General features: G+C 66.0%; 48 protein-coding genes and 1 pseudogene (1 of these 49 running past the window's edge). 22 read left to right on the top strand and 27 right to left on the bottom strand.

The window, feature by feature from the left end; translation table 11 throughout:
- The 4 genes in view from HLH29_RS12035 to HLH29_RS12020 are tightly spaced (at most 30 nt apart) and all read right to left on the bottom strand, a layout consistent with a single transcriptional unit that may run on beyond the window.
- On the bottom strand, positions 1-174 hold the 5' portion of the coding sequence (locus tag HLH29_RS12035) for a NupC/NupG family nucleoside CNT transporter (RefSeq protein ID WP_182967120.1). 1071 nt of this gene lie to the left of the window's left edge; only the first 174 of its 1245 coding nucleotides appear in the window; it begins with the start codon at positions 172-174; the stop codon falls past the left edge of the window.
- Positions 175-204: 30 nt separating this feature from the next.
- Positions 205-1128: a pseudouridine-5'-phosphate glycosidase gene (locus HLH29_RS12030; RefSeq protein ID WP_182967118.1), complete on the bottom strand. Its 924-nt coding sequence runs from the start codon at positions 1126-1128 to the stop codon at positions 205-207.
- Positions 1125-2123, bottom strand: a complete 999-nt coding sequence (locus HLH29_RS12025; protein WP_182967116.1) for a PfkB family carbohydrate kinase — start codon at positions 2121-2123, stop codon at positions 1125-1127. The genes HLH29_RS12030 and HLH29_RS12025 overlap by 4 nt, the downstream gene beginning before the upstream one ends.
- Positions 2120-3061 (bottom strand): nucleoside hydrolase, encoded by a 942-nt coding sequence (locus HLH29_RS12020; protein ID WP_182967114.1) that lies wholly within the window; start codon positions 3059-3061, stop codon positions 2120-2122. Before HLH29_RS12020 ends, HLH29_RS12025 begins: the two co-directional genes overlap by 4 nt.
- Positions 3062-3277: 216 nt before the next feature.
- Here HLH29_RS12020 and HLH29_RS12015 point away from each other — a divergent pair, with 216 nt between their 5' ends.
- The 4 genes from HLH29_RS12015 to hydA all read left to right on the top strand — a co-directional run bounded on the left by HLH29_RS12015 (position 3278) and on the right by hydA (position 8714).
- The gene (locus tag HLH29_RS12015; protein ID WP_182967113.1) at positions 3278-4657 is read left to right on the top strand and encodes an NAD(P)-dependent oxidoreductase; all 1380 of its coding nucleotides are present in this window, start codon (positions 3278-3280) and stop codon (positions 4655-4657) included.
- A complete protein-coding gene (preA, locus tag HLH29_RS12010; RefSeq protein ID WP_182967111.1) occupies positions 4657-5925 on the top strand; it encodes an NAD-dependent dihydropyrimidine dehydrogenase subunit PreA in 1269 nt (422 codons plus the stop codon). Before HLH29_RS12015 ends, preA begins: the two co-directional genes overlap by 1 nt.
- Before the next feature lie 47 nt (positions 5926-5972).
- Complete coding sequence (locus HLH29_RS12005; protein ID WP_182967109.1) at positions 5973-7223, top strand: M20 family metallo-hydrolase; 1251 nt, start codon at positions 5973-5975, stop codon at positions 7221-7223.
- 84 nt (positions 7224-7307) lie between these two features.
- Positions 7308-8714 (top strand): dihydropyrimidinase, encoded by a 1407-nt coding sequence (gene hydA / locus HLH29_RS12000; protein ID WP_182967107.1) that lies wholly within the window; start codon positions 7308-7310, stop codon positions 8712-8714.
- 19 nt (positions 8715-8733) lie between these two features.
- Here hydA and HLH29_RS11995 read toward each other — a convergent pair whose 3' ends face one another.
- The 6 genes from HLH29_RS11995 to HLH29_RS11970 all read right to left on the bottom strand — a co-directional run bounded on the left by HLH29_RS11995 (position 8734) and on the right by HLH29_RS11970 (position 16995).
- Complete coding sequence (locus HLH29_RS11995; RefSeq protein WP_182967104.1) at positions 8734-9627, bottom strand: LysR family transcriptional regulator; 894 nt, start codon at positions 9625-9627, stop codon at positions 8734-8736.
- A 26-nt stretch (positions 9628-9653) separates the two neighbouring features.
- On the bottom strand, positions 9654-10343 hold the full coding sequence (locus tag HLH29_RS11990; RefSeq protein ID WP_338030234.1) for a TetR family transcriptional regulator C-terminal domain-containing protein: 690 nt from the start codon (positions 10341-10343) through the stop codon (positions 9654-9656).
- A 273-nt stretch (positions 10344-10616) separates the two neighbouring features.
- Complete coding sequence (locus HLH29_RS11985) at positions 10617-12905, bottom strand: TonB-dependent receptor (protein WP_408871969.1); 2289 nt, start codon at positions 12903-12905, stop codon at positions 10617-10619.
- 547 nt (positions 12906-13452) lie between these two features.
- Complete coding sequence (locus tag HLH29_RS11980) at positions 13453-14781, bottom strand: cytosine deaminase (RefSeq protein WP_182967100.1); 1329 nt, start codon at positions 14779-14781, stop codon at positions 13453-13455.
- Between the two features lie 6 nt (positions 14782-14787).
- Positions 14788-16128 (bottom strand): FAD-binding oxidoreductase, encoded by a 1341-nt coding sequence (locus HLH29_RS11975; RefSeq protein WP_182967098.1) that lies wholly within the window; start codon positions 16126-16128, stop codon positions 14788-14790.
- A gap of 48 nt (positions 16129-16176) precedes the next feature.
- Entirely contained in the window at positions 16177-16995 is an 819-nt protein-coding gene (locus tag HLH29_RS11970) for a creatininase family protein (protein WP_182967096.1), read from the bottom strand.
- 229 nt (positions 16996-17224) lie between these two features.
- Here HLH29_RS11970 and HLH29_RS11965 point away from each other — a divergent pair, with 229 nt between their 5' ends.
- The 11 genes from HLH29_RS11965 to HLH29_RS11915 all read left to right on the top strand — a co-directional run bounded on the left by HLH29_RS11965 (position 17225) and on the right by HLH29_RS11915 (position 27903).
- The gene (locus tag HLH29_RS11965; RefSeq protein WP_182967094.1) at positions 17225-17740 is read left to right on the top strand and encodes a DUF2165 family protein; all 516 of its coding nucleotides are present in this window, start codon (positions 17225-17227) and stop codon (positions 17738-17740) included.
- A gap of 278 nt (positions 17741-18018) precedes the next feature.
- Positions 18019-19041 (top strand): ABC transporter substrate-binding protein, encoded by a 1023-nt coding sequence (locus tag HLH29_RS11960; protein ID WP_182967092.1) that lies wholly within the window; start codon positions 18019-18021, stop codon positions 19039-19041.
- A gap of 26 nt (positions 19042-19067) precedes the next feature.
- Positions 19068-19865: an ABC transporter ATP-binding protein gene (locus tag HLH29_RS11955; protein WP_182967090.1), complete on the top strand. Its 798-nt coding sequence runs from the start codon at positions 19068-19070 to the stop codon at positions 19863-19865.
- A 2-nt stretch (positions 19866-19867) separates the two neighbouring features.
- Entirely contained in the window at positions 19868-20638 is a 771-nt protein-coding gene (locus tag HLH29_RS11950) for an ABC transporter permease subunit (protein ID WP_182967189.1), read from the top strand.
- Complete coding sequence (locus HLH29_RS11945; protein ID WP_182967088.1) at positions 20635-22278, top strand: CocE/NonD family hydrolase; 1644 nt, start codon at positions 20635-20637, stop codon at positions 22276-22278. The genes HLH29_RS11950 and HLH29_RS11945 overlap by 4 nt, the downstream gene beginning before the upstream one ends.
- A 4-nt stretch (positions 22279-22282) precedes the next feature.
- A complete protein-coding gene (locus HLH29_RS11940; RefSeq protein WP_182967086.1) occupies positions 22283-22699 on the top strand; it encodes a cupin domain-containing protein in 417 nt (138 codons plus the stop codon).
- Positions 22696-23466, top strand: a complete 771-nt coding sequence (locus HLH29_RS11935; RefSeq protein ID WP_182967084.1) for a cysteine hydrolase family protein — start codon at positions 22696-22698, stop codon at positions 23464-23466. Before HLH29_RS11940 ends, HLH29_RS11935 begins: the two co-directional genes overlap by 4 nt.
- Positions 23463-24464 carry an ABC transporter substrate-binding protein gene (locus HLH29_RS11930; RefSeq protein WP_182967082.1) on the top strand — a complete coding sequence of 334 codons (1002 nt, stop codon included), beginning with the start codon at positions 23463-23465 and terminating at the stop codon, positions 24462-24464. Before HLH29_RS11935 ends, HLH29_RS11930 begins: the two co-directional genes overlap by 4 nt.
- A complete protein-coding gene (locus tag HLH29_RS11925) occupies positions 24461-25462 on the top strand; it encodes an ABC transporter substrate-binding protein (RefSeq protein ID WP_246374189.1) in 1002 nt (333 codons plus the stop codon). Before HLH29_RS11930 ends, HLH29_RS11925 begins: the two co-directional genes overlap by 4 nt.
- Positions 25459-26847: an amidohydrolase family protein gene (locus tag HLH29_RS11920; protein ID WP_246374187.1), complete on the top strand. Its 1389-nt coding sequence runs from the start codon at positions 25459-25461 to the stop codon at positions 26845-26847. The genes HLH29_RS11925 and HLH29_RS11920 overlap by 4 nt, the downstream gene beginning before the upstream one ends.
- Before the next feature lie 9 nt (positions 26848-26856).
- A complete protein-coding gene (locus HLH29_RS11915; protein ID WP_182967080.1) occupies positions 26857-27903 on the top strand; it encodes an aromatic ring-hydroxylating dioxygenase subunit alpha in 1047 nt (348 codons plus the stop codon).
- A 391-nt stretch (positions 27904-28294) separates the two neighbouring features.
- On the opposite strand, the gene HLH29_RS11910 is transcribed toward HLH29_RS11915, so the two are convergent.
- The 14 genes from HLH29_RS11910 to HLH29_RS11845 form a co-directional block, all read right to left on the bottom strand.
- Positions 28295-29953 carry a urocanate hydratase gene (locus HLH29_RS11910; RefSeq protein WP_182967078.1) on the bottom strand — a complete coding sequence of 553 codons (1659 nt, stop codon included), beginning with the start codon at positions 29951-29953 and terminating at the stop codon, positions 28295-28297.
- A gap of 3 nt (positions 29954-29956) precedes the next feature.
- The gene (locus HLH29_RS11905) at positions 29957-31063 is read right to left on the bottom strand and encodes a DUF917 domain-containing protein (RefSeq protein ID WP_182967076.1); all 1107 of its coding nucleotides are present in this window, start codon (positions 31061-31063) and stop codon (positions 29957-29959) included.
- Between the two features lie 27 nt (positions 31064-31090).
- Positions 31091-32344 (bottom strand): Zn-dependent hydrolase, encoded by a 1254-nt coding sequence (locus tag HLH29_RS11900; protein ID WP_182967074.1) that lies wholly within the window; start codon positions 32342-32344, stop codon positions 31091-31093.
- Positions 32341-33705 (bottom strand): dihydroorotase, encoded by a 1365-nt coding sequence (locus HLH29_RS11895; protein ID WP_220791500.1) that lies wholly within the window; start codon positions 33703-33705, stop codon positions 32341-32343. The genes HLH29_RS11900 and HLH29_RS11895 overlap by 4 nt, the downstream gene beginning before the upstream one ends.
- Positions 33698-35233 carry an aromatic amino acid lyase gene (locus HLH29_RS11890; RefSeq protein ID WP_182967069.1) on the bottom strand — a complete coding sequence of 512 codons (1536 nt, stop codon included), beginning with the start codon at positions 35231-35233 and terminating at the stop codon, positions 33698-33700. The genes HLH29_RS11895 and HLH29_RS11890 overlap by 8 nt, the downstream gene beginning before the upstream one ends.
- A complete protein-coding gene (locus tag HLH29_RS11885) occupies positions 35230-36558 on the bottom strand; it encodes an MFS transporter (RefSeq protein ID WP_182967067.1) in 1329 nt (442 codons plus the stop codon). The genes HLH29_RS11890 and HLH29_RS11885 overlap by 4 nt, the downstream gene beginning before the upstream one ends.
- 47 nt (positions 36559-36605) lie before the next feature.
- Positions 36606-38981, bottom strand: coding sequence for a TonB-dependent receptor (locus tag HLH29_RS11880; protein ID WP_182967065.1), 2376 nt, complete (start codon positions 38979-38981; stop codon positions 36606-36608).
- A gap of 4 nt (positions 38982-38985) precedes the next feature.
- Positions 38986-40338, bottom strand: a complete 1353-nt coding sequence (locus tag HLH29_RS11875) for an MFS transporter (protein WP_182967063.1) — start codon at positions 40336-40338, stop codon at positions 38986-38988.
- Complete coding sequence (locus tag HLH29_RS11870) at positions 40335-41591, bottom strand: LysR family transcriptional regulator (RefSeq protein WP_182967061.1); 1257 nt, start codon at positions 41589-41591, stop codon at positions 40335-40337. Before HLH29_RS11870 ends, HLH29_RS11875 begins: the two co-directional genes overlap by 4 nt.
- Positions 41592-41882: 291 nt before the next feature.
- Positions 41883-42545, bottom strand: a complete 663-nt coding sequence (locus HLH29_RS11865) for a YkgJ family cysteine cluster protein (RefSeq protein WP_182967059.1) — start codon at positions 42543-42545, stop codon at positions 41883-41885.
- A 185-nt stretch (positions 42546-42730) separates the two neighbouring features.
- Positions 42731-44026: a multidrug effflux MFS transporter gene (locus HLH29_RS11860; RefSeq protein ID WP_182967056.1), complete on the bottom strand. Its 1296-nt coding sequence runs from the start codon at positions 44024-44026 to the stop codon at positions 42731-42733.
- 5 nt (positions 44027-44031) lie between these two features.
- On the bottom strand, positions 44032-44772 hold the full coding sequence (locus HLH29_RS11855) for an SDR family oxidoreductase (RefSeq protein ID WP_182967054.1): 741 nt from the start codon (positions 44770-44772) through the stop codon (positions 44032-44034).
- Between the two features lie 102 nt (positions 44773-44874).
- Entirely contained in the window at positions 44875-45771 is an 897-nt protein-coding gene (locus tag HLH29_RS11850; protein ID WP_182967052.1) for an aldo/keto reductase, read from the bottom strand.
- Positions 45771-46193 carry a (R)-mandelonitrile lyase gene (locus HLH29_RS11845; RefSeq protein ID WP_182967050.1) on the bottom strand — a complete coding sequence of 141 codons (423 nt, stop codon included), beginning with the start codon at positions 46191-46193 and terminating at the stop codon, positions 45771-45773. The genes HLH29_RS11850 and HLH29_RS11845 overlap by 1 nt, the downstream gene beginning before the upstream one ends.
- Before the next feature lie 113 nt (positions 46194-46306).
- Here HLH29_RS11845 and HLH29_RS11840 point away from each other — a divergent pair, with 113 nt between their 5' ends.
- The 6 genes from HLH29_RS11840 (at position 46307) to HLH29_RS11815 (ending at position 52916) form a co-directional block, all read left to right on the top strand.
- Entirely contained in the window at positions 46307-47200 is an 894-nt protein-coding gene (locus HLH29_RS11840; protein WP_182967048.1) for a LysR family transcriptional regulator, read from the top strand.
- A gap of 530 nt (positions 47201-47730) precedes the next feature.
- Positions 47731-48786: an NAD-dependent epimerase/dehydratase family protein gene (locus HLH29_RS11835; RefSeq protein WP_182967046.1), complete on the top strand. Its 1056-nt coding sequence runs from the start codon at positions 47731-47733 to the stop codon at positions 48784-48786.
- Positions 48787-48874: 88 nt separating this feature from the next.
- Positions 48875-49654 (top strand): glucose-1-phosphate cytidylyltransferase, encoded by a 780-nt coding sequence (rfbF, locus tag HLH29_RS11830; protein WP_182967044.1) that lies wholly within the window; start codon positions 48875-48877, stop codon positions 49652-49654.
- Between the two features lie 141 nt (positions 49655-49795).
- A complete protein-coding gene (locus HLH29_RS11825; RefSeq protein WP_182967042.1) occupies positions 49796-51154 on the top strand; it encodes an NAD(P)H-dependent oxidoreductase in 1359 nt (452 codons plus the stop codon).
- Positions 51141-51689, top strand: a complete 549-nt coding sequence (gene rfbC / locus HLH29_RS11820) for a dTDP-4-dehydrorhamnose 3,5-epimerase (RefSeq protein WP_182967040.1) — start codon at positions 51141-51143, stop codon at positions 51687-51689. Before HLH29_RS11825 ends, rfbC begins: the two co-directional genes overlap by 14 nt.
- Before the next feature lie 189 nt (positions 51690-51878).
- On the top strand, positions 51879-52916 hold the full coding sequence (locus tag HLH29_RS11815) for a DUF707 domain-containing protein (protein WP_182967038.1): 1038 nt from the start codon (positions 51879-51881) through the stop codon (positions 52914-52916).
- Between the two features lie 136 nt (positions 52917-53052).
- Here HLH29_RS11815 and HLH29_RS11810 read toward each other — a convergent pair whose 3' ends face one another.
- From HLH29_RS11810 to HLH29_RS11800, 3 genes are all read right to left on the bottom strand, one after another.
- Complete coding sequence (locus HLH29_RS11810) at positions 53053-54261, bottom strand: alpha-hydroxy acid oxidase (protein ID WP_182967036.1); 1209 nt, start codon at positions 54259-54261, stop codon at positions 53053-53055.
- A gap of 199 nt (positions 54262-54460) precedes the next feature.
- A complete protein-coding gene (locus HLH29_RS11805) occupies positions 54461-56098 on the bottom strand; it encodes an acetolactate synthase large subunit (protein ID WP_182967034.1) in 1638 nt (545 codons plus the stop codon).
- 384 nt (positions 56099-56482) lie between these two features.
- Complete coding sequence (locus tag HLH29_RS11800) at positions 56483-56932, bottom strand: lipocalin-like domain-containing protein (protein WP_182967032.1); 450 nt, start codon at positions 56930-56932, stop codon at positions 56483-56485.
- Between the two features lie 217 nt (positions 56933-57149).
- On the opposite strand from HLH29_RS11800, the pseudogene HLH29_RS20095 reads away from it, so the two are divergent.
- Positions 57150-57332 (top strand): annotated as a pseudogene (locus HLH29_RS20095) (helix-turn-helix domain-containing protein); the annotation flags it as partial.
- Between the last annotated feature and the right edge of the window lie 339 nt (positions 57333-57671).

The raw sequence follows: 57671 nt of genomic DNA, 5'->3' as shown, positions 1-57671 counted from the left end.
GGCCAGGGCATCGCGCCCCTGGGCGACGCCCAGCATCAGCAGCCCCGCCAGCACCTGGCAGGCCAATGCGGGCAGCACCACGCGTGGGCGGATCTGGCGCCGGTTGGCCGAGCAGAGCACGCCGATGGCCAGCAGCGCCGCAATACCCAGGAGCGGGCGCAGATGAGACGGCATGGGCGGCGGCCCTCCTGGACCTGTCCGGCGCTAGCGGGAGAGACTGCGCAGGGCGAAGGCGATTTCGGTGGCGACGCGGGCGTTGTTGAGCACCAGCTCGATATTCGTGGCCAGGCTGCGGCCGCCCGTCAGTTCCAGCATGCGGCCGAGCAGGTAGGGGGTCACGCTCTTGCCGCTCACCCCCTCGCGCGTGGCGTCGGCTACGCCCTGGAGGATGAGGGATTCCATCTCCTCGCGGGGGATTTCATGCGCGGCGGGGACCGGGTTGGCCACCACGACGCCGCCCGCCAGCCCCAGCCTGCCGCGCATTGCGATCATGGACGCGATATCGGCCGCGCCGTTGGCGCGCAGCGGCAGGGTCAGGCCGCTGGAACGGCTCCAGAAGGCGGGAAACTGGTCGGTGCCGTAGCCCACGACCGGCACGCCCATCGTTTCCAGATATTCCAGCGTGCGGGGCAGATCCAGCAGCGCCTTGGCCCCGGCGCAGACGACGGTGACGGGCGTCTGGACGAATTCCGTCAGGTCGGCGGAAATGTCCATCGTGTGTTCCACGCCCCGATGCACGCCGCCGATGCCGCCGGTGGCAAAGACGTCGATGCCCGCCAGATGGGCGCAGATCATGGTGGCCGCGACCGTGGTGGAGCCGGCGGCGCCCGAGGCGAGCGCAAAGCCCAGATCCGCCCGGCTGACCTTCAGCACCGATCTGGCCTGGCCCAGCCACAGCAGTGTGTCTTCATCGAGCCCTACGCGGATCTTGCCGTCCAGCAGCGCGATCGTGGCGGGTACGCCGCCGGCGTCGCGCACGGCCTGTTCGACCTTCTTCGCCGTTTCGACATTGCTGGGCCACGGCATGCCGTGGGTGATGATGGTGGATTCCAGCGCGACGACGGCGCGGCCGGCGTCGAGCGCCGCGCGCACTTCGGGGGAATAGACGATCGGGAGGTCAGTGTTCATGGGACATGTCCTTTGATGGCGCCCGGCGATGGCAGGCGGGCGGTGGCATGGACGAGCGCGCGGCTGAGATCGGGCCGGACGCTCTCGCGGGATTCGATGGTCAGCGCGGCGGCGGCGGCGCCCAGGCGGCAGGCGGTGTCGATCTCCGCGCCGTCGAGCAGCGCGCCCAGCGTCGCCCCGATCAGGGCGTCGCCCGCCCCGGTGACATCGGCGACCGTGGCGGGATGGGCCGGAATGGCGCGCGCGCCGCGTGCGTCGGCCACGCTCAGGCCAGCGGCGCCTTCGGTGACGATGACGGTGCCGGCACCCGCACCCGCGCGGACCAGGGCGGTGGCGAGGTCCTGCGTCGTCATGTCGGCCGTCGTCATGCCGGGGCCTTCGGGCAGCAGGTGCAGCGCCTCGTCCCGATTGGTGACCAGCAGGGCGACGCATGCCAGCAGGCCGCGCAGCCGCCGGGCCTTGGGGACCGAGACCGTGTCGACGGCGACGCGTATGCCGTGGCCGTGCGCCTGGGTCAGCAGCCATGCCAGCGCATCGGGCGGGGTGTTGCAATCGGCGAAGATCCAGGACGCGTCGGCCATGGCGGGCCAGCTTGCCTGCAGATAGGCGCGGTCCAGCCGGTCGAACGCGCCGGCGCCGAATACGCCCATCTGCAGATTATGGGCGGTATCCAGAATGGCGACATATTCGGCGGTGGGGGTGTTGTCGACATGCAGCAGGTGCGCGGTCACCGCCCCGCATGCGTTCAGGTGCCGGGCCAGGTCGTGGCCCGCCGCATCGTTGCCCAGCGCCGAGAAGAAGAGCGGCGCGTGGCCCAGCCGTGCCAGGTTCTCGCACACGTTGCGCGCCACGCCGCCAAAGGCGACGCTGGCGGTGGCGGGGTTGGAGGTGCCGGCGATGGCGGGGCCCAGCAGGCGGAATTTGCGGTCGATCGCGGCGGCGCCGACGCAGGCCACACGCGGTGGCGGCGCGTCATGGCCCTGGTCCCGGCTCACGGCAGGCGCGCCAGGCGTGCGGTCAGCAGGTCGTAGAAGGCGGTGTCGTCCACATCGCGCAGGAACAGGGCGTTGGCTTGCCTGTCGGTGACCTTCCACCAATCCACCACCGTCATGCCGCGCGAGAGGGGGCTTTCGGTCTCGATGCGGACATTGACCGACCGGCCGCCGAAGATTTCCGGCTGGAGCAGCCAGGCGATGGTGCATGGGTCGTGCAGGGGCGCGCCGTCCCAGCCATATTTCGCGAGGTCGAAACGCTCGGAAAAGGACAGCATGTCCGCGGCGGCCAGCGAACAGCGATTGCCGCTGGCGCGGAAGGCGGCGAGGCGCGCGGGTGTCGCCAGGCAGCGATGGGTCACGTCCAGCGGCAGGACCACCAGCGGGATGCCGGCGCCGAACACGATCTCGGCGGCCTTGGGATCGGCGTAGATGTTGAATTCGGCGGCGGGGGTGATGTTGCCCAACTCGGACCAGGCGCCGCCCATCAGCACGATCTCGCGCACCAAGGTGGCGATGTCGGGGGCCAGGGTCAGCGCGATCGCCAGGTTGGTCAGCGGGCCCAGCGCCACCAGTGTATACTCCCCCGGCGTACCGGTGCGGAGCGTGTCGATCAGATAAGTGATGCCGCTTTCGGGCTGGGCCGCGATGGCGGGCGGTGCGGTGAAGTCCAGCCCGTCGAGCCCGGTGGGGCCATGCACATGTTCCGCCGTGGTCTGGGCGGCCGCCAGCGGGCGGCTGGCGCCCTCATAGACCGGGATATCGGTCCGCCCGGCCAGTTCCAGGACGCGGCGCGCGTTCTCGCTGGTGCGGGGCAGGGGCACGTTGCCCGCCACGGCGACGATCGCGCGCACATCCAGCTCGGGCGATGCCAGGGCCAGGAAAATCGCGACGGCGTCGTCCTGTCCCGGATCGGTGTCGATGATGATCTTGCGTGGCATGGTCCCTCCCGCTGGAAGGATTCGCCATCGGGTCCGGGACGCGCTGCGCGACGGGCCGAAGGCGAATCATTATGACACTAGAACGTATTGTTCGGCGTGACGCCATAGGGTGCAAGGCAGTTACGCCGGAATTTGAACATTTGGTCAGAAAAAAGTTGCGGTGCCGGACAGAGTGGCTTTATCGTGCCGGACATGGATTGAATGGCGGAGACTTCCATGAACGCGACACCAGACATCGCCTGTGGCCGCCTGAGTGCGTTGGAGCTTTCACAGAATTTCGCGGATGCGCATCCGGCGCTGACGGCACCGCAGGCGGCACTGGAAGCCGACCGGTGCCTCTACTGCTTCGACGCGCCGTGCATGGAAGCCTGCCCCACCAGCATCGATATTCCGAAATTCATCAAGGCCATCGCGACGGGCAATCTGGCCGGGTCGGCCCGCACGATCCTGGAATCCAACATTCTGGGCGGGTCGTGCGCGCGGGTCTGCCCGACCGAAATCCTGTGCGAGCAGGCCTGCGTGCATAACAGCCTGGAGGCGGGCAAGCCGGTGCGGATCGGGGCGCTGCAGCGTTTCGCGACCGACTGGCAGATGGACCATGGCGGCCAGCCCTTTACCCGCGCGCCGCTGACGGGGCGGCGTGTCGCCGTGGTGGGTGCCGGGCCGGCGGGCCTGGCCTGCGCGCATCGCTTGGCGATGCACGGGCATGATGTGGTGCTGTTCGATCGTCACGCGCAGCCGGGCGGGCTGAACAGTTATGGCGTGGCCGCCTACAAGCTGGCGGACGATTTCGCCCAGCGCGAGGTCGCGTTCCTGATGGAGATCGGCGGCATTGCCTTCCAGGGCGGGGTGACGGTGGGGCGCGATGTCACTGTCTCCGCTCTTGGCGCGGAATATGACGCGGTTTTCCTGGCGACGGGACTGGCGGGCGTGCGCGCGCTGGGGCTGGCGGGCGAGACGCTGGACGGGGTGATGGATGCGGTGTCGTTCATCGAGACAGTGCGGTCGAACGACAAGAAGGACGTGCCCGTGGGGCGCCGGGTCGTGGTGATCGGCGGTGGCAACACGGCGGTGGATGCGGCGGTGCAGGCCAGGCGCCTGGGTGCCGACGAGGTGACGCTGGTCTATCGTCGGGGGGGGGAGCATATGTCCGCCACTTCGGTGGAGCGCGAATGGGCGCAGACCAACGGCGTGACCGTGCGGCTGTGGGCCGCGCCGCAGCGCCTGCTGGCCGAGGATGGGGCGCTGACGGGGATTGCCTTCGCGCGTGGGCGGGCCGGCGCGGACGGGCGGGTTGTCTACGACCCCGAGGATAGTTTTACGCTGGCGGCGGATATGGTGCTGAAGGCCATCGGCCAGGTTTTCCTGCCCGCGCATGCCGAGGGCGAGCATATCGCCGTCGAAGGCGGGCGGATTGTTGTGGATGGGCAGTACCGGACCTCGATGCCGGGCGTTTATGCCGGCGGCGACTGCATCGTGGGCGAAGACCTGACCGTGGCCGCCGTGCGTGACGGGCGCGACGCGGCCGAGGCGATTGACAAGGCGTTGCGCGCCGGAGACGGGCCAGGACGCGGCGTGGAGCAGGAGAACGGATAATGGCTGATCTGCGCACGGTTTTTGCCGGAATTTCATCGCCGAATCCGTTCTGGCTGGCTTCCGCCCCGCCGACGGACAAGGAATATAACGTCCGCCGCGCCTTTCAGGCCGGGTGGGGCGGCGTCGTGTGGAAGACGCTGGGAGAAGACCCGCCGGTGGTCAATGTCAGTTCCCGCTACGGTGCGCTGGCCTATGAGGGGCGGCGCATGGCGGGGCTGAATAATATCGAGCTGATCTCGGACCGGCCGCTGGCGACGAATATCGCTGAAATCAAGAGCGTGAAAAGGGATTTTCCGGACCGTGCCCTGGTGGTCAGCCTGATGGTGCCGTGCCGGGAGGACAGTTGGAAGTCCATCCTGCCGATCGTCGAGGAGACCGGGGCCGACGGGATCGAGCTGAATTTCGGCTGCCCCCATGGCATGTCCGAACGGAACATGGGCGCGGCGGTGGGCCAGGTGCCCGAATATGTCGAGATGGTCACGCGCTGGTGCAAGCAGTACACGCGCATGCCGGTGATCGTGAAGCTGACGCCCAACATCACCAACATCCTGGCCCCGGCGCGGGCCGCGCTGGCGGGGGGCGCGGATGCGGTGTCGCTGATCAACACCATCCAGTCGGTGATCGGGGTCGATCTGGACGCCATGGCGCCGATGCCGGTGGTGGGCGGGCAGGGCACGCATGGCGGCTATTGCGGGCCCGCCGTCAAGCCCATCGCCCTGCGCATGATCGGGGACATTGCCCGCGATCCGGAGCTGTCAGCCCTGCCGATCTCGGGCATCGGCGGGATCAGCAACTGGCGCGACGCGGCGGAATTCCTGGCCATGGGGTCGACGACGCTGCAGGTCTGCACGGCGGCGATGCATTATGGCTTCCGCATCGTCGAGGACATGATCGACGGGCTGTCGAGCTGGATGGACGGCAAGAACTATGCCGGGATCGGCGATGTGACGGGGCGGGCCATTCCGCGTTACGTGCACTGGAACGATCTGAACCTCAAATTCCGGACCCTCGCGCGGATCGACCAGGATGCCTGCATCAAATGCGGCCTGTGCCATATTGCCTGCGAAGATACCTCGCACCAGGCGATCGCCCGGCTACGGGACGGCGAGGCCCGGCGGTACGAGGTGATCGACGAGGAATGCGTGGGGTGCAATCTCTGCGCGCATGTCTGCCCGGTGGATGGATGCATCACGATGGAGCCGCAGCCGGTTGACGGCGTGCAGACCTGGCGGGACCATCCCAACAATCCCAGCCGGGTCACTGCCTGACGGCGGCAGCTTCCCCGGTCACGGCGGTATTTTGGAAAGGGAGCGACATGGGGCTTAAGACGAGCGGCAGCAACCTGCGTGTGGATGGCGAGGCGCTGTGGACCGACCTGATGGAGACGGCACGCTTCGGCGGTACGCCGAAGGGCGGGGTGAAGCGGCTGACGCTGACGGCGGAAGACCGGCAGGTGCGCGACTGGTTCGTGAAGACCTGCGAAGAGCTTGGCTGCACCGTGTCCTGCGATTCCATGGGCAATCTGTTCGCGCGCCGTCCCGGCCTGGATGACAGCCTGCCGCCCATCACCATGGGCAGCCATCTGGACACCCAGCCCACGGGCGGCAAGTTCGACGGCATTCTGGGCGTGCTGGGTGGCCTGGCGGTGCTGCGGGCGTTGCGCGAGGCGGGCCATGTGACCCGGCATCCGATCGAGCTGATCAACTGGACCAACGAAGAGGGCTCGCGCTTCACCCCGCCGATGATGTGTTCGGGCGTGTTTGCCGGGATTTTCACCGAGCAGGAGGTGCTGGACAAGCGCGACCGCGCGGGCCTGCGCTTCGGCGACGAGTTGGAAGCCATCGGCTATCGGGGCGGGGAAATCTGCGGCCAGCATCCGATTACCGCCTATTTCGAGCTGCATATCGAACAGGGGCCGATCCTGGAGGCCGAGGAACTGACCATCGGCGCGGTGGCGGGCGTGCAGGGCATGCGCTGGTATGAGGTGACGGTGCGCGGGCGCGACGCGCATGCGGGCTCCACCCCCATGCCCCTGCGCCATGACGCGCTGCTGGCATCCGCCCACATGATCGCGGCCCTGGCCGAGGTGGCACGCGCCCACGCGCCGGCGGTCGGCACCGTGGGGCTGATCGAGAACCATCCCAACAGCAACAATGTCGTGCCGGGCGAGACGTTCTTCACGGTCGATATCCGCCATCCTGAGGATCATGTGGTGGCCGCCATGGAGGCGGCGTTCCAGGAGCGTTTCCGCGCGATTGCCGAAGCCGGCGGCGTGGATGTGGAGATCGTGCGGATCTGGGATGCGCCGGCGGTGCATTTCGACCCTGCCTGCGTGGCCATGGTGGCGGATGCCGCGCGCGAGGCGGGCTTCGCACCGCGTTCGATCGTCTCGGGGCCCGGGCATGATGCGGCCTATGTCGCGCGCGTTGCCCCCACCGCCATGATCTTCGTGCCGTGCAAGGACGGGCTGAGCCATAACGAAGAGGAAAGCATCACCCAGGCGGATGCCCAGGCGGGTGCGAATGTGCTGCTGGGTGCGATCCTGCGGGCCGACGCCGCGTTCTGAATATTGACCGGATGGTCAGAGTAAAAATACGATTGCGAGATCGGAACGGATGGCGCGATCGCGCGTCCTGAGTGCGGGGTTGTGATGCTGCTGATCAAGGGTGGAACGGTTGTAACGGCGGAACGCAGCGTTCGGGCCGATGTGCTGTGCGATGACACTGGGCTGATTGCCCAGGTCGGCCCGGCGCTGGAGGCCCCGACCGGTTGTGAGATCGTCGATGCGGCGGGGCTGCTGGTCATGCCGGGCGGCATCGACCCGCATACGCATATGGAAATGCCCTTCATGGGCGCGACCGCCAGCGACGATTTCTATACCGGCACCGCCGCCGGCCTGGCGGGCGGCACCACCAGCATCATCGATTTCGTCATTCCCGACCGGGGCGGTTCGCTGCTGGATGCCTGGAAGGACTGGCGCGCCAAGGCCGAGAAGGCGGCGGCGGATTATGGGTTCCATGTCGCGGTGACGCATTGGGACGAGCAGGTGCATGCGGACATGGCGACGCTGGTGCGCGACTGCGGCGTCAATTCCTTCAAGCATTTCATGGCGTACAAGAATGCGCTGATGGTGCAGGACGAGGCGTTCCTGCTGTCCATGCGCCGTGCGGGGGAGCTGGGCGCGCTCTGCACCGTGCATGCCGAGAATGGCGATGCCGTGGCCTATCTGCAGCAGATGCTGCTGGCGGAGGGGCAGACCGGCCCGGCAGCGCATCCGCTATCGCGTCCGGCCTCGGTCGAGGGGGAGGCGGCATCGCGCGCCATCGCCCTGGCCTCGCTGTCGGGGACGCCGCTCTATGTGGTCCATGTCTCGACCCGGGAGGCCACGCGGGCGATTGCCGAGGCGCGGCTGCGCGGGCAGCATGTCTATGGCGAGGTGCTGCCCCAGCATCTGGTCATCGACGAAACCGTCTATCGGGACCCTGACTGGCTGACCGCCGCGCGCCATGTGATGAGCCCGCCCTTCCGCGAAAAATCGCATCAGGAGGCCCTGTGGGGCGGTCTGGTCTCGGGTCAGTTGCAGACGACGGCGACCGACCATTGCTGTTTCTGCAAGGAACAGAAGGAACAGGGCGCGGCCGATTTCACGCGCATTCCCAACGGCACGCCCGGCATCGAGGACCGGATGAGCGTGCTGTGGCATTATGGCGTAGCCACCGGCCGCCTGACCCCGGAGCTGTTTGTCGCCGTGACCTCGACCAACACGGCCAAGATCTTCAATCTTCACCCGCGCAAGGGCACGATCGTGCCCGGCGCGGATGCGGATATCGTGCTGTGGGACCCGCAGGCGACCCGGACGATCTCGGCCGGCACCCATCATCAGAATGTCGATTACAATATCTATGAGGGGCTGACGGTCAGCGGCGTCGCGCAGAAGACCATCAGCCAGGGTAAAGTCGTTTGGGATCGGGGCATCCTGCGCGCCGAGAAGGGGGCGGGGCGTTATGTCGAACGTCCGGCCTTCACGCCGGTGTCGAAGGTGTCATCCAGCGCCTGACACAGCGGCGATCTGAAGGTCAGCCGAGATCGGACAGCAGGGATTCGATCCGGTCGACCAGGAGCGGGACGAGGGGATTGGTGTTGCGGGCGTGGGCGACCAGCGCCAGGTGCTGGGGGCGCAGGCCCGTGTCGCGGAACGGCAGGTATTTCAGTTTTCGCGTGTGCAGTTCGGTGATGATGTCCAGCGGCGTGAGAAAGGTGATCGCCTCGTCGCTCATGGCCATCTTGCACATCAGTTCGATGGAATTCGTCTCGATCGTCGGTAGCAGGGTGGCGTCGAGGCGGGCATAGAGTGCTTCGAGATGCGGGCGGATGGCCATCGTGCTGTCGCCGACGACCAGCGGCCACGCGTCGCAATCCTTGAGCCCTACCGATTCCTGGTAGGCGAGGGGATGATTGATGCTCATCACCGCGCCCAGTTGGGCGGCGCGCGATGCCAGGACGTTCAGGCCGGTTTCGCGCGGCAGGTCGAAACCGATGCCCAGATCGGCATCGCCCTCGTGAACCGCGCGCATCAGTTCGTGCAGGCCCAGCATCTTGACGTGGACGCGGACATTGCCGTGAGTCCGGCGCAGATCGGCCAGCGCCATCGGCAGCAGCGCCGAGGTGGGGCCGGCCATCGCGGCGATGGTCAGTTCGCCACGATGCAGCCCGCGCGTTTCCTCGATCAGGCGCCGGGTATGCGTCATGGCCTTCATGGTTTCGCGCGCATGGGCGACGAGAAGCTCGCCGGCCGCCGTCAGGACCAGCTTGCGCGGCAGTCTCTGGAAGAGCTGCGTCCCCAGTTCTTCCTCAAGGGCCAGGATGCGGCGGTTGATGGCCGTCGACGCGACGTTGAGCTGTTCGCCCGCCTTGCGGATCGAGCCGCAGCGGGCAACGGTGTCGAGGTAGAGCAGGATGCGACTATGCAACGGGGCTTTCCCTCATTTTTCCTGCATCAGGGCGCCGCGACGGTCGCGGGGTCTTTTGCGGTTCGCCGGGATTTCCGTGGTGGCGGTGTCTCGTCCGTGCCGTTTGCCGATGGGCGGGGGAACAGGGGAGAGACCATTGTCATGACCGTGCGGACGCCCGTTTCATATTGCGGGCGCGCCAGATGAGCCTTGCCGAGCACGGCCTGGAACTGGACGCGCATGTCGGCATAGGCCTGAGTCATCGACCAGAGCAGGACCAGGAAATGGCGGGGATCGATTGCCACCATCAGGCCGGCGCGCTGCCAGCCGAGGAAGATTTCGGCGCGCCGGTCGACATGGGTGCGCAGTTCGTTTTCCAGGAATGGCCGGATGACCTGCGCGCCTGACAGCAATTCCTGCGAGAACAGGGACGAGGCGTCGGGGCGGGAGGCCGAAAACCCGATCTTGGCCCGCACATACCCTTCGATGGCGTCCAGGGGTGCCTTGTCCGCCAGCAGCCAGTCATCGGCATCGGCCAGCCAGAGTTCGAGGACCCGGAACAGGGTCGCGCGATAGAGGTCTTCCTTGGTGCCAAAATAATACAGGATGTTGGCCTTGGGGATGTCGCAGATGCGGGCGATGTCCTCGACCCGGGTGCCGGTCAGGCCGCGTGCGGCGAAGATCTGTTCGGCGGCGTCGAGAATCTGCGGCACGATATTGCGCCGGCGCACGCCCACGCGTTCCGAATCCTTGTTATCCTTGTTCTGTCGCGGTGTTCTCGCGTTTCGGTCTGGGCTCACACCTCACCTGCCTGCATGTGGTCCGAGTTTTGTGACAGACGGCACGCTGTTCGGCAACCCTGCTCGGTTGTACCCGGTTTTTTCCGTCCGGAACCGCAATGTATGTCTGGCCGGAGGTTCAGGGCCGTGCTTGCCAGGATAAAGGAAAGCCGGATGCGTTTGCCACGCATCCGGCTTTCCGGGATCGAAGCGCCTTGACGGCGGGCGCGGTCAGAAAGAGGTCGAGATGGTGCCCGTCATCGAGAAACGCGGCAGGACGTAGAACTGCGCGCCGCTGCCGGCGGCCAGGGTGGACCCGTCCAGAAGCGTGACGGGGCGGTAATTGTTGGCCGGTCCGGTGGTGCCCACCCGGATGATCGAGCCGGTGATGTTCGAGAAATTCAGCCGGAATGTCGGCGATTTAAGGAACATGAAGGGTTTGAAATGATAGCCGACGGCGAGGGTGTTGGTGACGAAGCCGGGCATCCGCTGGTCGTCGACCAGGGTGACCGATTGCGGGCCGGTATAATGCAGGCTGAAATTGCCGAAGAAACCGCTGCTGTTATAGGTCAGGCCGAAATTCGCCATCACCCGGGGCGTCAGGATCGATTGCTTGCCTTTCGTCGGCAGGTAGGTGTCGCCGTACGGGATGTTGCTGTCGAACGTGCCGTGGAGATATTCGACGGACGCGTACGGGCTGAAATGGTGGAATTCGCGCCCTGCGATCATGGCGTCGAAACCACGGATCGTCTGGTTGCCCGCATTGGCGGTCGCGTAGGCCGTGTTGGGCAGATAGATGCTGAGGAGGCGGTTGGTGATGCTGGCGTTGAAGGCGGCGATATCGAACAGGAACCATTTATTGTTGTAGCGGTAGCCGATCTGTTCGGTGATCGAATACTGGTTCTTTGGCATCGTGGTCGCGTTCGACAGGGCCGAAGGCGATGGCTGGCGGAAATCGCCTTCCGCGTTGATATAGATCTGGTGATGTTCGTTGAAGCGATAGCTGATCGACAGGTGCGGCAGCGGGGCCGTGCTGTTGGCGCCGATCGTATAGGTGCTGAGGCCGGATGCGCGGTCCCAGTAATTCGACATTACATATTTGAAGCCGCCATTGATGACCAGGCGGTCGTCGAGATATTTGGCCGTGTCCTCGATGAAGAAGGAATTCAGTTCGTAGCCGGCATTATATTGGAAAGTCGTCCGCACGCCGTCGGCGGTATAGAGCTTGTAGGCGCTGTTGTTGGATGTCGGATTGCGGCCGTCCGGCATGGTGGCCTGGTAGGGGAAGGCGTAATCGATGGCGTTGTTTTCGTACCAGTAGCCGAATGTCAGCTGGTTGTGACGGTCGATCCGGTAGTTCACCTTGGCGGTCAGGCCGACATCCGGGGACCAGCCCTGCGACCAGTAGGTGCTGAGCTGCTGGCCGGCGGATGCCTGGGTGCCATTGCCGTAGAAACATCCGCCCGTGCATGCGCCGAACGTGCCGACGGTGCCCCCCGTGGACCCGTCCCAGCCGAACCCGGTGGTGAAATAGGGCGTGAGGTCGAAATCGAGCGAGCGGTTCACGACGAAATGCATCGGCGCGGTCAGGAAGAACTGGTTCCAGGAATCGAGGTTGGATTTCCAGTAATTTCCGGCGGTCGGCGATGTCGGGTCCCAGACATTGGTGCGGTTATAGCCCTGCCCCGTATGCTTGTAGGCGAAGAACTGGCTTTCGGTCGGATAGGCGTCGATCGTGAACAGCGAATTGTGCCATGAGCCGAAGAATTTGAGATACGAGCCGTTGGCGAAGTCCTTCTGGATACCGACATCGACATGCTTGCGTTCGTTGGTTCCGGCGCCCATCCATTGCCGCGCATGGGCGTTGGAGAAGGAAATATAGGCCCGGACACCCGAATTGCCGATCTGGCCGGATTCCAGGCGGATGAATTCACGCGACAGATTGTTCGTGCCGTATGAGAAATCGACCATGCCGCCCATTTTCTGGCTGGGCGTGATGGTGCGTTCCTCCAGCGTGCCGGCGGCGGCGTTGGAGGCCGGTGCGTCGACCGGCGAACTGCCTGGCGTGATGTTGACGCTTTCGATGTTTTCGGGATCGACATTCTGCTGCAGGTAGGCGGCGAGCGAGTCCGGCGCGCCGTCGAGCAGCAGCGCCATATCGGAATCGTTCAGGCCGCGCATATAGATCGCGCCGCCCTTGAAGCCGCTTGTGTCGGGCATCGCGACGCTGACGCTGGGGAGGTTCTGCACCAGGTCCAGGCCCGTGGAAGTCGGGCTGCGCATCTCGATATATTGGCGGCCGACGCTCTGCACCGCGTGGGCGGCGGTTTCCATCCGCATCATGCCGCCGCCGCCATCGCGGGCGGCCTGGCTGCCCTGCACCGTGATGGCTTCGGGGTCGGACTGGACCGCGACCGGCTTGCGGGCCGCAGGCGCGGTCGCCCTGGCCGGTGCCAGGCTTTTCTTGGTGGCGTTTGCCTGGGGGGTGGAATGGTGTCCGGCTGTCGCGGCCCAGACCATATGCCCCCCGGAACATGAGGCGAGGATCGTGCCGACCAGCAATATCTGTGTATGGAACCTCACGAAGGTCTCCTAATCGTAGCATCGCGGGCCTGGCGTCTGACCTGGCCGGGCGGACGTGAAATCTTGTGTCGATCCCGCATCCGAATTCATTACGAACAGTATACATGTCTGTTCGAAGTCGCAATATGATTCTGATCGTATGGACAGAAATCCACTCCTGTCGTGAACCGGTTCGGGGGAGGAGCGGGCGGTCGGTCCTGAGGGGGGGGATGGGGTCACGCGCCGGGTGCTGCGTCGTCCGGCGTGCGTGGATCGTGCTCCGTGACGTGAAGAGATGCTTTGTATCTATTGAAACGATATCAATCGTTATGCTTCCTCTGTTCATCCGGCCCAGGGAATCGCGTGGGCCCGAGGACGGGTCCGGGTATGGGCGGCACGGACGCAGACGACCCGCCTCGGGGGCGGGTAGCGGGGGTTTAACGTTTCGATAAAGATACAAATAACGTGAGGGAGCCGTGCCGCCGGCCTTCGTCGGTCCGGCTTTCTATGAAATGACCGAAACGGGATGCATGCCGGGAAGTTCGTCCATCTTTTCGTAGGGCGGGGGTGTCGGCATGGTCATGACGCCATTGCGCAGCACGCGGCGCCGGGATTGCGGGCGGCTGAGAAGTTCGTTGAGGGATCGGGCGTCGGTCAGCACCAGGTCGGCCGGTCCGTTCGCGCGGATCGTGAGGTCGTGGCCCATCCAGGCCGCCGGACGGGTGGTCACCGCCGCCAGCCAGTCGCTGGGCGGGGCGTCGAGCTGGGCGATGCGGACGCTCTGTGCGAACACGTCCAGCATATCGTAGTCACCATAGGGAAAGAACGGATCGCGCACATTGTCGCTGGCGAACATGACCGGTACGCCGGCGGCCGCTAGTTCCTGCACCAGCGTGACCCCGCGCCAAAAGGGGGTCTTTCCCGCACCGCGATCCTGCAGATAGAGATTGCAGGTGGGAAGGCTGACGATTCCCATGCCGGCATCGCGGACCTTCGCGACGATCCGTTTCTGGTCCGTGTCATCCTGCCGCGCCAGGCTGCAGCAATGGCCGCAGAGGACGCGGCCGGGGAAACGCGCCGCCATTACCCGGTCGGCGACCCGTTCCAGGGCCGTGCCGGGGGCGACGCCGTTTTCGTCCACATGCAGATCGAGGTCGCAGCCATGATCGGCGGCGAGGCCGATCAGCGCGTCCAGCCGTTCGTCCGTCGCATTGTCCTGCATGATGACGGCGCCCAGCATGCCGCCCGGCGTGTCGGCGACCGTGCGGGCCAGGGCGGGGGCTCCGGGTTCGAGATAATGTTCGACCATGACCAGCGCGACCGCCTGCAAGGCGATCCGGCCCTGCCATTGGGCGGCGATCTCGCGAAAGAGGGGCCAGACGGTCTCGCCATGGCTGCCGATCGTATCGAGATGGGTCCGCAGCAGGCCGGTTCCGTGGGCCCAGGCGCATTCCAGGGCGAACATCATGCGCCGGCGGACATCGTCCGGGGTCCAGAACCCTTCCCGGTCACGCGTTACGGCGGCGATGGCGCCGGCGAAGGTGCCGTCGGGATTGGCGGTGCGGTCCCAGATGAAGCTCTTGTCCAGATGGGTGTGGATGTCGGCGAACAGCGGCAGGACGATGCGGCCGCCATGGTCGTGCATGACCGGCAGGCCCTCCGGCGCGGTGCCGTGGCCGAAGATGGCGCCGATACGGCCTTGTTCGACCAGCAGGTCGCAGCGGGCCAGCCCGTTCGTCGGCGGCCGCCCGCCAGGCGGCACCGCCAGCAGGTCGGTCGGAATCCGCACGTCGCGGATCAGGGAGGGGCGGATCATGGAGGGAGTGGCGCTCATTGGCGGCTAGCCTTGGGCGAAGCTGCGCATCTTGCCGGGATTGAGCAGCCCGGCGGGGTCGAAGCGCCATTTGTCTGCCGCCAGCGCCGGCGAGACGACGCGGTGGGTGCCGCCATCCTCGATGGTATAGACATGGGGATTGGCAATCAGGATGCCGTGCTGTTCGTACAGGGCGATGATCTCCTTCAGCCGCTCGGTCGAGGTGAAACGGATCACCGGCAGGCCCGCGCAGGAGATTTCGCCGTCCATCGGCATGAATTCCAGGTGGGTCATCATCTCGTCGGGCAGCAGGCGGGCCATTTCCTCGACCAGCGCCAGCGTGTCGCGCGGGGGGAAGGCGGCCTGGAGATAGGTGTAGCTGCGGTCCTTCTTCAGGACCTGCAGGGTCGTGTGGTTCCACGTCAGTTCGTAGAGCGGAATGCGGCCGGAATCGTCCTCGGCCTCGCGGGTGCTGGCGTGATAGGCCAGGGCGCCGCCATGGGCATCGGCCAGCGCGCGCGTGGCTTCCAGCCCCGATGGCGCGATCATTGCGATGACGATGGAATGACCCGCCGGGGCCGTGTCGCGCAGGGGGGCGAAATAGGCCAGCAGGCCGCCGTCGGACAGCGAGACCAGTTTCCTGTCGATGCCGTTCTGCATGGCCAGGGTGCGGGCGAAGCGTGCGGCCATCGCCAGGGTGGGGAATGAAAAGGCCAGGTCCTGCCAGTCGGTGAAGGGCGCCACCGGCAGTTCCAGTTCGGTGATCAGGCCGGTGGTGCCGTAGGCGTGGTTGATGGCGCGCGTTTCCTCGCCGCGCAGTTCGATGGCGCGGGGCTCGGCCTCCAGCGTCACGACCCGGGCGCCCAGCACGTTGCCGATATTGCGCAATCCGCCCCAGACCAGCGAGCCGATGCCGCCCGAGCCGCCGGCGATGAAGCCGCCGATGGTCGCCGTGCGCTTGGTGGAGGGAAACATGCGCAGCTCATGGCCCTGCTCCCGCAGGGCGCGGTCCATCGCCAGCATGTTCATCCCGGCCTGGACCCGCACCACCCCGTCGCGGACCCACAGGATCCGGTCGAGGGCCGACATGTCCACCACCGCGCCGCCATGCAATGGCACGGCCTGGCCGTAATTGCCGGTGCCGCCGCCGCGCGCCGTCAGGTAGGTGCTGGTCTGGCGGGCCGCGCGCGCGACGGCCAGCACGTCGGCCTCGTCACGCGGGACGACCAGGCAGTCGGCATGCAGCCCGTCCAGCAGGGTCTTCAGCAGGGGGCTGTACCAGTAGAAATCGCGGCTCTTGCGCCGGACGATCGCGGGATCGGTGACCGTGGGGATATCGCCGAGAAGCGAAAGGAAGGGCTGCGTCATGTCGGGAGATCCCATATTGGCGGCGGACACGATCGATCCCTGGCCCGGTCAGCCGAGATCGGCCGAGGCGGGGCGCAGCCGGTCCAGCGGGTAGCGCGACACTTCGTCGACCAGTTCCAGGAAGCCGGCGACCAGCTTGTCCGCGATCTGCCGGCCCTTTTCCGCCGTGGCGTTGGCGGCATTGCCTGCCGCACCGGCGGGATGCAGATCCTGCGCGTGCCAGCCGAAGCCGATGCGGCCCTCCGGTTCCAGCCAGCGGAACTGCTCGGTCATGTCCTGCGACCAGGGGCGGAAATGCGCCGCGCGGTCCATATGAACCAGGTCGGGGCGCAGGAACAGCATCATCGAGGTTTCGGCATCGCCCCCATGGATGCCGAAGCGGCGTTCCTCAGGCGTGAACATGCCTTCGGGCGTGCCGAAGGCCCACCAGGCGGTGGTCACCACGAACATCTGGTGCGTGCGGCGCAGTTCGCGCGCGACGATTTCGAGGATCTGCGGCTGGCCGCCATGCGAGTTGAGCAGGATCAGCCGCCGGATGCCGGCGCGGTGCACGCTGGCGCCCAGTTCCAGCAGGATCGCGGTCAGCGTGGCGGCCGAGAGGGTCAGCGTGCCGGGATAGGCGATGTGCTCGTCGCTCTTGCCCACTGTCTGGATCGGCAGTGCGGTGACGGGCAGGGTCGGGGGCGCACGGTCCAGCGCCAGGGAGAGCAGGCCGGCATTGATGCAGCTATCGACGCAGACGGGAAGATGCGGCCCGTGCTGTTCGATCGCGCCGACCGGCAGCACGGCGACCGTTGCCGGCGTCAGCGTGCGGAAATCGCGCGAAGCCATGTCCTCCCACCGGTGGCGGGGCAGGGTGTCGGTCATTCCCATGGTCCTTTCATATCCCCGGACGGGTCCCGGACGAATGCGGGACGCGCCTGGTCGGGTCGATACCGTTTCTTTTCTTATCCGTTATGATGGGGCAGCGCGTGCAGCACATGAAGCATCAAATTGCGCCTCGTGCGCTGCCTTTTTTGTCGCGCGACGACGCTTGCCCGACTGCCGTGTCCGCAGGGTAAAAGCGGGTTCCGTCCCTGATCGTCATGGAAGCAAAATGACCCGTCCGATCGATTCCCGTGAAGATGCGTGGCCGGCGCGGGCGGCGAAGCTCGTCATGGTTGCGGCCCTGTCCGTCTTCGGCCTGCTGGTCGCGTTCAATAATGTGACCGACTATCGGTCCAATTTCCTGTTCGTTCGGCATGTTCTGAGCATGGATACGACTTTTTCCGGCAATCGGCTGATGTGGCGGGCGATTTCCGCCGAATGGGCCTGGCATGCGCTGTATGCGCTGATCATCGCGGGCGAGGCTGCGACCGGTGTGGTGTTTGCGGTGGCCGCCTATGCGATGGGGCGGGCCTTTCGGGGCGATGGTGCTGCCTTCGCGCGGGCGAAGCGGTTTGTTCCGCTGGGCACGGCGCTGGGTTTCCTGGTCTGGTTCTTTGGTTTTTCGGTGGTCGGCGGCGAGTGGTTCGTGATGTGGCAGTCCCCGGCCTGGAACGGCCAGCAGCCGGCGTTTCGGTTTTTCATCACCATGCTGGCGGTTTGCATCTATGTGATGCAGGAGGAGTAGGAGCCTGTCTGGAAATGCGCTCTGGCGGCGATCCGACGCGCGTTTCCTGTGCTTCGGTGCTCACGGCCCACAAGGCCGCTCCGCTCCGATGCTCGGAAACCCACGCCGGCCGCGGCCCTTTGGGCCGCTCTCGTTCACCAGCCCACATTTCCAGACAGGCTCCCGGGGGGGGCGTGCAGTGCTGCCGAAAAGGCAGCGGCGCGCCCTGAAAATGCCTCTGTAAAAATTCCACGCGCTTCCGTTACGTTGCCAATATGGTCACGGAGTGTGGAGCGTCTATGGCTTCTGTCGTATCGCATTCCCCGGGGGGACGGTCCATCGGTCGACGTTCGCTGCTGGCCGGGATGGCCGCGGCGACCGTGGCGGGGGCGCGCCGGGCCGGAGCTGCTGAGGCCGCCGAGCCGCTGACGCTGGCCACCAACTGGTATGCGCAGGCCGAACTGGGCGGGTTCTACAGCGCCGTCGCCACGGGGTGTTACCAGAGGCAGGGGCTGGCCGTGACCATCCGGTCGGGCGGCCCGCAGGTCAATGCCATGCAGCTTCTGCTGGGTGGACAATGCGACATGATCATCGCCCAGCCCGAGGCGGTGGTGACGGCGGTGCTGAACGGCCTGCCGGTGGTGACGATCGGCGCGACTTTTCAGAAATGCATGACGGGATTTCTGGTCCATCCCGACATTGCGGACCTGGCGGCGCTGAAGGGGCATCCGATCCTGATCAGTACCGAGGCGCGGGCGACCTACTGGCCATGGCTGCGCCGGACGTTCGGCTACAGCGATGCGCAGGCGAGCGTCTATACGTTCAATATGCAGCCTTTCGTCCATGATCCGGCGATGGCGATCCAGTCCTTTATTTCCTCGGAGCCCTATGCGGCGGAGCGCCAGGGCATTCCCTTCCGTTTTCTGCTGTTCGACGATGCCGGTTATCCGTCTTATTCGAATGCGGTCGTGGTCTCGCGCCGGCTGCTGGAGCAGCGGCCCGACATGCTGCTGCGTTTTCTGCGGGCGTCGGCCGAGGGGTGGATCGACTATCTGCATGGTGACGCCCGGCCGGGAGATGCGGCGATCCGTGCCGATAATCCGAACGTCACCGCCGATCATCTGGCCTGGTCGCGGGCGCGGTTGCGGGCCGTCCATGGCATGGGGCCGGCGGGCGGGCTGGCGATGGCGATGGACGACCATCAATGGGGGCGGATCGGCACCATGGTCTGCCAGACGGCCGGCATCGCCGATACTGGCCGTTGGAAGGGGGCCTATACGCTGGACCTGGTCAGGCAACTGACCGCCACGCTGCCCGCATGAAACGCGCCGGAGAGGAGTTGCTTTCCATGCTCGCACCAGCACCGACTATACATCTTCAGTCCGTGGAAAAGGTTTTTCCCAATGGCGTGCGCGGGCTGGCGCCGCTGGACCTGGCCGTGGGGCAGGGCGAGCTGGTCAGCCTGATCGGGCCGTCCGGTTGCGGCAAGAGCACGCTGCTGAAGCTGATCGCCAATCTGCACCAGCCCAGCGGCGGCGCCGTCCGCTGGTGGGGCGAGGATTTCTCGGCGATCGGACGAGAGGGGCGGCGCCTGTCCTTCGTCTTTCAGGACCCGACCCTGATGCCGTGGTCGAACGTCGCGACGAATGTGCGCCTGCCGCTGGACCTGGACGGCGTGCCGCGTGCCCAGGCCGAGGCGCGGATCATGCCGGCGCTGCGGCAGGTGGGGCTGGAGCATGCGGCGAAACGCTATCCCGCCCAGCTTTCGGGGGGGATGCGCATGCGTGTCTCGATCGCGCGGGCGCTGGTGACGCGGCCGGACCTGCTGCTGATGGACGAGCCGTTCGGCGCGCTGGACGAGTTCACCCGCAACCGCCTGGACGAGGATATGGCGCGGCTGTGCGCGCGCGACGGGCTGACCACGATCTTCGTCACCCATTCGCTCTATGAGGCTGCGTTCCTGTCCTCGCGCGTTATCGTCATGGCGGCCGATCCGGGGCGGATTCATGCCGAATATGTCATCGATCCCGGCATGCCGCGTGACGAGGCCTTTCGCATGAGCGACGCCTTCGCGCGGATCTGCCGCGACCTGACGGCGCTGTTGAGCGAGGTCTCGCCTCGCCGCGCCGGGGAGGAGGGACTATGACGGTGTCACCGCGTGCGATTGCCGTTGCCGCGCCCATTGCGGTTGGGGTGCTGGTCCTGCTGGCGTGGCAGGCGGCGTGCAGGCTGTGGCATATTCCGCCCTATCTGATGCCGGCGCCGACCGATATCGGTGCGTCGCTGGCCGCCAACGGACCGGCGCTGCTGCATGCGTTGCGCAGCACGCTGGCGGTGACGATGGCGGCGCTGGCGATTTCGGTGGCCGGCGGGGTGCTGTCGGCGTTTCTGCTGGTGCAGAGCCGGCTGATCGAAACCAGCCTGATGCCGTATGTGATCATCATGCAGGTGACGCCGATCGTGGCGATTGCGCCGCTGATCATCATCCTGGTCAAGGCGACGATGCCGGCCCTGGTGGTCTGTGCCACGCTGATCGCGATCTTTCCCATTATTTCCAATACACTTCAGGGATTGCGCAGCGTCGATCCGGGGCTGGAATCGTTCTTTCGCATGCACAAGGCGTCGCGGTTGCAGATGCTGCTGCGCCTGCGCATTCCCAGTGCGCTGCCGATGTTCATGGCCGGGCTGCGGATTTCCAGCGGGCTGGCCCTGGTCGGCGCGGTGGTGGCGGAATTCGTCGCCGGCACCGGCGGCAGCAGTGCCGGGCTGGCGTACGAGATCCTGCAATCCGGTTTCCAGATGGATATTCCTCGCATGTTCGCGGCACTCGCGCTGATTACCGTCGCCGGGCTGGTCCTGTATGGCGCGACGGCGGCCCTGCAACGGCTGGTCCTGCGTCGCTGGCAGGCGCAGGGATGACGGGCTTTTCGGTATTGAAGCCGCGCACGGAGGCGATGCGCACGCGCGACGGGACCCGTCTGGTGGCCGATATCTGGCAGCCCGACGCGCCGGGGCCGTTTCCCGTGCTGCTGATGCGCCAGGCCTATGGACGGCGGATCGGCACCTCGCTGTGCTATGCGCCGCCCGAATGGTATGCCGCGCAGGGCTATATCGTCGTGATTCAGGACGTGCGCGGCCGGGGTGCGTCCGAGGGCGCGTTCGACCTGTTCGTGCATGAGGCCGAGGATGGGGCCGACAGCGTGGCCTGGGCGGCGGCGCTGCCGGGCAGCAATGGGCGGGTGGGCATGTTCGGCTTCTCGTTCCAGGGCAGCAACCAGCTTCTGGCGGCGGGGGAGGGGTGCCCGGCGCTGCGGGCGCTGGCGCCGGCCATGATCGGCTGGGATCTGGCGGAAGACTGGGCCTATGAAGGCGGGGCCTTCGGGTTGCGGGGGAATGTCGGCTGGGCGACGCAGCTTGCCGCCGAGACCGCGCGGCTGGCGGGCGACCATGACGCGCAGGCCGCCCTGTTCGCGGCCAGCCGCGCGCTGTCCTTTTCCGGCGTGCGACCGGCTTTTCCTCCGCACGGGGAATTGCTCGCCCGTTACAGCCATTATGCGCGTTGGCGCGATACGCCGCTGGACGATCCTTATTGGCGGTTGATTTCGCCCGCCGCGCGGCTGGAACGGATCGTCGCGGCGGGGCCGGCGATCCTGTTTGTCGGTGGCTGGTATGACAGCCACCTGCCCGGGACGCTGGCCGCTTATCGCGCGCTGGAGGGGGCGGTGCCGGCGCGCCTGGTCGTGGGGCCATGGGCGCATTTTCCGTGGGATCGCAAGATCGGTGCCCTGGATTTCGGCGATGCCGCCGTCACCGATATCGACCGGCAGCAGGTCGCCTGGTTCGATCGCTGGCTGAAGGACCAACCGTCCGGTCCCGATGGGGGCGTGTGCCTGTTCGACATGGGGGCGGCGGTCTGGCGTGATTTCCCGTCCTTTCCCGAGGATACGATTGCGCTGCCGCTCAGCGGCACGGGCCGGGCGGCGATCGACATGCGCGATGGCGGCCTGGAACTGGACGACACGGCGGCGGAGGCAGAGGCGGTGACCGCGACCGAGCGCCTGACGCTGGACCCCTGGCGCCCGGTGGGCCCGTGCGGCGGTGCGTTCGGCCAGCCGCCGGGGCCGGTGGACCGGGCGCAGGTGGATGCGCGGTCGGATGTGCTGACCTTCACCTCGGCGCCATTGGCGCGGCCCGCGCTGCTGGCCGGTCCGGTTTCGGTGACGGTGGAGGTCGAGACCGATGCGTTGTCCTTCGACCTGCTGGCCACGCTGTCGCGCGTTACGCCGTCGGGTGCCGCCTATCCGCTGGCCGAGGCGTACGCGACGCTGGCGCCCGGAACCGGGTGCGTGGCGATGCGGGCGACCTGCTGCACGTTGGATGTGGGCGAACGGCTGCGGCTGTCGCTGTCGCCGGCCTGTTTTCCCGCCTTTCCCGTCAATCCCGGCACCGGCGTTGCGCCATGGATGGCGGCGCTGGCCGACCAGCAGGTCCTGATCCTGACCATCCGGCGCGCGGGATCGCGCCTGCACGCGCCATTGCGCCGATCCGACCAGGAGTAGCCCCATGCCGTTCTTCAAGAGATCGATCGACCAGATCGAAGCCTTTCGCATCTCGCCGTCCGACAGCAATTATTTCGCGATCCTGGCCGACCGGCAGGCGGGGGAGTGCGCGTCGGTTGCCGTGATCGAGATCTTTGCCGTCGGTGGCAGGACGCCGCCCAATACCCATCAGGCGGCGGACGAGCTGTTCTTCGTCCTCAGCGGCGAGGGGGTGGCCTGGTGCGATGGCGAGCGGACCACGCTGAAGAAAGGCGATGCGCTGCTGGTCAAGCCCGGCAGCGAGCATGTGGTGGAGAATACGGGGGCGGGCAAGCTCTATACGCTGACGGTGATGATGCCCGACGAGGCGTTCGGGGCGCTGATCCGCAGTGGCACGCCGGTGGTGCTGGATGACGAGGATCGGCGGGTGCTGTGCGCATGAAGGGCCTGGGCCCGACGGCGGCCAATCGCTGGCAGGTGTCGCAGGACGCGGTCAGCCTTGTGCGCCCGGCGCGCGGCGCGCGGCCGGTGGCGGTTCCGGCGCTGCCGCAGGCGCTGACGATCGACCTTTCCCGCACGGCGATGATCGTGATCGATATGCAGAACGATTTCTGCCACCCCGATGGCTGGCTGGCCGGCATCGGGGTTGATATCGCGCCCCTTCGCGCGCCGATCGTGCCCCTGCGGGTCTTTCTGCCGCGCCTGCGCCAGGCCGGAGTGCCTATCCTGTGGGTGAACTGGGGGACGCGGCCCGACCGGCTGAACCTGAGCCCGTCGGTGCTGCATGTCTACGATCCCGCCGGCGAAGGGGGCGGGATTGGCGGCACGCTGCCGGGGGGGAGTGGCGCTGTCCTGCAATATGGAAGCTGGAATGCGGAGGTGGTGGACGAACTGGCCCCGCCGCCGGAGGATATCCGGATCGCCAAGCATCGGATGAGCGGGTTCTGGGATACGCCGCTGGATTCGATTTTGCGGAATCTGCGTGTGGACACGCTGCTTTTCGCCGGGGTGAACAGCGACCAGTGCGTGCTGGGCACGCTGATGGACGCCAACGGGCTGGGATATGACGTCGTGCTGCTGGAGGATTGCGTAGCGACGACATCGCCCGGCTTCTGCGCCGAGGCGACGCTTTACAATGTCCGGCAATGTTTCGGTTTTACCGCGCGTGCCGACGCGTTTCCGCTGGATGCGCCGGAGGAGGGGGCATGACCCGGCCTGTGCTGTCGCGTGCCCTGTCTCGTCGCGCCTTGCTGGCGGCGGCGCCGTTGGCGGCCGTCGGCGGGAGCCGGTTTGCGCGTGCGGCACCCGCCCCATTTCGCTTCCTGACCAACTGGTATGCCCAGGCCGAGCATGCGGGGTTCTATCAGGCGCTGGCGCGGGGGTTCTATCGTGACGTCGGACTGGACGTGGTGATCGAGCATGGTGCGCCGCAGAGCAACAACACGCAGCTTCTGGTGGCCGGGCGCTATGACGTCGTCATCGGGTCGATCGGCGCGACGATGATGGCGGCGGCGCGGGGCATGCCGACGGTTGCGGTCGCGACCAGTTTCCAGAGTTCGCTGGTGGGGCTGCTGACCCATCCCGACATTACGCGGCTGGCGGACCTGAAGGGGCATACGATCCTGCTGAGTACCGAGATCCGTGCCGCGTTCTGGCCGTGGCTGCGCGATCATTACGGGTTCGATGAGAGCCAGGTCCGGCCTTACAGTTTCAATATCCAGCCCTTCATCCTCGATCCCGGGCTGGTCATCCAGTCCTATGCGACGTCGGAGCCTTATGCGTTGCAGAAGGCGGGCGTGTCCTGCCGGTTCTTTCCGCTGGATGATGCCACCTATCATGATTACGGCAATCCGCTGGTGACGACGCGCGATGTGCTGGCGCATCGTCGCGAGGATCTTGTGCGGTTTCTCCAGGCCAGCATGCGCGGCTGGGCGGACTGGATGAGCGGCGACCCCACGCCGGGCAACGATGCCATCCGGGCGGCCAATCCGCGGATGGGGCTGGACCAGATCATGTGGTCGCGGCAGCGTTTCCGCGCCATGGGGGTGTTCGGGCCGGCGGGTGCCCGCTACGGCACGATCACGGCCCCGCGCTGCCAGGCGATCCGCGATTTTCTGGTGGCGACGGGGCAGTTGCCCGCTGGTGCGCGTTGGCAGGATGCCTGCGATTTCTCGTTCGCCAGCGCATTGACTTCGGTGGTGGCATGAATGCGCTAGTGGCGCGGCGTCGCGCGATGCTCGGCGCCATGCTGCTGGCCGGCGTGGGGCGTGCCCGTCCGGCTCGCGCGCGGGGGCTGAAGCCGTTGCGCCTCACCCTGGCATGGTATGCCCAGGCGCCGGTCGGCGGATTCTATCAGGCGCTGGCACGGGGATTCTATCGCGATGCCGGGCTGGACGTGACGATTTCCAACGGTGGGCCGCAGGTGAATGCGGTCCAGCTTCTGCTGGCCGGGCAATGCGACCTGATCACCGGTTATGATTTCCAGACGCTGCATGGCGTTGCCGCCGGCATGCCGCTGGTGACGGTCGGGGCGTCGTTCCAGCATGATCTACAGGGCATGATTTTGCATGAGCCCGCCCGGTCGCTGGCCGACCTGAAGGGGCGGCGGATACTGATCGCCAGTTCGTCGCGCCAGACATTCTGGCCCTGGCTCAGCCGGCGCTATGGACTCAGTGCTGCGCAGGCGGCGCCTTATACGTTCAATCTTCAGCCTTTTCTGGTTTCTCCCGACGTCGCGGTGCAGGGCTATGCCAGTTCAGAGATGTTCGATATCCGACAGGCCGGGGTCGCCGCGCGGTTCTTTGCTTTTTCCGATGAGGGCTATCCGCCCTATGGCACGGCCATCGTGACCACCCGCGCACTGGCCGGTGGTGATCCGGCTTCGGTGACAGGGTTTGTCCGGGCGTCGATGATGGGCTGGCGGGAGTATCTGCATGGCGATCCGGCGCCGGGCAATGCGTTGATCCGGCAGGCCTCGGCGCGCGAGGACGAGGCGCGGCTGGCCTATGGCATCGCGACCATGCGTGCCGCCAGTGTGCTGACGGGCGGCCAGGGCGGATTGCGGGCCCTGGGGTCGATGACCGAGGCGCGCTGGCGGGCGACATATGAATTCATGGTCGGCAACGGGCTGATCGCGCCGGGGGTGGACTGGCGCGCGGCATTCGATACGCGTTTTGCCGATGCGGCGCAGGTGGTGCCGGCATGATGGGCGCGGATCTGGTCATTCGCAATGCCGTTGGCATCCTGACCGGGCTGCGCGGCCCCGGCGAGCGGTGCCGGGGCGATATCCGCATCCATGACGGGCGCATTGCCGAGATCGGCGCGGTGGCGGCCCGGCCCGGCGACCATGTGCTGGATGCCGCCGGCGGGGTGGTGACGCCGGGGCTGGTCAGTGCCCATCATCATCTGTTCCAGAGCATGCTCAAGGCCGTGCCCGCCGCGATCGACGCCCGGCTGGAAACCTGGCTGCGGCTGGTGCCCGTGCGCTACTGGCACCGTTTCGACGAGGAGGCGCTGCGCACCGCCGCCGAGGTGGGGATGGCGGAATTGCTGCTGTCCGGCTGCACGATGGTCAACGACCATCATTATCCGTTCGCATCCTTTTCGTCCGCCGGGGGGAGCGGATACGACCCGGCGGCGATCCTGTTCGAGACGGCGGAGCGGATGGGCATCCGCCTGTGCCTGTCGCGCGGCGGTACCACCCGCGACCGGGTCTATGACAATGACGATGTCGTGCCGATGCCCGTCGAGACGCTGGACGGCATGCTGCGCCATGTCGAGGGCCTGGCCGCGCGCTATCACGACAGCGGCCCGAACAGCATGCGCCGCATCCTGCTGGCGCCGAACACGCCGACCTGGGGCGCGACGCCGGCCGAACTGAAGGAGATGGCCGCCGCCGCCCGTCGCCTGGGGATCGGGTTGCATTCCCATCTGTCGGAAACCACCAGTTACGTGACGTTCTGCGCCGAAACCCATGGCTGCCGTCCGGTCGCGTTCGTCGCGCGCTGCGACTGGGTGGGGCCCGACGTGTCCTTCGCCCATCTGGTGCATATCGATGCCGACGAGATCGCGCTGCTGGCGGCCACGGGTACCTTCATGGTTCATTGCCCGCAGAGCAACGGGCGCCTCGGCTCCGGCGTGGCGCCGGCGAGCGCGCTGGAGCGTGCCGGCGGGCGGGTGGCGATCGGCGTGGATGGGGCCGCGTCGAACGAGGCGTGCGACATGGCCAGCGAGATGCATAATACCTGGCTGATCCAGCGGGCCGTAGGTGGCCCCGGTGCGGCGCGGGTCGAGGACGTGCTGCGCTGGTCCAGCGCATCCGGCGCCGCCATGCTGGGCTTTGCGGAACTGGGGACGGTCGCGGTCGGACAGATCGCAGACTTGGCGATCCACGCGCTGGACGCGCCGCGCCACGCGGGGCTGCATGATCCGTTGCTTGCCCCGGTCATCTGCGGCCCGTCATCGGTGCGGCATGTGCTGCGCGCGGGGCGACCCGTGGTGGTGGACGGTGCCATTCCCGGCCTGGACCTGCCGCGCCTGATGGCGCGTGCCCGCGCCGTGGTCGCACGGCTGATGTCCCTTGCAGGATAGGAGAGCGCGATGCTGACGACCCGACAGAAAGTCCTGCGCCGGTTCTGGTATGCGACGGTTCCGCTGGCGGATCTGTCGGACGGTCCGAAACCCTTTCGGCTGATGGGCGAGGATATCGTGCTGTTCCTCGACGCGGAAGGCGCGCCGAGGGCCTTGCAGGATCGCTGCTGCCACCGCACCGCAAAGCTGTCCAAAGGGTGGTGCGACAAAGGCGAGCTGGTCTGCGGCTATCATGGCTGGCGCTATGACGGGACCGGCGCGGTGGTGGCGATTCCGCAGCAGGCGCCCGGTGCGGCGCTGCCGGATTTTCGGGCGCGGGCGTATGGATGCCAGGCGCACTATGGCTATGCCTGGGTCGCGCTGGATGAGCCGCTGGTCGAACTGTTCGATATTCCCGAGGATCGCGACCCGGGATTCCGGCGCATTTTCCAGTTCGACGACCAGTGGAACACGGCGCCGCTGCGTCTGATGGAAAATTCATTCGACAACGCGCATTTCGCCTTCGTCCATCGCGGCACGTTCGGCGATATGGCGCAACCTCGGCCGCGCGTCTACAAGATCGAGGAAACCGATTACGGATTTCAGGCGACGACCGTCGTCGATGTCGTCAATCCGCCTCATGCGGTGGCGATTACGGGCGATCCGAACCCCACGACGACGCGCACGATGCATAATCACTGGTATCTGCCCTTCGCGCGCCGGATGGACATGCTGTATCCGTCGGGGATTCGGCACATCATCATCAATTGCGCGACCCCGGTGGAAGACGGGAAGATCCAGCTCATCCAACTGCTCTACCGCAACGATACCGAGGCCGAGTGCAGCACGGAAAAGCTGATCGCCTGGGACAGGGCGATCATCGAGGAGGATCGCGACATTCTGGAGGCGACCGATTGCGATGCGATCCTGGATGTCTCCCGCCGGGTCGAGATGCACATGGCGTCGGATCGTCCGGGGCTGATCATGCGCCAGCGGCTTCTGGCCCTGCTGCGGGCGCATGGCGAGGAAGAAATATCCCGGCGGGATGAGGGGCATCAGGACCTGCCGGGGATCTGAGAGCCTGTTTGGAAATGCGCGCTGGCGGCGATCCGACGCGCGTTTCCTGTGCTTCGGTGCTCACGGCCATCAAGGCCGCTCCGCTCCGAGGCTCGGAAACACACGACGGGCGCGACCCGTTCCGGGCCGCTCTCGCTCACCAGCACGCATTTCCAAACAGGCTCTGACACCCGGCTGGAGCCGTCGGCAAAAGCCCTGTCGCGAGCTGATGGTTCAGCGTTCCTCTATGGAGCCTGACCGAAAATGCGGGCTGGTGAGCGAGAGCGGCCCGCAGGACCGCGCCCGGCGTGTGTTTTCGAGCCTCGACGCGGAGCGGTCTGGATGGAAGTGAGCATTGGAGCGCAGGAAACGCGCGTCGGATCGCCGCCAGCGCGCATTTTCGGTCAGGCTTTCAGGGATGGGGCGTGGCGAGGTTGATATAGGGGATGTGCTGGCGGTTGATTTCTTCGAATGCTTCCTGATAGCCGGCGTCGGCGTAGCGCATGACGCCCAGGCTGGTGTCGTTGGTCAGGGTCAGGCGCAGGCGTTCGTCGGCTTCCGACGAGCCGTCGGCGATTGTGGTGACACCGGCGCTGGTCATATAGCCGGCATAACCGCCGCCGCCGGAATGGATGGCCACCAGGTCGGCCTGTGACGAGCAGGCGAGCATGGCGTTCAGCAGCGGCCAGTCGGCGATGGCGTCCGAGCCGTCCTTGAGGTTTTCGGTCATGATGTTGGGGTGGGCCATCGCACCGGCATCGAGATGGTCGCGGGTGAAGGCCACCGGGCCGGAGAGGATGCCCTCGCGCACCATGCGGTTGACGGCCAGCCCCACTTTGGTCCGGTCGCCATGGCCCAGCCATGCGATGCGGGCGGGCATGCCCTCGATGGGGATGAAGCGGCGGGCCAGGGTGATCCAGTTTACGATCGATGGATTGTCGGCGAATGTCTCCAGCAGGTATTCGTCGATTTTCCGCAGATCCGCTTCGTCATTGGAGAGCGCGATCCAGCGGAACGGGCCGATGCCGCGTGCGAAGAGCGGGCGGAGATAGGCTTCGGTGAAGATCGGGATATCGAAGGCGTGGTCGATCCCGGCTTTTTTGGCCTGGGTGCGGATCAGGTTGCCATTGTCGAAGACGACCGCGCCGGCGGCGCGGAAATCGAGCATCGCCTGCACGTGGCGCGCGATCGATTGCAGGGCCAGACGGGACAGGGATTCCGGGTCGCTCTGGCGCAGGGCCTTCGTCTGGTCGAGGGAGAGGGAGGCCGGCACGTAGCCGTAGACCAGATCGTGGGCCGAGGTCTGGTCGGTAACGATGTCCGGGATGATGCCGCGCGCCAGCAGTTCGGGGAAGATATCCGCCGCATTGCCGCACAGGCCGATGGAACGGGCATCGCTCGCCGCGCGGGCCTCTTCGACCAGGCGCAGGGCATCGTCCAGCGAGGTTGCGCGATGTTGCAGGTAGCCGCTTTCGATGCGGCGGCCGATGCGGGCGTCATCGACCTCGACGCACAGGATGATCGCGCCGGCCAGGTGCCCGGCCAGGGGCTGGGCGCCGCCCATGCCGCCGAGGCCCGAGGTGAGGATCAGCCGCCCGGTCAGGTCGCCGGCGAAATGCCGTTCGGCGATGCGGCGAAAGATCTCGTACGTGCCCTGGATGACGCCCTGCGAGCCGATATATTGCCAGTCGCCGGCCGTCAGCCCGCCCCAGCAGATCAGCCCCTGCTTTTCCAGCCGGTAGAATTCCTCGGCGCGGGCCCACTGGCCGACGATGTTGCAGTTGGCCATGACGACGATGGGCGCGCGCTCGTGCGTTTTCACCACGCCGATCGGCTTGCCGGACTGGACGATCAGGGTTTCGTCATCGCCCATGGTGGTCAGGGCGCGGACGATGGCGTCGTGCGACGGCCAGTCGCGGGCGGCTTTGCCCAAAGCTGCGTAGACGACCAGGTTGGCCGGGTCCTCGCCGACCGACAGCACGTTTTCCAGCAGGCGCAGCAGCCCTTCCTGCCGCCAGCCGCGACATCGCAGGTTGCCGCCCGAGGTGACGCCGAACTGTTGCTTCGTCATGGTCTAGCCCCTGTCGCCGATGAAGCTGAGGGCATAACTGGTCAGGTCGATCCCGAGCGCGCGTTCGACGGGGGGATAGACCGCGGGGTCGAGCACGCTGGACGAGAGCGGGAATTTGGTCTTGTCCACGTGCAGGACAAGGATTTCCATGCCTTCGACGATTTCGCCGACGCTGAGGGGATGCCCGTCGGGCGACAGCGTGGTGATGATGTCGGGGAAGGAGGCGATCCGCCTGCCGCCGGCATCGTCCAGGGCCATGTATTCGTTCATGACGTGCAGCGTGACGGACTGCTCGCCGGTGCCCACGGTGATGGTGCCGATATCGAAGGCTTCCGGCGTGTAGACCACCGATTTCCGGGAAACCTTGCCCTGGGCCACGATGGCGCCGTCCAGCGCGCGGGTGATGGTGTCGATGACCGCGCCGCCGCCCTTGGGCCGGGCGGCCAGCACCGCCTCGCCCAATGCCAGGGCGCGCGAGATGCCGCCCCATGCGGCATGGCGTTTGACGTAGGCGGCCGGCAGCGGGTTGCGGCACGAGGCGATGAAGCCGCCGGACATGTCGGAGGCCGTGCGCAGGATGGGCGAGACGCGGGCGGTCGCGCCCTTGGCGATGACTTCGAGATAGGCGCCGTTCGCGCGGTTGCCGCCCACCACGGCCTGGATCATGGGTTCGGGCGAGCCCGCCATGCCGATCGAGCCCATGTCGCCTGTCGGGTGTGCGCGCATGTCGCCGACCGCGTCGATGACCTTGGTGCCCAGGATCGCGCCCGGCAGCCAGGCGTTCAGCGTGCTGGACTTGCCGTTCTGGCCGATCATCAGCCCGTAGATGGGGCGGCCCAGCTCCTTCTCCACCAGGCGGACGGCGTTGACGTAATCGACGCCCAGCATCTGCCATTCGGTGGTGCTGGCGGGGGCGCCGATGGCGGCGGCGGTGGCGATGATGGCGTCATCGGCGATCTCGTCCGCGCCGACCAGTTCGGGCTGGCCCGCATTGACCGCGGCCGTACCCAGCATGCGGCCATGTTCGACCCAGCCGCCGCCGCCGCAGGCGAAGATGGAACCGCCCGCGATGGCGGATTCGACATCCTTTTCAACCAGTATACGGCCCATCTTGGTTCTTTCCTGTGTGTTCCTGGTTCAGTCCGTACGGTCGCGCATGGCCATGGCTTCGGCCAGGGCCATCGTTCCGCGTGTGGCGTCTTCGGGCGCGCACCATTCTTCCGGGTCGTGGCTGCGGCCGTCGCGGCAGGGGACGAAGAGCATGGCCATCGGCGCCAGCCGCGCGACGAAGGCGGCGTCGTGCCCGGCGCCGGAGACCATGTGGCGGGTGGTGAAGCCCTGCGCGTGAGCGGCCGCCTCGAACAGTGCTGCCAGTGCCGGGTCGCATGGCGTGGGGTGCGTGTCGGACTGGATCGCGAAGCGGGCGAGGGTGGTGCGGCTGGCCCGGGCGGCGTCGGTGCAGGCGGCGCGGATCGCTGCGACCAGTTCTTCGGCGACCGGGCGTTCGGAGACGCGGATATCGACGATCAGCCGGGCGGAGCGCGGGATGACGTTGGAGGCGCCGGGGGAGAGATCGAGCACGCCGCAGGTGGCTGTGACATGGCCGGCGCCGGAACGGGCCAGCGTGCTGGCCTGTTGGTGGACGAAGCCGATGATCGCGGCGGCGGGCACGGCGGCGTCCTGCCGCAGTTCCATGGGCGTGGTGCCGGCGTGGTCGGCGCGGCCGGAGAAGATGATTTCCAGCCGGGTGACGCCTGCGATGGCGTCGACCACGCCGATCTGGGTCTGTGCCTGCTCCAGGACGATACCCTGTTCGATATGCAGTTCGAAGAAAGCCCGGATATCGGTGCGGCGGGGTGTGTCCAGCAGGCCGGGATCGCCGCCCATGCGGGCCAGGGCGTCGGCCAGGCTTTCGTCCCGCGGTGCGCGCAGGGTGTGATGCTCGGCCGACAAGGCGCCGGCCATGCCACGGCTGCCGATGCAGGACAGGCCGAAATCGCTGGGTTCCTCGGCCAGGAAATCGACGATTTCGAGATCGTGGCGCAGGGCGATCCCGGCATCGGCGAAGGCCCGCGCGGCCTCCAGCGCCGCCAGGACGCCCAGTATGCCGTCGAAACGGCCGCCATCGGGCACCGTGTCGGAATGCGAGCCGCTCATGAGCGTGCCGAGGCCGGGCGTGGTGCCGGCGCGGCGGCCGATCAGGTTTCCGGACTCGTCGATGCGGGTGGTCAGGCCGGCCTGCTGGAAGCGCGCCGTGAGCCATGCCCGGCCTTCGAGAAAGCGGGGCGAGAAGGAGCGGCGCGTGTGGGGGCGGTCCGGATCGGTGATGGCGGCCAGGGCGTCGATATCGGCCTGGAGCCGGTCGGGCCGGACGTGGGCGGCGATGCTCATCGCAAGCCGGAGGGCTGCTCGGGCGTGACGAAGCGGCCGGTGCCCGGTGTGGCGAGGACGATCTGCCCGTCGAAGACCTGCTGGCCGCGCAGCCATGTTCCGGCGATGCGCCAGTCCAGTGCGCGGCCCGCATAGGGGCTCCAGTCCGTCAGGACATTGTCGCTGGCGGCAGGGTCGTAGTGCCAGGTCTCGCGCCGGGCGATGGTGATGTCGGCGTCCCGGCCCGGGGCCAGCCCGCCCTTGCCGGCGGTGAGGCGGAACAGCCGGGCCGGGTTCTCCGACAGGAGACGGCTGGCGTGGGTCGGGGACAGGTTGCGCCGCGACAGTTCGGTCAGCAGGAGGGGATAGAGGACATCCAGCCCCGGCACGCCGGAGGCGTTCTTCAGCATGTCGGGGTCCGACTTGCGGGCCAGCGACCAGGAGACATGGTCGGTCGAGACGATCGTGACATTGCCGGCGGCCAGGTGAGCCCAGATCCCTTCGACCTCGGCGCGGGGGCGGATGGGGGGATTGATCTTGGCGCGGCCGCCCAGCCGGGCGACATCATGCTCCTCGTCCAGCACCAGATAGTGGATGCAGGCTTCGACCGTCGTATCGACCCCCTGGCGGCGATAGGCCTCGCACAGCGCATAGCCGCGTGCGACCGAGCAATGGACGACGTGACCCGAACAGCCGGTGGCGGCTGCCGTTTCGTAGATCTGGGCCATGGCCAGCGTTTCGGCCAGCGCCGGGCGGGACAGGCCGTGGGCGCGCCAGTCGGTGATGCCCGACCGGGTGACCGCCGCGATCCGCGCGCGGACCATCTCGTCATCTTCGTTATGGACGCCGGCGATCAGCCCGGTCTGTGCCACGGATTCGAAACAGGCGGCCAGCAGGTCCGGCGGGATGCGGGGGAAGCGGACGGGATCGGTGCCGAAGGTCGAGAATTTGAAGCCGCAGGCACCGGCCTGTGCCATTTCGGGGATGTGTTGCGGGCCGTCATCGGGCGCGATGGTGCCCCACAGCGCGAAATCGACGCGGGCCTGCTCGCCGGCTTCCCGTGCCTTCTGGCGCAGATTGTCGGCCGTGCAGACGAGGAACCCGTCATCATAGGGCATGTCGGCAATCGTCGTGACGCCGCCGGCGGCGGCGGCGCGCGTGCTCCACACGAAATCTTCCTGCCCTTTCTGCGAGCGGGAATGGACCTGTGCGTCGATGGCGCCGGGCAGGATCAGCGCGTCGCCGTGATCCTCGACATGACGGGCGGTGGGGGGAAGGCCCTGGCCGACGCGGCTGATGCGGCCGGCATCGACGGCCACCCAGCCATTTTCGAGCACCGCATGCGCGGTGACGACATGGCCTTTGAACAGCAGGTCATGCATGGGCATTCTCCTGAAACGGGGGCGGCGGAAAGGCGAGATCCGCCGGGAGCGGGTCGGCAAGGCGGGCGGCGAAGCGGACCAGGATATCTTCCGTCCGATGCACGGCGTCGGACACGGCGCCGCTATCGTCCAGAAGCGGCACATGCCGTTCGAGTTCGGCCAGCAATGCGCCGGGGCTGCCGGTCGGCCTTGCGTCCGACAGGCGGATGGCCTGCCGGGCGGCGAGGGCTTCCAGCGCGATCAGAGGGGACAGCAGATTGGCTTGCAGGCCCAGCGCGCGGGCGACCGAAGGCAGGTAGCTGGCTTCGTCCTCGAACCCGTTGGCGACGGGGATCTGGTAGAGCGAGGCCGGGGTGGATTCGCGCAGGATCGCGGTCGTGAGGTCGGCGGCCAGCTTGGTCGCGGCACCGAAGGCGACCTGACGGCCGGGGTCGAGCGTGAGGTTGCGCGGCAGGCCGGACAGGTCCTCGCGGCAGGAGGCGAGGATGCGGCTGAGCGTGCTGCGGGCGTAATGGCACAGCGCGATCACCAGGGCCTGTGCGTCCAGCGCCAGGGCGAGCGGCAGGGAGGCGCCGGAGGTCATGGCCCGTCCGTCGAACAGGATCGGGTTGTCGTCGGCATGGGCGATGTTGTGGGCCAGCGTGGCCTCGACGCGATCGAGCGCCGTGACCAGGGCGCCCGCGATCTGCGGCATGCAGCGGAAGCTCAGCGGGTCCTGAAGATTGCGGCGGGGTGTCCAGTCACCGGGGCTGGTTAGCCCTTGCAGGTAGCGGGCGATGCGGGCTTCGTCCCGCAGCCCGTCCAGGCGGGCGGTTTCCCACGGGATGCCGAAGGCGCCGAAACCCGCGGCGGCCAGGACGAAGACGTGCAGCAGCAGCGGCAGGCGGCCCCGCAGGTCGGCCGCGGCCAGCGCCACCCCGGCGACCCCCAGCGCGTTGCTGGACAGGACCGACATCACATCCTTGGGGCCGGGCACCATGGGCTTGAGCCCGAACCGTGCCAGCAGGGTTGCGGAGGGCAGCGCCGGGCCGTCCTCGGGACCGAAGGCCAGGCCCTCGCCCAGCAGGGTCGCGCCGATATGGCTCATGAGGCCGACATCCGCGCAGCCGATCGAGCCGTATTCGGGCACGGCGGGGGTGATGCCGGCATTCAGCAGGTCCGCCAGGGCCGTGGCCAGATAGAGGCTGGCCCCGGCGTGACCGGTCAGCAGCGTGTTGAGGCGGATCGCCATCGCGGCCCGGACCACCCGTCGCGGCAGGTAGGACCCGGTGCCGAGCAGGTGGGAGCGCAGGAGGCGCAGGGCGTATTTCGGCCGGTCGTCATCCGTGACGCCATTATCCTTGAAGGCGCCCACCATGCTGGTGGTGCCGTAGATGCCGTCGCCCCGGGCCAGGGCCTCGTGCAGTGCCCGTTCGCCCGCGCGCAGGCGGGCGATGCCGCCTGGTCCCAATGTGACCGGCGCGCCATCGGCGATGGCGGTGAGCCGGGTCAGCGGCAGCGTTTCGCCGGAAAGGGAGATGGGGGTCACGACAGCGTTTCGTCCCTGGTTGCCGAAGCCAGTCTCCCATTCCAGGGCATCGGCGCGGTTATGCTTTTTTGTGCAAGGCCTATAGAATTTTCTGCAATCGGGGCCGCGCGGGCGGGGGCGAAGGGCGGTGACAGCAGCGCCGCCAGGGCCGGAAGCCCGGCGAGCGCGACATAAAGGGCCGGGCTGGGCATGCCGTGCCAGGCCAGCCCGAGGCTGGCGAGCAGCGCCGGAGCGAAGCCGCCGAACAGCGAAACGGAGGCATTGTAGGACAGGGCGATGCCCGTCGCGCGGACCGAGGCCGGGAACAGGCTGGCGATGCCGAGCGGGGCGGCGCCGACGAACAGCGCCACCAGGCCGCACAGGCTGGCCGCGACCGCGATCATCGCCGCCGTGCCGTGATCGTATTTCAGGAGGCCCAGGATCGGGCCGGGGAGGGCGATGAGCATCAGCGTCGCCGCCACAAGCAGGCGCCGGACGCCGATCCGGTCGGCCAGCGCCCCCGCCGTCAGCGAGCCGGCGACGAGGGCGAGATTGCCGGCCAGCACGGCGACATAGCTGCCATGGGGGGTGACGCCGCTGAATCGCTGGGCGTAAAGCGGCAGGTAGATGACCAGCGCATAGGGCGCGGCACCCCAGAGCAGGGAGAGGCCGAGTGCCGCGACGAAGCGGCCGCCATGGTGGCGGGCCAGGTCGCGCAGGATGGGGCCATGGTCGGTGGCGGGGCGCTTCGGCGCCGCGTTGCCGAGACGCAGGACGATGCCGAAGGGGATGATCAGCAGCCCGATGGCGAAAGGCGCCCGCCAGCCCCACTGGGCCATCTGCGCATCGCTCAGTAGCGCGGTCAGGCTGGCGGCGACGGCGGCGCCGAGCATGTTGGACAGGCCCATGGTGGCCTGCAGGAACGAGCCGGCGAAGCCGGGGCGGCCATTGTCCGCGCCTTCGACCAGGAAGGAGGCGGCGCCGCCGATTTCGCCGCCCGCCGAAATGCCCTGCAATAACCGGGCAAGACAGAGGATGATGATGGAGGCGCGCCCCGCCGTGGCATAGGGCGGGTCGAACAGGATCAGTGCCGTGCCTGCCCCCATCAGCAGGCAGGTCAGCATCAGTGCCGGGCCGCGCCCCCTTCGGTCGGCAAGCTGGCCCAGAAGCAGCGCGCCGAGGGGGCGGGCGACTGCCCCGAGCGCAAAGACCAGCAGGCTCTGCGCCAGTTGCGACAGGCGGTCGGCCGGGGGCAGTAGCGCATGGGCGATATAGGGCGCGAACAGGGCGTAGACCGAAAAATCGTACCACTCCAGAAGATTGCCGATGCATGCAGCGGCGATCATCGCTTTTCCGTTCCGTCCCTGTGGCTGTTGCGTCATGACGGTTTCGATCAGAAATCCGCGCTGACGGTGCCGAAGAACTGGCGAGGGGCGCCCATCAGGAAATAATTGAAGTCCGTATTGACGAAATTGTTTCCCAGCTCGTTCGTGGTGGCGATGTAGGTCTTGTTGGTGAGGTTGTAGACGTTGAAGCTGGCCGTCAGGCCCTTGAACGGCCCCACCTGTCCGAAATGATAGCGCATGCCGAAATTCATCAGGAAATAACCCGGCACGCGCAGATCGTTGGTGTAGGTCAGCTCGCGGCGGGAGAGGTAGGTTCCGTCGACATGGGCGTCAAAATTGCCGATGGCGTATGAGATGTTACCCTTGTACATGAACTGCGGATAGTTCGGCACCAGTTTGCCGCGCGTCGGCTGCGGCCCCGTCGCGGTCATGACGTTCTGGTCGTAGGTCGAATGGGCGTAGGAGAACGAATTGTAGATCGAAAGCCCGCGCACCGGGCGCAGTGTCACGCTTGCCTCGGCGCCGTTGGTCGTGACCCCGCCGACATTCTGCACCGCGGTGACCGGATTGATGCCGGCCTGGCTGGTGATCAATTGCAGGCGGTTGGAGAAATTGACGCGATACAGCGAGGCCAGCGCGCTGATCAGGGGCGAGGTGTAGCGGTAGCCGCCTTCATAGACCCAGTCGGTTTCGGGCTTCAGCGTGTTGCGGGTGGCCTGGAACGAGGCCTGTGACGCGGTCCACGGCGTGGCCGACACGTTGGTGCCGTACCCGTCGAGCGGGAAGGACCGCATATTGTGCGACACGTCGAAGAACAGTTCGTTATGCGGCAGGAAGCGCCAGTTGGCCGAGACCTGCGGCAGGAAGGCGTTCGAGGCTTCCAGATGCCCCTGGGCGACCCGGGTGCCGTTGATGGTGCCGTCCTGCGTCGGCACCGAATTGCCGGAATTGACGATCATGGACTTGAACCCGGCATTGACCGTCAGATTGTCCGTGATCTTGTAGGTATCCTGCAGGTGAAACACGAAGGTCCGGGTCGAGAACGCTTCCTGCCAGGCGGTTGCGAATACCTTGTCGGCCGGGAAGCCGGTGGTGGGGTTGCCGAGCGTGCCCTGGCCCAGCAGCGGGGCTTCGGAGAAATAGCGGCCTTCGTTGAAATTTCCGTATTCGTACCAGACGCCGGCATTGACGGCGTGGTGTGCGATTTTCCACGTGACCGCGCTCTGGAAGCCGCCGCGTGCGACGTTGGGCGTCTGGATACGCTGGGAGAGCGGCGCGCCGTTGGGCGAGGGTATGTAGGGCGTCGTCCAGGTGCTGTAGCCGTTATTGGCGTGGCCGTATAACGTCGTCTTCCAGTTGAGTGTCTCGCTGAGATTTTCGTCGAGCGTGAGGCCGCCGAGATAGTCGGTGCGGTTGGCGGTGCCGGCGTAATAGGCGGCATCGAACGGGTCGTTCGTTTTCTGCAATTCCGCCGGGTAGGTCCCGCGTGCTGCGTTGTACGCGGCCGTATAGTTGGGGTAGTAGTTCGCCAGGTTGGGGCCGACCGTATTCAGCCAGTTCTTGGTCATGTCCTGATAGTCGAACTGCTGGATCGAACTCCAGTCGAAGAACAGTTTCAGGGACGAGCCGCGCGCCAGCGGCTGGACCAGCTTGGCGTTCACCTGGTCCGAATGGTCGTAGCCGCCGCCCTTCCATAGATTGCCGTTCAGCCGGGCATAGGCGACGTAGAAGCGGGTGCCGGTTGGATTGAGATCGCCGCTTTCGAAGCGCGCATAGGTCCGCATCGTCGAATTGCTGCCGAAGGTCTGGGCGATGGTGCCGCCGCGCACATGGGACGGATCGAGCGAACGGATCTGGATCGCGCCGCCGAGATTGCTGGTCGAGGCCACGTCGATCGCGCCGGCGCCCTGCGAGACATCGACGCCGCCGACATCGTCGGAGATGATCGAGCGTGTAACGGACAGGCCGTTGTAATTGTTGAACTGCTGGTCGCCCAGGGGAATATCGTCGAGTGTGAAGCCGAGCTGCGACTGGTTGAAGCCGCGCATGAACAGCTGGCTGGAATATTCATAGGCGCCGAACGGATCGGCGGACTGGTAGAGCACGCCCGGAAGTTGGCTGAGGACTTTCAGCGGCGAGGTGCCGGGCACGCTCTGCTGCATCATGGTGCGCGTTACGCTGGTCATCTGCCGGGTCGAGCCATGGCCGAAGACCGAGATGGCCTCGTTGGCGGGGGCCGGGGTGCCGGCTGCCGCCGCCTTGCCTGCGCCGGTCGTGCCGGCGGCGCGATGGGTGGTGGCCGGGGCGTTCGGGCGCGAGGCCGCCTGTGCCAGGGCCGGCGTGGGGGAGGCGGCGTGGAGGTGGGGCGCGATCGCGAGGCCGCCGAGCATGGTGGAGAGCGCGAGAATCCGTCGTGATGTCATCGGGTCATTCCTTGTTGCATCCTGTGGCGCCTGGGAGGCGGGATGGAGGCTGGCCGTTCGGCAGGGAGGCGTGCGCGGCGACGTCTTCCGGGCGCAGGCCGATCTGGTAGATCGCGACGGCGCCCAATCCGATGGCGCTGGCGGTGAGCAGGGAAGGGGTGAAGCTGCCAAACCTGTCGGCCAGCAGCCCGGTTATCGCCGGGGCCAGCGCGCCGCCGAGCGAGCCGCCGGTATTCTGGATGGCCTGCAGGGTCGCGACCCGGTGTTCGGCCGCGATCACGGTGCCGAGCATCCAGCCGCAACTGATGGCCAGGCCGCCCGCGAACAGGGCGATGGCCATGAAGGCGACCATGACGGCCAATGGCGTGTGCAGCGTGGTCAGCGTGGTCGCGACGGCGGCCACCAGCATGGCCAGCACCAGGGGGGCACGGCAGGCATTCAGCAGCCCCACGCCCCGGGCGGCCAGGCGGTCGACGACCACACCACCCAGCACGCTGCCCGCGAAACCGCAGAACTGCGGCAGCGCGGACAGCATCCCGGCCTGCCCGATCGTCAGGTGGCGGGAGGTCTGGAGCCATGCGGGCATCCATGTGGCGTAGAGCCAGGTCAGGTAGATCACCCCGGCATAGCCGGCCGTCAGGACCCAGCTCGAGCGCTGGCGCAGCAGATAGCCGAGATCGGCGCGCAGCGACTGCACGATGCTCGCCGGCACCGGGGCGTCGGGGCGGGGCAGGGCCTTGCGCATCGCGGCGCTCAGAGTCAGGTCGGCGGGGTCGCGATAGAAGCGGATCCACACGAAGGCCAGCACCAGGCTGGCGGCGCCGATCGCGACCGACATGCCCCGCCAGCCCCAGAGCGCCATGATCGCGAGCAGCAGCGGCGGGGCCAGGGCCGGCCCGAGGGCCGCGGACCCGTTGAAGAGGCCGAGGGGGCGCCCGCGTTCGCGCGGCTGGTACCAGCGGACCAGCGCGCGGGTGCCGGAGAGGAACAAGGGGGTCTCGCCCAGTCCCAGCCCGATACGCGCCACGAACAGGCCGGCGATGCCGTGCATCAGACCGAAGCCCATCTGCGCGCACGACCAGAGGACCAGGCCCGCCCCCAGCAGGAAGCGGCTGTCGAACCGGTCGGCCAGCAGGCCCGTCGGGATCTGCCCGGCGAGATAGGCCCAGGCGAAGACCGACAGCAGCAGGCCCATCTGGGTGTAGGACATGTGCATGTCGGCCATCACGGCCGTATTGCTGACCGACAGGGCGGCGCGATCGATATAGCTGACGCATCCGGCCGCCATCAGGAGCAGGACCGTGATCTGGCGCCGGCGGCGCAGGGCGGGGGAGAGGATGGAGGCGATGGTGCTCATGCGACGGATTTCCGCCCCGCGGAACCGGCTTCGGCCTGGATTTCCGCCAGGCCGGCCTGCAACCGGCCGATGATGGCGAGGTTGGGGTGCTCCTTCTTCCAGATCAGGCGCGTCGTCATCCGGTAGCGATCGGGCAGGGGGATGGCGTGGACCGCGTGGGAGCGGAACGAGCCGGCGGGCAGGATGGCGCAGCAGGTGCCGTCCTCGACCAGGCGCAGCATCAGCGAAAGCGACTGGGTCTCGAAGATGCTGCCCGGTGTAATGCCTTCCTGATCCAGGTAACGGTCGGTGACCCGGCGCAGCCCCGTGCCCAGGGCGGGCACTGCCAGCAGATACGAGGCCAGGGCGATCCGGGGCGTCTGGCCCGGCGGTGGGCTGTGCGCCCGGCCGAAGACGAGGAAGATCGCGGATTTTTCCAGCTCCGCGCTGTCGAGGTCCAGCGGGATGTCGATCAGGTCGGACAGGCCGGCATCGAACCGTCCGTCCAGCAGCCCTTCCACCATCTGCGGCGCGGCGATGGTCGAGATCGTCAGGGGCGGCTGGTAGCGGCGGTGGCGCCACAGGCGGACCAGATTGGCCAGCAGGACCGTCAGGGAACTGTCGCTGCTGGTCGGCATCATCGACGCGAGCTTCAGGGTCCTGAATGCGCGGAAATAGCTGAAATTCTCGTCGCGCATGATCTGCCGGTGGGTCTGGTCCACCTGCTGGCATCCCTGGCGCAGCGCCTCGGCCTCTGCCGTCGGCATGACGCCATGGGGGCTGCGTATAAATAATGTCCGGCCGAGAATCGTCTCCAGCCGGCCGATCTGGCGGGAGAGCGTGGGTTGGGTCAGCGACAGACGCTGCGCGGCGGCGGCGATCCGCCGGGTTTCGTAGACGGACAGGAAATAACCGATCATGCGCAGCGTCAGGCCCGAGCCCAGCAATGCGCGCAGGCGGTGCGTCGGCAGCGGGCCGGCGGTGTCGCGTTCCGGCGGGGCCATGTGGGAACGATTATCGTCCTCGATCAGGGTCAGGCACCAGCCCAGCAGGTGCAGGGCGGAACGATACAGGCTCTCGCCCTGCGCGGTCGTGACGGCCCTGCTGCCCCGGCGCAGTGACGAGCGTGACAGCAGCGATGTCGCCATGGCCTGCTCCAGGGCGGACACGCTGTGGCTGAGCGTGGATGCGCTGACGCCAAGCACCGGGGCAGCCGAGGCGGCGGAGCCTTCGTTGATCAGGCTCGTAAAATAGATCAGGGCCGGAAGTTCCATTTCCACGGAGCCTTATGACAATATGAATAACAACGTGTCGCTGCGGATATAATACGATCGGACCCGTATAATTACCAAAAGAGAGTGTTGATAGAAAAAATAGCGACCAACGATCGTATCGAAGCATCCCCGTAATGAGCGTGCAATTTCAAATAGCCCGCAGGCATGCCTTGTGCATAAAAAAGCATAGGTCAACGGACGAGCGGCCCGGTGGGTTCCCTATGCTTCGGCGCGTGGCCGGTGCGGCGGCTCTGCCGGGTAGAGTGCGGGACCGCCGGAGGGGGCGTGCTTTTACCGGGCGCCGGCCAGCCAGCGCTCGGGCGCGCCGGGTGTTTCCAGCAGCGTGCGTGCCGCCATGTTGAGAAAGACGGGATCGCCCTGGAGGCCGAACTCGGTTTCGATGCTTTCCAGGCGTTTTTCCAGTGCGAACAGGAAGATCATGAACTGGTGGGCGGCGTGCGCCTGGTCGCCCTGATAGCCGAGATGTTTCTCGCAGAACTCTCCCTGCCGGCAGAGATCGAAATTCAGGCTGTAATAGCCTCGGCACACCATGGGGCGGGCGGCATAGATCGAGCAGCTTCCATCGAAGAGGAACGGACAGAAAGCTGGAGGCGAGGCCAGCCGTTCCTTCAGGAGCTGGAGGCGCTCCGGCGGGAATGTGTGCCATGCCTCGTGAACGGCGAGGATCGCGAACAGCGGATTGACCTGCACAAGGCTGTGGCAGCACGTATCGCAGCCCTTCGTGCAGGCCAGCGGCGCGGTGGGGCTGAGGCGTTTCAACGTCTCCGCGACCTCATCGCAGAGCTGGAGAATGCGCCGGGCCAGAAGAACGAGATCGGCCTCGCCGGTGGCGGCTTGCAGATCGCGCCTGAACGTTGAATCGGCCTGGTCCATCTTCTGGCGCATATAGGCAAGGGGCGAGGCATCGTAGGGCGCTGGCCCGTCACTGTTCATGAGGCGGATGGATCCGATTGATGGGCCGAACCGGCTGGTGGCGGCTTGCCGGGCTTATGTTCCGGCCTGATCGAAAGAGGAATTTTCTTGTGTTGTCATGAATGATTTGGATGGTCAAAGGAAAATGCGTGGCGGCTGACGCCGCCGAAGCCCGATGCGGGAGGCAGGTCGGGTGAACGCGCGATCTATCTGAGGGCGTGCCGGGGCGGTGGTGTCGTTTTCCTCGGCCGGGCGTGGACGAGGCGCGTACAGAGCAGGCTGCCCACGCCCGACAGCGCGATGACCCAGCCCATCGGCCAGGGGGTGCCGTCGGCGAAAGCGCCGACCAGGCCTGAGCCGAGAATGCCGCTGCCATACTGCATGGCGCCTACCAGCGCCGAGACGGCGCCTGCCCGTTCGGGAAAGCTGTTGAGCGCGCCCGCAATGGAATTCGCGACGATGAAGCCTGTCGCGGAGGCGAAGAGGAAGAGCGGGACCACGAGCCCCCAGAGCCCTCCCTGGCCGGTCCATGCCGCTCCGGCAACAAGCAGCCCCGACAGTGCGGCCTGGATTGCCCCCAGGACGAGCAGGCGATCGCCGCCGACCCGTGCGGCCAGGCGGGAATTGACGGTATTCGTCGCCATGATGCCGACGATGCCCAGCGCGAAGAGCAGCCCGTAGAGCCGGGCGGGCACATGGTGGTACGTGATGTAGGCGAAGGGCGTGCCGGCCACGTAGGCGAACATGCCGCCATAGAAGAAGCCGCCGGCGCCCGCATAGCCCAGAAGGCGCGGCTGCTTCAGGAGTTCGCCGTAGCGCAGGAGTGCCCGTGTCAGGGGCTCATGGTTGCGATACGCGGGCGCGAGCGTTTCCGGCAGGCTCGGCACGGCGGCCAGCGTCAGCATGCCGACCCCGACCAGGGTCCAGAAAATCGCGCGCCATCCGCCAAGGAGCAGGATCTGGCCACCCACGATCGGCCCCAGCAGCGGGGCGATGGCCATGACCGTGATCAGGGTCGAGAGCATCTGCACGGCGCGGTGCCCTGCATAGAGGTCGCGCACCATGGCCCTGGAGAGGACGACGCCGGCCGATGCGCCGGCGGCCTGCAGGATTCGCCAGCCGATCAGGGCGGCGCCGTTGCCGGCCACCGCGCAGCCTGCCGAACCGAGGATGAACAATACGAGGCCGAGCGCGACGGGGAGGCGGCGGCCGTGGCGGTCGCTGACCGGCCCCCAGAAGAGTTGCCCGAAGCTGAAGCCGATCAGGTAGCCCGAGACGGTCCATTCGACCAGGCCGGGACTGGCACCGAGGGCCTGGCCCATGGCAGGCATGGCCGGAAGGTAGAGATCGGTCGAAATCGACGCGAACCCCATCAGCAGGCTGAGGATGCCCAGTACCCACCAGCGATGATCGATCGTCTCCTGCCTGGCGGCGTGTATCGTGCCGGCGGTCTCGACGCCCTCCGGCCGTTCCGCGACGTGCCCGGGGGCCGCGTGTGTCATGCCGTTCAGAATTCCTGCGCTGTGGGGCGGAAGAGGATCTCGTTGATGTCCATGTCGTCCGGCTGGCTGATGGCGAAGGCGACGGCGCGGGCGAAGCTGTCCGCCGGGATGGCGTAGCTCTTGTAAAACGCCGCGATGTTGCGCGCGGCGTCGGGGTCCGTGACGCTCCGCGGCAGTTCGGACTGGACGGCCCCGGGCGAGATGACTGTCGTGCGGATGTTGTGGGGCTTGGCTTCCTGCCGCAGGCCCTCCGACAGCATCAGCACGGCGGCCTTGGTTGCGGCATAGACGGCGCTGCCCGGGCGGACCTTGTGGCCGGCCACCGAGGAGACGTTGATGATATGGCCGCTCTTCTGCCGCGTCATATGGGGCAGGGCGGCTGCGATGCCGTAGAGCGTGCCCTTCAGGTTGACGTCGATCATCCGGTTCCAATCGTCGATCCGGCCATGTTCGAGCAGGGATTGCGGCATGAGGCCGGCATTGTTGATGATGACGTCGATCCGCCCATGGGTCGCGACGGCGGCATCGACCAGGTGCTTCACCTGTGCGCTGTCGGTGACATCGGTCTCGATCGCGGCCGATGCGGGCTGTCCGATGTCCTTTGCCAGGGCGTGGAGCCGGTCGAGGCGGCGCGCGCCGAGAACCAGCTTCGCCCCGTTGGCAGCCAGATGGCGCGCGGCGGCCTCGCCGAGGCCGCTGCTGGCGCCGGTGATGACGATGATCCTGTTTTCGATGCGGTTGCTCATGGCGATTTTTTCCTTCTTCAGGCCTGGAGCTGTTTGACGACCGGTCCGCCGAGCGGGAGTGCCGCCCGCCGCCCGCCGGCGGGTGGCTTTGCAGACGGCCCCTTAGTCGGGGATCGTGCGGTTGTAGAATGCATCGGGAAGATGATCGGGGTCGGGGCCGCCGCGTCGGCTGCGATCCAGGGTCTCGATCGCGGCGATGTCGTCGGCTGTGAGCGTGAAGTCGAACACCGCGAAATTTTCCCGGATGCGATCGGGATGGGTTGATTTGGGGATTGCGGAATTGCCGATATCCAGTTGCCAGCGCAGGATGACCTGCGCCGGGGTCCTGTCGTATTTTCGTCCGATTGCCATGATGGTGGGGTGTGTCAGCGGATTGTCTTCCGGCGTCCTGTCATCACCCCAGTAACGCATGACGCCCCCGATGGGCGACCAGGCCTGGGTCACGATTCCCAACGTCCGGTCGTATTCGCGAAGGGCCGATTGGGTGAAGAACGGGTGAAGTTCCACCTGGTTCAGGGCCGGGGGGATATCGGTTGCCGCCATCAGCCTGCGCAGATGGTCGGGGCTGAAATTGCAGACGCCGATGCTCCCGACTTCGCCGTCCCAGAGCATTTTCTCCAGTTCCCGCCATGCGGCGATCATCGGTGTGAAATCGCGCGTGGCGGGCTGGTGCAGCAGATAGACATCGATCCGGTCGAGACCGAGTTTGCGGCGGCTGCGGTCATAGGCATGGCGGATTTCGCGCGTGCCGTAATCGGTGATCCATGCCTTGGTCTGGACGATGATCTCGTTGCGCGGGAGGCCGCTTTCGCGGATGGCCTGGCCCACTTCCGCCTCGTTGAAATAGGCGGCCGCCGTGTCGATCATGCGATAGCCGGCGGTGAGGGCCGTTCGCACCGCGCCGACGGTTTCCTCGGGGGCGGCGCGGTAGACGCCAAAGCCCAGCGCGGGCAGGTCCAGACCGGAGTTCAGTCTGATTGTCGGGCTGTATCGAACCATCAGTTCGGTGTTCCCTCGGAATGGGATGTCGGTGTGTGCCGGTATTGCGCTTCGCTGACATGCTCCAGCCAGTCGGAGGCCTTGCCGTCCTTTGATTCCGTAATGGCGACATGGCTCATCGCGCAGGTGGGCGAGGCGCCGTGCCAGTGTTTTTCGTCCGGTTCGAACCAGACGATATCGCCGGGTCGTACTTCCTCGATCGGCGCGCCGGCACGCTGGACCCAGCCCTGGCCGGCGGTGATCAGCACTGTCTGTCCCAGAGGGTGGGTATGCCATGCCGTGCGTGCGCCGGGCTCGAACGTCACCGTTGCGCAGGACAGGGCGCCGCTTCCGTGGAAAGGGGCATCGATCCGCACGGTGCCGGTGAACCATTCCGACGGACCGGTGACGGACGGCGCGAAGCCGGGACGTTCGATTTTCATGCGGTTTTTCCAGTCATGTGTCCGCAGCGGGAATTCTCTTGTTCATGGTGGCGCATTCTATTGATGTGGATTAGATGCTATCGCTCGCTTGATGCTATATCGGAAATTCATGAATGAGACGCGAGGAACTGGTCGATCTCAATGCGTTCCTGGTCGTCGCGGAAGAGCAGAGCTTCACACGGGCGGCCGCCCGGCTCGGGACCTCGCAATCCACCCTGAGCCATACGATCCGGCGGCTGGAGGCGAGACTGGATGTGCGCCTGCTGACACGTACGACCCGGCGGGTGGCGCCGACCGAAGCAGGCGAACGGCTGCTGAAGACGCTGGTCCCCGCGTTGGACAGTATCGCCGACGAAATCGCCTCGTTGAGCGAATTGTCCCGCAAGCCGTCGGGCACGGTGCGCATCACGGCATCCGAGCATGCCGCCCGGACGCTGCTGTGGCCGGCGCTGGCCAGGCTGCTGCCGGATTATCCGGACCTGCATGTCGAGCTGTCCGTCGATCCCGGCCTGACCGATATCGTGGCGGAGCGGTTCGATGCGGGGGTCAGGCTGGAGGAGACCATCGCCAGAGACATGATTGCCGTTCCGATCGGTCCACCGCTGCGCATGGCCGTTGTCGGCGCGCCGTCCTATTTCGAAAACCATCCGATCCCGAGAAAGCCCCAGGATCTGGCCCGGCATAGCTGCATCAATCTGCGCCTCTCGACGTCGGGCGGGGTGTATGCATGGGAGCTTGAGAAAGGAAAACGCTCGCTTCATGTCCGGGTGGGGGGACAACTGACCTTCAACACCGTGCCCATGATCATGGCGGCGGTGTTTTCGGGCTTTGGCCTGGCCTGCGTCGTGGAAGATCACGTCGCGGATGATGTGAAGGCGGGGCGCCTGGTGCGGGTGCTGGAGGATTGGTGTCCGCCATTTCCCGGCTATCATCTTTATTATCCCAGCCGGCGGCAGTCTTCTGCTGCTTTCCGGCTGGTGGTGGAGGCCTTGCGATACAGGGGGTGACGGTTCTCTCCCGGTTCGGTTGCGGGCGCATCGGGATGCGGGGGAGGAGAGATCACTGCATCTGCCTCACCCCGCCACGCGAGCAGAATTCATGCGGCTTGCCAGCCAGGCGTGGGCGGGATGCCGCTCTCGCTCAGCATGACCAGGGGGCGGCTTGTCCGAGTGCCTGAATATGGTAGCCGGGATGGTCTCTCGTGTCTGTTACTAAGGTTTGGGTGTAAAGACACAATATTCGATATTTTCACGTTTTTTTACCGACTTTAGATCTGGTCAAAAACGGAAAACTCTTCTTACGAACAGTAAAATTTTTTTGGCGGATAGCGAAACCTTTCTCTTCCGAATACTTTAATCTTTTGTCACGAAGCTGAGAGGCTGCCCGGATTGCGTGGTTTTTCAGCTCTTCGTGAATTGTGGGAGGTGCCGGCATTGATCGGCAGTTTCATGAAAGTTTGTCGATACAATAATAATGCGCCGATATTTCGGCAAGTCGCGGATTGAGAACCTTAGCCGCTGGTGAGGAACAGGTTGCGATGCGAATACTGATTACCGGAAATATGGGCTATGTTGGATCCACGGTATGCAAATATCTGAGGCATGCCCGGCCCGATGCGGTGCTGCATGGTTTCGACAATGCCTATTTCGCCCATTGCCTGACCGGTGCCACGCGCCTGCCGGAACAGAATCTCGATGCGCAGTTCTATGGCGACGTGCGGTCCATCACGCCCGAACGGCTTGCCGGATATGATGCGGTCGTTCAGCTTGCCGCCATATCGAACGATCCGATGGGACACAAATTCGAGAAGATCACATACGACATCAACCAGGATACCACGATCGCGTTGGCTCGGGCCGCGGTATCCGCAGGCGTAAAAAATTTTGTCTTTGCGTCTAGCTGTAGCATCTACGGCATCGCCGAGGGCGGTCCGCGCAAGGAGACCGATCCGGTCAATCCGGTGACGGCCTATGCCCGATCCAAGATCGGCGCGGAAAAGGCGCTGGAGCAGATCGACACCGATATGGTGATCACCAGCCTCCGCTTCGCCACCGCCTGCGGGATGTCCGACCGGCTGAGGCTCGATCTGGTGCTGAATGATTTCGTCGCATCCGCCATGGTGACCGGCAAGCTCAGTGTGCTTTCGGATGGAACCCCGTGGCGGCCGATGATCGATACCGCCGACATGGCGCGCGCGATCGACTGGGCGGTGGACCGTTCGGCGGAGGCGGGTGGGCGCTACCTGGCGGTGAATGTCGGCAGTGACGACCGCAACTATCAGGTGCGCGAGATCGCTGATGCGGTGGCTGAGGCGCTGCCGGGGACCGAGGTCAGCGTCAATACCGAGGCGCCGGTGGACAGCCGGTCTTACCGGGTCGATTTCGGGCTCTACAAATCACTCGCGCCCGATCACCAGCCGCAGGTGACGCTGCGCGATTCCATCGAGGAGCTGAAGGCGGGGCTGGAGCGCATGCATTTCGGCAATGCGGATTTCCGCAATTCGCCCCTGATCCGCCTCAAGGTTCTGGAAGCGCATATGGAAGCGGGGCGCCTCGATTCATCGCTGGTCTGGCAGGCATCCGCGCGCTCCTGAGAGGCGCGCGCTGCGTATTCCGCCTGGCGCCGTCTCCCGTCATGGGCAGGAGACGGGCCAATAACATGAAAATGGGAGGGGTGGGGACATGAAGGTCGCGATACTAGCCGGCGGTTTTGGAACGAGGCTCAGCGAAGAGACGATGATCCGCCCCAAACCCATGGCCGAGATCGGCGGCCGGCCGATATTATGGCATATCATGAAGATATACGCCCATTACGGATTTTCGGACTTCGTCGTCCTGGGCGGGTATCGCGTCGATTTCATCCGCGATTATTTCATGCGCTATCGGGCATCGCTCAGTGATTTCACCATCGACCTCGGCACCGGGGAAGTGGACTGGTTGCAGGCGCAGGCCGAAAACTGGCGCATCACGGTGCTGGACACCGGCAAGGAATCCCTTACGGGCGGACGCATCCGGCGGGCGCGCCGCTATCTGGAAGGCGGCACGTTCTGCCTGACCTATGGCGACGGCGTGAGCGATGTGAACATCAGCGATCTCGTGGCATTCCACAAATCCCGCGATACGTGGTGCACATTGACGGCGGTGGTCCAGCCCGGCCGTTACGGTGCGCTGAATCTCAGCGACAACGGTGCCGCCGTGCGCGGCTTCGGCGAGAAGCGGGCAGGGGATGGCGGGCTGATCAATGGCGGCTTCTTCGTGTGCGAACCTGAGATCTTCGATCTGATCGACGACGATCTGACGACATGGGAGGCCGAGCCGATGGACCGGCTGATCGCGCGGGACAAGCTGTCGAGCTTCGTACACAGCGGCTATTGGCAGAGCATGGATACGCTGCGCGACAAGCAGGTCCTGGAAGCGGCGTGGGCAACCAAGGCAGCGCCCTGGAAAGTATGGTCCGACTGACAGGCGGCGGCTTCACGCGCGCCATGGTGGAGAGCGTGTCATCGCCGGGAAAGCGTCCGGGGGCGGCATGCGCATCGCGCGGCGGACGGAGCCGTGTGACGCGAGACCATCGGAAATGACACAACTGGCAGGAGCCGGAACATGATCATCGTCGATACGGCACTGAAAAAGCGCGAGGCGGAAGGGCGGCCTGTGACCGTCGCCATCGTCGGCGCGGGCACCCAGGCGCGGGCCATTGCCCGCACCATCGAGATTGCGACACCCGGCATGCGCGTCGTCGCGGTGGCCAACCGCACGCGCGCGAATGGCGAAGCGGTCTTTACCGAACTCGGGCTCGATCCGGTCTGGTGCCCGGACGGCGCGGCTCTCGATGCCGCCCTTGCGGCGGGGGCGCGGGCGGTCACCGGCGATCCGCTGCTGCTGGCCGGGGCGACAGGCATCGATGCCGTGATCGAGGCGACCGGATCGATGGAATATGCCGCCCGTGCGGTGCTGGCCGCGATCGAGGGGGGCAAGCACCTGATTCAGGTGAATGCGGAACTCGATGGCACCATCGGTCCGATCCTGAAGGTGAAGGCGGATGCGGCCGGTGTCGTCTATACCGCAGGCGATGGCGACCAGCCGGGCGTGATGATGAATCTGGTGCGCTTCATGGAAGGGATCGGCGTGCGGCCGGTACTGTGCGGCAGCATCAAGGGACTGTACGATCCGTATCGTACGCCGGACACGCAGGTGTCCTTCGCGCAGAAATGGGGGCTGGACCCGGCCATGGCGGCGTCGTTCGCCGATGGCACGAAGATCTCGTTCGAGCAGACGGTGATTGCCAATGGTACCGGCATGAAGGTGGCGAGGCGCGGGATGATCGGGCCGGATTTCTCCGGCGGAGATCCTTATGCGCCGCTGGTGCCGCTCGAGGAGACGACCAGCGCCTTTGCCGCCTATCTCGACGCGCATCTGGCCGCCGGCGGCCCGGGCTTTGTCGATTACGTGATCGGTGCGCGGCCCGGTCCCGGCGTGTTCGTCATCGGGACGATGGAGGATGCGCGGCAACGGCATTTCCTGAATTATTACAAGATGGGTTCGGGGCCCTATTACTGTTTCTACACCCCCTTCCACCTGTGCCATTTCGAGGTTCCGGGCTCGGTCGCGCGGGCGGTGCTGTTTGGGGATGCGACGCTGACGCCCCTGGCGGGGCCGAGCGTCGGTGTCATCGCGCTGGCCAAGAAGGATCTTGCGCCGGGGGATGTCATCTCCGCTCTCGGCGGGTTCGAAGCCTATGGAATGATCGAGAATATCGAGACGATCCGGGCGGAAAACCTGATCCCGCTGGGACTTGCGATCGGCGGGCGGGTGAACAGGCCCATTCCGCGGGACCGGCCCATCACCTTCGCGGATATCGATGTGCCCGAAGGGCGGACGATCGACCGGCTTTATGCGGAGCAGGAGGCAGTCTTCGCGCCTTCTGTCGTGGTCGAAGAGGTGGTTTATGATCTTTCATGAAACCACGCTGAGGGATGCAATGCTGATCGAGCCGGAGCCACGGGGCGACGACCGTGGTTTCTTCGCCCGGATGATGTGCCGGGAGGAATTCGCGGCACATGGGCTGATTTCCGATTTCGTGCAGCACAATATGTCCTTTTCGCGCTGCAAGGGCACTGTGCGGGGGTTGCATTTCCAGCGTGGCGCCTATGCCGAGGCCAAGCTGATGCGCTGCACGAGGGGGGAGATCGTCGATGTGATCGTGGATCTGCGCGGGACATCGCCGACCTATCTGAAGCATGAAGCCTTCCATCTGACCGCCGAAAATCACCGGCTGCTCTATGTGCCGCCCGGTTTTGCCCATGGTTTCCAGACGCTGACGGATGATGTCGAGGTTTTCTATCCCGTCAGTGCCGCCTATGCGCCCAGCATGGAGGGTGGCCTGCGTCATGATGATCCGCTGGTCGGGATTTCATGGCCTCTGGATGTAAGCGGTGTCTCGCCGAAGGATGCCTCCTGGCCGTTCCTGCAACGGGGGGCACCGCCGATTTTCTGAATATTCCGCAGCGGCATGGAAACGCGCTTCGACCGGGGAGGAACCATCGGCGTTGTTCCGACGTAGAGGAAGGGCCGGTCCAGTACAATCATCGCCGCGTGGGTCATGCGCATTTTTCGTCACGGACCGCATGCCCGCCTCCGGCAGTTCGCATGAGATCGTCAGCTTCCAGTCCATGGAGGATTTGTGATGAAACCGGAGCAAAAGATTCAATCTGAAGACAGGCGCTTTCTCGTCCTTGGTCGCGTTGGCGACAAGTCGCTGCATCATAGCTGGATTGCGGACAAGACGGTCACGCGGAACTGGGACCTGCAACTGAATGCGTATGCCAAGGATGTTTCACTCTGCCAGGATGGCGATCTGCCACCGGTATTCGATTACGGCACCAAGTGGGACAGTATCGCACGCCATTTCAGGGCCAATCCGGAGCTGCTGGATCGTTATGAGTATATCATGCTCCCCGATGACGACCTGTTGATGGAGGCGGCGGACATCAACCGGCTGTTCGACATTGCGGTGGAATATGACCTGACGATGGCGCAGCCGGCCATGACGATCGAAAGCTACCTTTCGCATGCCGTCGTCCTGCGCATGCCGGGTTTTCGGCTGCGTTACAGTACTTTTCTTGAATCCATGGCCTGCTGCATCAAATCGTCCTATCTGCGCACGCTTCTGCCGATGTTCGAGCGGCATTTCACGGGCTGGGGCACGGACCTGATCTGGGCGATGCTGATGAGGGCGCCCGCCTACCGCGCGGCGATCGTGGATGAAGTGCCGATGACCCATACAAGGCCGCTCTATAGCGGCCCGATCTACGATACGTTCGCCGAGGACAAGGTCGATCCGAGGGAGGAAGTGCGCGGGCTGATGGCCTGTTTCGAGAACCATCCCCTGGGAATGCATGTCTATGGCGGCTATCTGAGCAATGGCAGGCGGGTTGGCGACTTCGAGGCACGCATACGCAATGCGATCGGACTGTTCAGCGTCGCGGGACGTTCGAAGCTGCCCTGGAATACCGTCCGCATGGGGTGCGCGATGCTGCTCCGGGCATTCACCAAAGTGGGCTATAAGCCGGAGCAGCTTCGTGCCGTCGCAGGGAACGAAATGGCCGCACTGGGGATTGGGGCGCCGCCGCGCTTTTCGGGCGCGGGCATGCAGGCAGCGGGCATTCCGGTTTCGATTTCCGCTGTGGCCAATAAGCATGTGACCGGCGGCATGAGCGTGTGAGTTCTGCTGTCCATCGGGAGGACAGGTGCGACAGGGCCGGGTTTTTGCGGGGGGCTGAGGGGTATGACCCTCGGCCCCTCGCGGGTTTGGGCGGAGCCCCGACCCTTCCGCATGATCCGTGAGTCCAGCCGCGCTTTCACGGGGCCGCGAAGCGGCGGACATGGGCGGGGGACAGTTCGCCGATCGTATTCACGCCAAGCATCGCCATGTCGCGTGCGATCTCCGCCCGCATCAGATGCAGCGCGTGACGCACGCCGGCCGTGCCCGCCGCGACCGAGGCATAAAGAAACGGCCGGCCGACGAAGACGAAATCCGCGCCCAGCGCCAGGGCCTTGAGCACGTCGGTGCCGCGCCGGATGCCGCCGTCGATCAGCACCGCCATCTCGCCCGCCTCGCGCGCGGCCTCTTGCAGCATGAGCAGCGGGGCGATGGCCGAGTCGAGCTGGCGTCCGCCATGATTGGACAGCCAGACGCCGTCGAGACCTGCCGCGCGGGCGAGCGCGACATCTTCGGGCGAAAGGATTCCCTTGATGACGAGCCGGCCTTTCCAGTTGTCGCGCATGAAGGCGACATGCTCCCAGCACAGCCCGTCGCGGGTGCCGATATTGCGCTCGGCGGAGCGCGAGAGGATCGCCGGCCCGCGAAACGCGTCCATGTTCTCGAAATGCGGTATGCCGCGCGCGAGGGTGCGGAGGAACGTCCCGAGCGACCATCGCGGATGACGTGCCCCGTCCCAGAAAAGACGCGGGGTGGGCCGAAGGGGCATGGAGAAGCCGGTGCGGGCATTATTCTCGCGATTGGCGGGAACCTGCACATCAGCGGTGAGGACGATCGTCTCGAACCCTGCCGCGTCGACGCGGCGGAGCATCGCCCCGATGCGCTCCCTGTCGCCGGGAAGATAGGCCTGGAACCAGCGGGTTCCGCCCTCGATGGCCATCGTTTCCAGGGGTGTGAGCGAGGTGGCGCTGGCCACCATCAGCGCGTCTTCGGCGGCGGCGGCCTGCGCCAGGACGATGTCGCCCCGGAACGATGACAGGGCGGACAGGCCCATGGGCGCGATGCCAACCGGCAGGCTGAAGGATTTCCGGAAAAGGGACGCCACCGTCGAGCGCGCGCGCGTATCGACGAGCACGCGCGGCAGGAGGGCGAGCGCGGCGTAGCTCTCGCGATTGGCGCGCAGGGAGCGGTTGGTCTCCGCAGCCCCCGAGTAATAGCCATAGATCTGCCGGGGCAGGCGCCGTCGGGCGACGGTCTCGAAATCATCGAGACACAGGAAGCGCTCGAGGCGGCGGGGCGTGGCCGGTGTGGATGGCGGCTTTACCTGGACGGGGGAGTAAGCGGTCATGGCACTCCTTGCGGCGGGATCAGGCGTGAAACCGGGCCGGAAAATCGGCATGAGGGGGGAATTGGTGCCGGACGATGCAAGGCGGCCGGACGGCGTTAGCCCCGACAGGGTGAACGCCGGGCGGCCGATGGGGTTCGGATATCGTCTTGTCGCCCTGCGCATGAAGGGCGCGCCGGATTTCTGCCCGGTCGGGGGCGCTTCAGGTAACGGGGATGCGCTTGCCCAATTCGTCGATCAGCACGCGGATATTGTCGGAATAATCGATCGGGATGGCGATGATCTGCACGCCGCCCTCGACGAAGGCGCGTTCGAGAGTTGCCGCGAAAACTTCGATCTTTTCGACGAAATGGCCCTTGGCGCCGTAGGATTCGGCATATTTGACGAAATCGGGGTTGCCGAATGTCATGCCGTAATCGGGGAAATGATCGACCGCCTGCTTCCAGCGGATCATGCCGAAGGCGCCGTCATCGATGATCAGGGAGACGAGATTGAGCCTGAGGCGGACGGCGGTTTCGATTTCCTGGCTGTTCATCATGAACCCGCCATCGCCCGAGACGGCCAGCACGCGCCGGTCGGGGTAGAGGATGGCGGCCGCGATGGCCGATGGCAGGCCCGCACCCATGGTGGCCAGGGCATTGTCCAGCAGGAGCGTGTTGGCGACGCTGGTGCGGTAGTTCCGCGCGAACCAGATCTTGTACATGCCGTTATCCAGCGCCACGATACCGTCCTGCGGCATCACCTTGCGGATATCGGCGACGACGCGCTGCGGTGTCCAGCGATTGTCGGTGGAGCCTTCGAGGATATGGTCGAGGATGCCGTCGCGCAGGCCCAGGAGGGCGTCGGCGTTGGCAAGGCGGCCTGCGACCTGGTCGGCCAGGCGGGACAGGGAGGCGCCGATATCGCCGATGATTTCGGTCTGCGGGAAATAGACCTGCTCGACATGGGCGGGCTCGTAGCCCAAATGCACGACGTCCGGCCCGTTGGCGCCCATGATGAAGGGCGGCTTTTCGGCGGTGTCGTGGCCGATCGTCAGGATCAGGTCCGCGCGTTCGATGGCCTCGTGGACGTAATCGCGCTCGCTGAGGGCGGCCGTGCCCATATAGAGATCGCTGCATCCGCCCACCGCGCCCTTGCCCATCTGCGTGGTGAAATAGGGCAGGCGCGTGCGCGAGAAGAAGTCATGCAGCTTGCCGGCCAGGCGCGGGCGGGATGCGGCGGCACCCAGCATGACCAGGGGGCGCCGGGCGGCGCGCAGCAGGTCGGCAGCGATGCGGATCGCCGCGTCACTGCCGACGGGCGCGTCGATCGCGTGCGGGCGGATCAGCGCCGGATTGCCGCATTCCTCGCGCGCGATATCCTCGGGCAGTTCGAGATGGACCGGGCCGGGACGTTCTTCGGCCGCCACGCGGAAGGCGTCGCGGATCAGGGTCGGGATCATGTGGGCGGAGACGATCTGCCGGGCCATCTTGGTCAGCGGGCGCATCGTCGCCACGACATCGACGATCTGGAAGCGGGCCTGGCGTTCGGACAGGATCGCCTTCTGCCCTGTCAGCATCACCATCGGCATTGCGCCCAGATGGGCATAGGCGGCGCCGGTCGCGAGATTGAGCGCGCCGGGGCCGAGCGTTGCGAGGCACACGCCCGGCCTGCCCGTGAGGCGGCCATGGGTCGCGGCCATGAAGGCGGCGGCCTGTTCGTGGCGGGTGACCGTCAGCTTGATCGAGGAGGTGCGGAGGGATTCGACGATATCGAGATTCTCTTCGCCGGGAATGCCGAAAATCCGATCGACGCCCTCGTTCTCGAGGGAAGCGACGAGGAGGTCGGATGCCTTTGTCATATGATCATCTCCGGACAGGGCTGAACCTGCCATGCATCGTTGTCCGGAAAGAACAGGGGAGGAAAGGCCTGAGACTATTCAAATCACGATCAGGTCCGTCACGATGTGAGGACATTCCCCGCAGCGAAATCCGTCCGGATGGGGCATCCGAACAGATTCGGGATGTGCGCTCAATCGGCAATTGGTGGCCTGCTGCCTCCCGCAATATGCATGCACCGCCCCCTGGTTCGAGCGTGACCGGAAATGTGGGCTGGTGAGCGAGAGCGGCCCGTCAGGGCCGCGGCCGTCGTGTGTTTCCGAGCACCGAAGCGGAGCGGCCTATATGGCCGTGAGCACCGGAGCGCAGGAAACGCGCGCCGGATCGCCACCAGCGCGCATTTCCGGTCACGCTCGCCGGAAGCGGATGAGGCTGCGGGAGGGACCGCGATCGGCCCAGTTGGGCATTTCGCGCCAGGGGGTGATGACGGTGGCATGGGCGCCGTCCACGGTGACGGTCCGCCGCTGTTCCGTGCCCACCCATTCGGGGGCCCAGGCCGTCTCGACGCGCGTGATCCATTGATCGTGTTCGATCCGGTAGCGGCCGATATAGGCGACGAGGGTTTTCATGAGCTGCGCGCGGTCCCAGTCCGTCACGGCGGGCTGGCGGAGGCTGCCTTCCAGATTGAAGGCGACCCAGCCATCCGCGGTAAAAATGACCCGTCCGCGCGGGCAATCGCCCATGGCCTCGATCATTTCGCCGCTTTTCTTGTCCTCGACCTGGTAGGAAACAAGCTCCCACGTGCCAATAAGCTGCTGTGCCAGATCGCTGGAATTCTCGCCGTGTACCCGCGTCATTTTCCGAATGGTTCCTCTTGAAGCAAGAATCAAGTAAGGGGAGCCGTGTGGCGTCTGTAAATATTTTACTTGTTCTTTTGTTAATTGTTTACAGGGTCGTTTTGTGGATAAATATTCATGGGTATATCGGAGGTATATGCCATTTTCGTGATTTTTTCTATCAAAAACGGGACAAAAGATTTATGCTGAGTCGACAAAAATCGGAGCCGTCGGAAAAATGATCTACGATGAGGTCGGCGATCTGAGGTTTTTCGTGATGCTGGCCGAGGCGCAGAGCATGACGAAGGCCGCGCGCGGCATGGGGACTTCTCCGGCCGTGATATCGCGCCGGCTGGCCAGGCTGGAGGGCAGGCTGGGCAGTTGCCTGGTGAACAGGAGCACGCGGCGGTTCAAGCTGAGTGAGACGGGGCAGATCCTGTACGAACGCGCGCTGCGGATCGTTACCGACATCACCGATCTGGAAGCCGAGATCGCGTCGGCCGAGCGGATGCCGCAAGGCAGCCTGAATATCGGCGCGCCCCTGGAATTGGGGCGCCGCCTGATCGCGCCCTTCGTCGAAGCCTTCAACGAACGGTATCCCGAGCTGAAGATCGGGCTGGCGCTGGTCAGCGAGGGGCGGCATGAATTCGGGGACTGTCAGGAATTTCGTGTGCGAGGCGTTGTTCACGTTGTTGATCAGACGGTGGCGCGTGCGAAGCGTTCACCGAAGAGAATGGCGAACTGGGCCTTTGCCATGGAC

Origin of the sequence: Gluconacetobacter tumulicola (assembly GCF_014174215.1) — a bacterium.
GTDB lineage: Bacteria > Pseudomonadota > Alphaproteobacteria > Acetobacterales > Acetobacteraceae > Gluconacetobacter > Gluconacetobacter tumulicola.
This window is presented reverse-complemented; position numbering and strand designations above follow the sequence as displayed.

What these genes read in the sequence shown, in the direction of transcription:
- HLH29_RS12030 (WP_182967118.1), bottom strand. Translation starts at nt 1,128, where the DNA reads ATGAACACTGACCTCCCGATCGTCTATTCCCCCGAAGTGCGCGCGGCG.
- HLH29_RS12020 (WP_182967114.1), bottom strand. Translation starts at nt 3,061, where the DNA reads ATGCCACGCAAGATCATCATCGACACCGATCCGGGACAGGACGACGCC.
- HLH29_RS12015 (WP_182967113.1), top strand. Translation starts at nt 3,278, where the DNA reads ATGAACGCGACACCAGACATCGCCTGTGGCCGCCTGAGTGCGTTGGAG.
- preA (WP_182967111.1), top strand. Translation starts at nt 4,657, where the DNA reads ATGGCTGATCTGCGCACGGTTTTTGCCGGAATTTCATCGCCGAATCCG.
- HLH29_RS12005 (WP_182967109.1), top strand. Translation starts at nt 5,973, where the DNA reads ATGGGGCTTAAGACGAGCGGCAGCAACCTGCGTGTGGATGGCGAGGCG.
- hydA (WP_182967107.1), top strand. Translation starts at nt 7,308, where the DNA reads ATGCTGCTGATCAAGGGTGGAACGGTTGTAACGGCGGAACGCAGCGTT.
- HLH29_RS11985 (WP_408871969.1), bottom strand. Translation starts at nt 12,905, where the DNA reads ATGGTCTGGGCCGCGACAGCCGGACACCATTCCACCCCCCAGGCAAAC.
- HLH29_RS11980 (WP_182967100.1), bottom strand. Translation starts at nt 14,781, where the DNA reads ATGAGCGCCACTCCCTCCATGATCCGCCCCTCCCTGATCCGCGACGTG.
- HLH29_RS11975 (WP_182967098.1), bottom strand. Translation starts at nt 16,128, where the DNA reads ATGACGCAGCCCTTCCTTTCGCTTCTCGGCGATATCCCCACGGTCACC.
- HLH29_RS11970 (WP_182967096.1), bottom strand. Translation starts at nt 16,995, where the DNA reads ATGACCGACACCCTGCCCCGCCACCGGTGGGAGGACATGGCTTCGCGC.
- HLH29_RS11965 (WP_182967094.1), top strand. Translation starts at nt 17,225, where the DNA reads ATGACCCGTCCGATCGATTCCCGTGAAGATGCGTGGCCGGCGCGGGCG.
- HLH29_RS11960 (WP_182967092.1), top strand. Translation starts at nt 18,019, where the DNA reads ATGGCTTCTGTCGTATCGCATTCCCCGGGGGGACGGTCCATCGGTCGA.
- HLH29_RS11955 (WP_182967090.1), top strand. Translation starts at nt 19,068, where the DNA reads ATGCTCGCACCAGCACCGACTATACATCTTCAGTCCGTGGAAAAGGTT.
- HLH29_RS11945 (WP_182967088.1), top strand. Translation starts at nt 20,635, where the DNA reads ATGACGGGCTTTTCGGTATTGAAGCCGCGCACGGAGGCGATGCGCACG.
- HLH29_RS11940 (WP_182967086.1), top strand. Translation starts at nt 22,283, where the DNA reads ATGCCGTTCTTCAAGAGATCGATCGACCAGATCGAAGCCTTTCGCATC.
- HLH29_RS11935 (WP_182967084.1), top strand. Translation starts at nt 22,696, where the DNA reads ATGAAGGGCCTGGGCCCGACGGCGGCCAATCGCTGGCAGGTGTCGCAG.
- HLH29_RS11930 (WP_182967082.1), top strand. Translation starts at nt 23,463, where the DNA reads ATGACCCGGCCTGTGCTGTCGCGTGCCCTGTCTCGTCGCGCCTTGCTG.
- HLH29_RS11925 (WP_246374189.1), top strand. Translation starts at nt 24,461, where the DNA reads ATGAATGCGCTAGTGGCGCGGCGTCGCGCGATGCTCGGCGCCATGCTG.
- HLH29_RS11920 (WP_246374187.1), top strand. Translation starts at nt 25,459, where the DNA reads ATGATGGGCGCGGATCTGGTCATTCGCAATGCCGTTGGCATCCTGACC.
- HLH29_RS11915 (WP_182967080.1), top strand. Translation starts at nt 26,857, where the DNA reads ATGCTGACGACCCGACAGAAAGTCCTGCGCCGGTTCTGGTATGCGACG.
- HLH29_RS11910 (WP_182967078.1), bottom strand. Translation starts at nt 29,953, where the DNA reads ATGACGAAGCAACAGTTCGGCGTCACCTCGGGCGGCAACCTGCGATGT.
- HLH29_RS11905 (WP_182967076.1), bottom strand. Translation starts at nt 31,063, where the DNA reads ATGGGCCGTATACTGGTTGAAAAGGATGTCGAATCCGCCATCGCGGGC.
- HLH29_RS11900 (WP_182967074.1), bottom strand. Translation starts at nt 32,344, where the DNA reads ATGAGCATCGCCGCCCACGTCCGGCCCGACCGGCTCCAGGCCGATATC.
- HLH29_RS11895 (WP_220791500.1), bottom strand. Translation starts at nt 33,705, where the DNA reads ATGCATGACCTGCTGTTCAAAGGCCATGTCGTCACCGCGCATGCGGTG.
- HLH29_RS11885 (WP_182967067.1), bottom strand. Translation starts at nt 36,558, where the DNA reads ATGATCGCCGCTGCATGCATCGGCAATCTTCTGGAGTGGTACGATTTT.
- HLH29_RS11880 (WP_182967065.1), bottom strand. Translation starts at nt 38,981, where the DNA reads ATGACATCACGACGGATTCTCGCGCTCTCCACCATGCTCGGCGGCCTC.
- HLH29_RS11875 (WP_182967063.1), bottom strand. Translation starts at nt 40,338, where the DNA reads ATGAGCACCATCGCCTCCATCCTCTCCCCCGCCCTGCGCCGCCGGCGC.
- HLH29_RS11870 (WP_182967061.1), bottom strand. Translation starts at nt 41,591, where the DNA reads ATGGAACTTCCGGCCCTGATCTATTTTACGAGCCTGATCAACGAAGGC.
- HLH29_RS11865 (WP_182967059.1), bottom strand. Translation starts at nt 42,545, where the DNA reads ATGAACAGTGACGGGCCAGCGCCCTACGATGCCTCGCCCCTTGCCTAT.
- HLH29_RS11860 (WP_182967056.1), bottom strand. Translation starts at nt 44,026, where the DNA reads ATGACACACGCGGCCCCCGGGCACGTCGCGGAACGGCCGGAGGGCGTC.
- HLH29_RS11855 (WP_182967054.1), bottom strand. Translation starts at nt 44,772, where the DNA reads ATGAGCAACCGCATCGAAAACAGGATCATCGTCATCACCGGCGCCAGC.
- HLH29_RS11850 (WP_182967052.1), bottom strand. Translation starts at nt 45,771, where the DNA reads ATGGTTCGATACAGCCCGACAATCAGACTGAACTCCGGTCTGGACCTG.
- HLH29_RS11845 (WP_182967050.1), bottom strand. Translation starts at nt 46,193, where the DNA reads ATGAAAATCGAACGTCCCGGCTTCGCGCCGTCCGTCACCGGTCCGTCG.
- HLH29_RS11840 (WP_182967048.1), top strand. Translation starts at nt 46,307, where the DNA reads ATGAGACGCGAGGAACTGGTCGATCTCAATGCGTTCCTGGTCGTCGCG.
- HLH29_RS11835 (WP_182967046.1), top strand. Translation starts at nt 47,731, where the DNA reads ATGCGAATACTGATTACCGGAAATATGGGCTATGTTGGATCCACGGTA.
- rfbF (WP_182967044.1), top strand. Translation starts at nt 48,875, where the DNA reads ATGAAGGTCGCGATACTAGCCGGCGGTTTTGGAACGAGGCTCAGCGAA.
- HLH29_RS11825 (WP_182967042.1), top strand. Translation starts at nt 49,796, where the DNA reads ATGATCATCGTCGATACGGCACTGAAAAAGCGCGAGGCGGAAGGGCGG.
- rfbC (WP_182967040.1), top strand. Translation starts at nt 51,141, where the DNA reads ATGATCTTTCATGAAACCACGCTGAGGGATGCAATGCTGATCGAGCCG.
- HLH29_RS11815 (WP_182967038.1), top strand. Translation starts at nt 51,879, where the DNA reads ATGAAACCGGAGCAAAAGATTCAATCTGAAGACAGGCGCTTTCTCGTC.
- HLH29_RS11810 (WP_182967036.1), bottom strand. Translation starts at nt 54,261, where the DNA reads ATGACCGCTTACTCCCCCGTCCAGGTAAAGCCGCCATCCACACCGGCC.
- HLH29_RS11805 (WP_182967034.1), bottom strand. Translation starts at nt 56,098, where the DNA reads ATGACAAAGGCATCCGACCTCCTCGTCGCTTCCCTCGAGAACGAGGGC.
- HLH29_RS11800 (WP_182967032.1), bottom strand. Translation starts at nt 56,932, where the DNA reads ATGACGCGGGTACACGGCGAGAATTCCAGCGATCTGGCACAGCAGCTT.